Annotated in this window: 5 protein-coding genes and 2 pseudogenes; all 7 read left to right on the forward strand. The window is 47.8% G+C overall.

All coding sequences use genetic code 11. The features are described 5' to 3' along the window. A pseudogene (locus GNE10_RS03725) lies at positions 1 to 75 on the forward strand (photosystem II protein D1); the annotation flags it as partial. 514 nt (positions 76 to 589) lie between these two features. Further along, entirely contained in the window at positions 590 to 16,198 is a 15,609-nt protein-coding gene (locus GNE10_RS03730; protein ID WP_185563708.1) for an SDR family NAD(P)-dependent oxidoreductase, read from the forward strand. Between the two features lie 18 nt (positions 16,199 to 16,216). Then, positions 16,217 to 17,323, forward strand: a complete 1,107-nt coding sequence (locus tag GNE10_RS03735) for a MupA/Atu3671 family FMN-dependent luciferase-like monooxygenase (RefSeq protein WP_185563709.1) — start codon at positions 16,217 to 16,219, stop codon at positions 17,321 to 17,323. Between the two features lie 21 nt (positions 17,324 to 17,344). Continuing rightward, entirely contained in the window at positions 17,345 to 18,235 is an 891-nt protein-coding gene (locus GNE10_RS03740; RefSeq protein ID WP_185563710.1) for a polyketide synthase, read from the forward strand. 21 nt (positions 18,236 to 18,256) lie between these two features. Next, positions 18,257 to 24,991: pseudogene (locus tag GNE10_RS36465) on the forward strand (amino acid adenylation domain-containing protein); the annotation flags it as partial. A gap of 12 nt (positions 24,992 to 25,003) precedes the next feature. Beyond that, the gene (locus GNE10_RS03745; RefSeq protein ID WP_397324696.1) at positions 25,004 to 42,193 is read left to right on the forward strand and encodes an amino acid adenylation domain-containing protein; all 17,190 of its coding nucleotides are present in this window, start codon (positions 25,004 to 25,006) and stop codon (positions 42,191 to 42,193) included. Positions 42,194 to 42,197: 4 nt separating this feature from the next. Next, positions 42,198 to 43,535, forward strand: a 1,338-nt coding sequence (locus GNE10_RS03750; RefSeq protein WP_185563712.1) for a type I polyketide synthase, incomplete at its 3' end; no start/stop codon positions are given.

Consider the following 43,535-nt stretch of genomic DNA (forward strand, 5'->3'; position numbering starts at 1 on the left):
CACAACTTCCCCTTAGACTTGGCATCTGCCGAAGCGGCTCCTGTTGCAATCAGCGCTCCTGCTATCAACGGTTAATCCTTGCCCTAGTCAACTGAACTGAAAATTAAATAAAACAAAAAGCGCTCTCCATCAAGGAGGGCGCTTTTGATTCTCAGTAATTACGCACAGGCAACGGAAAATCTAACCACAGAGGACGCAGCGAAAAGTCGGAGCACCGGCTTCCAGCGTACACCGAAGGGGTTGCCGCAGGCATCTGAACTTTTCAAGACAGAGGACACGGAGGAATAAGAGTTTCAGAGAGTTTTTGCGTAAGTCCTAATACTATTTCTTTGTGAGACTACCCCAAATTTTCTTTCTTTGTGGCCTTCTCTGACGAGACGCTGCGCGAATGCGCCCTTTGCGGTAGCCTGCGGCAAGCCGCTCCGCGTCTACGTTTCTCATATAGTTTGCTTTTCTTGGTGCCATTGGGTACAAAGTATATGAAATTTAACTATATACAGATATGTGAATTTTTCGTGAGGTAGTTATAAATTTTCATGTTAGTGTACTCGATAATCATAGTATGAAAAGCTAGTACTGATTGGACAGTATGACTCGTAGCCCAGGTAGAAAAATTGAAGAAAAAAGCCACTTTGAGCTGTGGCCGATTTTTAAAAATCACATTCTGTCAATTTTTAATGTTCCGAACGTCAAGGAGCAACCCAGAGTAATTGTTGAACTCGGCTGCGGTAATGGTCTACTGCTACAACAAATCTACTTGTGGATTCAAGAACATAGTCTTGGCGGTAATGTCTTGGATGAGCGCGATGTGACACTAATTGGTATTGAGCAATGCCCGGATTTAATTCGGACTGCGACTCGTAACCTTGCAGATATTCCATCTGCTCATGTCATTTCAATGCCTTTGAATTGCCCAGGACAGATATTGCGTGAACTGGAAGGTCGAATAACTGCGAACAAGCAAGATATCTTGTTTGTTCAATCTGTTTGCCATCTCAAAGATGAAGAATCTAACTTGACCGACATCAGGGACGTAACTGAATGTAATAAACAGATGTTGAGTGAGTGGAGCAACGTCGTGGGTCGTCACGGACTGATGATTTGCCAATCTCACCCTGTCTTGCTGCAATTGACTAAGGACATCAATTATTTAAGCCACGATTTCAAGAACTTGCCAAAGGAGGCAGTTCCCAAAACTAGTGGTGTCAGTGCTGAATCTTTGCTGATGCTGGCAGCTAATGTTGGGTTGTTCCCGGCTAGCCAACTGACACCAACTGATACATCGGTAGTGCATTTTCAGAAAGCTGACTATCGCATTCGCCACACTCGCACATCAGATTTGCCTACACTATTGCAACTGGAAAAGGAATGTTGGTCGATTGAGTTGCAAGCTACATCTACCAACTTGGTCGATCGCCTGAATAATTATCCTGAAGGACAGTTAGTGCTGGAGTTGCCCGAATCCGATAATAACTACAAAGTCGTCGGGGCTATCTACTCACAGCGCATTGAAAGTGCCGATCTAATTCAAAGCATAACCGCAGATCGAGTATCTGAGTTACATTCCTCTGATGGTTCTATTGTCCAATTGCTGGCGGTAAACATTCTTCCCGGAGTTCAGGAAAGGAGACTTGGGGATCAGTTACTGGAGTTTATGCTTCAGTGGTGCAGCCTAATCGATGGTATCGAGTCTGTGGTGGCGGTCACGTTGTGCAAGGAGTTTCATCGCCACGAGTTTTCCTTTGAAGAGTACATCCGGCAGCGCAATGTCCGTGGTAAGTTAATAGATCCAATTTTGAGGTTTCACGAACTGCACGGCGCTAACATTGAGCGTATTGTGGAAAATTATAGACCATTGGATCGAAACAATCAGGGGTATGGGGTACTCGTGCGCTATGCAATTCATCAGCGTAGACGCGACGATGGACGAATTAAGAACGCAACAAAGCGGGATGCTGAATCACAAGTATGGGACACCGAATTGGCTACTGCATTTTTGGAAGCGACGGTTCAGTCCTGTCTAGGTGATGAAAAACGGAGTGGATACAAGTTTGACCGTCCCTTTATGGAGATGGGTTTAAATTCAGTGGATTTGCTGATTCTCAGCGAACAAATTAGCGATCGCTTCGGGCTGATTTTAGACCCTGGCTTTTTCTTCAGCTACACCACACCAGAAAAGGTGTTGATGTTTCTGAAGAAGCAAACACTCTCGGTAACCCAGAATCAAAATGTCGTCTCCCCATTCGTCGCCCCTACAGATACCTTATTGACAACTACTCCCAAATCTGCTGGCTCCTGGCCAACCGAAGCAACCGACTCGGATGACGCAGTTGCCATTGTTGGGTTAGCCTGTCGGCTCCCCGGTGGCATTAACAATCCAGAATCGCTGTGGAATCTCCTCAAAAACGCTGGTTCAGTGATGGAGAAACTTCCAGAAGGACGTTGGCAATGGCCCAGGGACATCGACCCAGAAGGCAAGCACCAAGGTATCGATTGGGGTGGTTTTTTATCCCAGATCGATTTGTTTGACGCTGGCTTTTTCCGCATCTCAGCGATCGAAGCTCAAAGCATGGATCCGCAACAGCGAATCCTCATGGAATTAGCTTGGCAAACACTAGAAAACGCTGGCATCACTGCCAACAAAGTTGCTGGCAGCACTACGGGAGTTTTTGTAGGTGCTAGTGGCTCTGATTACTGTCGGGTAATGGATCGGGTGGGTATTTCCATAGAAGCGCACGTTGCAACAGGCACGTCGTTGGCGGCGCTAGCAAATCGCATTTCTTACTTTTTTGACTTGCGAGGCCCAAGCATCGTCATTGATACAGCGTGTTCCAGTTCGCTGATGGCAGTGCATCAGGCTGTTCAATCTATTCGAGCAGGTGAGTGCTTACAAGCACTTGTGGGCGGCATACATATCATGAGCCATCCGGCTAACAGTATTGCATATTACAAGGCTGGGATGTTGGCCCATGATGGCAAGTGCAAGACATTTGACGATCGCGCAGACGGATATGTTCGCAGCGAAGGCGCTGTGATGTTTCTGCTCAAACAATTGCCTCAGGCAAAAGCAGATGGCGATCTAATTTATGCGACGATTAAGGGGTCAGCCGCAAATCATGGTGGACAATCCGCCGGCCTCACCGTACCGAATCCCCAACAACAGGCAGCACTCTTAACCAATGCCTGGAAAGCCTCTGGTGTAGCTCCTAACACCATCAGTTTTATCGAAGCCCACGGAACGGGCACAGCCTTAGGAGATCCCATTGAAATCCAGGGAATTCAACAAGCTTTTTCAGAATGGAGTGAGACTCCCCAAGTCCCCATATCCTGCGGTCTGGGTTCCCTCAAAACCAACCTGGGGCATTTGGAGGCGGCTGCGGGCATAGCAGGTCTGCTGAAAGTCGTGCTATGCCTGCAACATCAAGAACTGCCAGCAACTAAGCATTTCGGACAATTGAACCGTCATATCGATCTATCAGGCAGCTCGCTTTATATTGTGGATCGACATCAGAAGTGGAATCGCCCCGACGAATCTATTCCTAGACGAGCTGGTGTAAGTAGTTTCGGCTCTGGAGGTGCAAATGCTCACGTTGTGGTGGAAGAATATGACGTAGGGTGCAGCGTTGAAAAGGTGGATGACCGAACTGCTAAACCTTTTCTTTTCGTGCTGTCGGCTCAAAATGATGCACAATTAAGGGATTATGTCAAGCAATTTGAGCAGTGGCTCAGTTCGCTCTCTGACGAGGAATGCTCCTTGGCAGAACTGACTAGGTTTGTGCAAAGCCACAGGCAGGCATTCGAGGAACGGCTGGCTGTGGTAGCCGCAAGTCGCGTCGATCTGGTTAATAAGTTGCGTCAATTCCCAGATATAGGCGAATCGGGTTTTCAAGGCAACATCAAGCATTCTAGTCGTGAGGTTAAAACTTTAATTCGGGGGACTCTGGGAGAACAGCTGATTCAAGGAGCGATCGCCGGGCGAGATTGGGAACAGTTGGCAACTCTTTGGGTCGCCGGAGTTTCCATAGATTGGTGTTTGCTGGATGGAAATGAATTGCCGACGGCATCCTCTAAACATTGGCGGTTATCCGTGCCCACCTATCCTTTTGCGAAGAATCGGTTTTGGCTTCCAAGCACAACGTCACTACAAGAATCGGCTTTGCCAGATGCCAATACTGTCGTGAAGCCAGAACAAGGTGATAAAGAGTCTGCTTCAGAGGCAAAACTGTTTACGTTGAAGCTGGTTTGGCAACCAGTAGACATTTCCAACTCTGGGAAATCTGACTCGAAGATGCCCGACGGGAAGACGGTAATTATTGGTGGCTCCCCTGAGCAAAAGCAGGTTTTACAAAGGTATTTTCCCCAGTGCGAATTCATAACCATCGCCACTGATGCAGATATCAACGATATTGTTGAGCAACTCAAGGTGCTGGGGCGGATTGCTCACATTATCTGGGTCGGAGGCAGTAATTCGGCCAGACATAACTTTCCTGAGAATCTTCTAATTAATCAAGGAAGCGAGCTTTTACAGATTTACCGTTTGCTCAAGGCGGCGGCGGTTATTTATGAAAACGAGGGGCTGCAATGGACTGTAATAACGCTACAAAGTCAAGGAGTCTTTTGGGGTGAAGATCCCGATCCTACCCAAGCGAGTATTCATGGATTTATTGGCAGTATAGCCAAAGAATTTCCCCAATGGAAATTTCGGCTGCTAGATATGCCTTCACCCGCAGACACATCATATAAATGGCCAGTGCCAGAAATGTTCGTCCCCTTTGATGCAGATGTGCGATCGCTGGCGTGGCGGGAAGGGATATGGGATAGACCAATCCTAGCAAAGCTATTTTTGTCAGAACTTAGTTCGCCAAGTGAAATTGGGGGGGAAAAGGAGAAAGGGGAAAGGGGAAAGGTTTTAAATTTCTTACCCTTTAACTCTTTGCCTTTACCCAGCCCTCATCCAGCAAAGATGACTTACCAGACCACTAATCGATCGGCTTATCGTGCCGGCGGTGTGTACGTAATCATCGGTGGTGCGGGAGGTTTGGGCGAGGTATGGAGCCGATATCTGAGCGAAAAATATCGAGCGCAGATCGTTTGGATTGGTCGCAGCCCATTGAATGAGACAATTCAGAAAAAACTAGAAGCGATCGCTAACTTGGGGCCAATGCCGAGATATATTTCCGCAGACGCAACAAGTCAGGAGGAACTTCAGCGCGCCTATGAACAGATTAAACACGAATTCGGCTCGGTGCAGGGTGTCGTTCATGCGGCGGTGGGAATTTTCGATCGCAGTTTCAAGGACACAGACGAAGCTAGACTTCGCACAGTTTTGTCTGCCAAAGTAGATGTGAGCGTGCGGCTAGCTCAGGTTTTTCACACCGAAGATTTAGATTTTGTTTTATTCTTCTCCTCCATTGAGGCGCTATCACAAAGCGGCGGACTGAGTGGTTATGCCGCAGGGTGCGCCTTTAAAGATGCCTTTTCCCAGTGCCTCGCCAACCGTTGGCACTGCCCAGTCAAGGTGATTCATTGGGGACACTGGGCCATCGGCACTGGAGACAGAATCTCCCAGGCATCTAAGACTCGCCTCAAACAACGCGGCATCGGACTTCTAGAGTCTAAGGAGTCGATGCAGGCGTTAGAGTTCCTAGTGAGCAACAATCGCTTGCATCAGCTGGCTTTAATTAAGAGCGCAAGTGTCGAGGCAATCGATTGGTACGACGAGGGCGAATTTGTTGTTAGCTTCGAGGAAATTGCACCGTCAGTTATCCACGAGATTCGGCATATCAATGTCGCGCCAAACCAATCGATGGAACAACTACAGGTCGATGGCATCTTTCAATGCAAACAAATGCAGCCGCTTTTAATCCGTTTGCTGCGAACTAGCCTCAATGGACTCAATCTGTATTCCTCTGGTAGTGTACCCGACTTCTACACCAAATGGCTGGCAGCTAGTAAATCGATTCTTGCACAAAACGAAGCGGGGGCTGGACTCGAATCCCCCAACATAGTTTGGCAAGCTTGGAAAAAGGCTAGGGACAACTGGCCAGAAGCCGACAGCAAACAACGGGCGTTTTCCTTAGTTGAGAACTGCGTTCGGGCGTTACCAGAAATTTTATCCGGTCAGAAGCGAGGGACAGACAGCCTGTTCCCGAATGGTTCCCTACAGATTGTCGAAGGTATTTATCGTGACAATTCTGTTGCGGATTATTTTAACGAAGTGTTGGCAAAATCGCTGCGATCGGCCATCGAGGCGCGGTTGAAGCACGAACCACGCACGAAGCTGCGGATATTAGAAATTGGTGCGGGAACAGGTGCAACCACAAAAGCCGTACTGTCCAAATTAGCCGGACTTGAGGATAGCATCAGCGAATACCGCTACACCGATATCTCTAAAGCATTTCTTTTGCACGCCCAAGAGAAATTCATCCCTGACTATCCGTTTGTGGAAATCGGCATCTTTGACGTTGAACAGCCGTTGGCAGCACAGGAAATTGCCACAGGTACTTATGACTTTGCCATCGCCACAAACGTGCTGCACGCAACTCGTAACATTCGGCAAACGCTACGGAATGTCAAGGCTTGTCTGCGGACTAATGGTTTGATTTTGCTCAATGAGCTTTGCGAGCAAACGCTGTTTGGTCATCTCACATTTGGGCTATTGGAGGGATGGTGGCGACATGAAGACCCAGAATTGCGAATTGACGGCACGCCGCTGTTGTCAGTGGACTCTTGGGAGCGAGTGCTGCAAACAGAAGGGTTTCAATCTCCCTGGTTCCCGGTGGCGATGGCGCGATCGCTCGGACAACAGGCGATCGTCGCCGAGAGTGATGGACTGGTGCGACAGAATTGCACGTCAGTTGGTAATGCAACTTTCACTGTTAAAAGTGGTTCTCCCATCAGCAGTATAAATGCTATCGATGAATCAGATGATACCAGCCTCCGCCAAAAAGCCACCCGGTTTTTCCAGCAACTGATAGCCAAAATACTCCGGATGAACCCAGAGCAGATCGAAGCTGATGAGCCGTTCCAGAGTTATGGAATTGATTCCATCTTAGTTGTGCAGATTACAGGGGCGCTACAAGAAAAATTTGCAGGAATTCATAGCACGTTACTTTTTGAAGTGCAGACCCTTGGTGAACTAGTCAACTACTTCCTTGAGTACCGCCGCTCGGACTTGATGGCGCAGCTAAGTAGTAATGGAGAATCCGTCGCTACACTAGCTGCAAATACAGTAAGTGAATTTAAGGATGTCGAACCAGTAAATGCGATCGTTGCTACTCATACTTCCCAATTAGCTGCTCGGCAAAGAAGCAATAGAACAGATGCGATCGCCATCATTGGCATGAGCGGTCGCTATCCGATGGCTAACGATCTGTCCACCTTTTGGGAGCGACTAAAAGCCGGAACCGACTGTATTTCTGAAATTCCGCGCGATCGCTGGTGTTGGGAAGATTATTTTCATCCTCATGTCGAAGAGGCAATCGAACTTGGCAAGAGCTATTGCAAGTGGGGCAGCTTTCTGGATGATGCCAAGGAATTCGACGCCCAGTTTTTCGGTATTTCCCCGCACGAAGTGGTAAATATAGACCCCCAAGAGCGAATTTTTCTTCAGGCGGCGTGGGAAGCATTGGAAGATGCCGGTCACACCAGGCAGATGCTAGAATCCCAATACCAACAGCAAGTGGGTGTATTTGTTGGCGTTACTAGAACTGGATTCGATCTCTACGGCCCCGAACTTTGGAAACAAGGTAAGATTGGACACCCCCACACATCTTTTAGTTCCATCGCCAATCGCTTATCGTATTTTCTGAATCTTCGCGGGCCCAGTATGCCCATCGATACCATGTGTTCTTCGTCACTCACAGCAGTGCATGAAGCTTGCCAACACCTGCTGAATGGTTCAGTGCAACTTGCCTTTGCTGGCGGTGTCAATCTCTATCTGCATCCATCCAGCTACAACATTCTGTGTGCTAGCAAAATGCTGTCTAAAGATGGTCGTTGCAAGAGTTTTGGCAACCACGGCAATGGTTTTGTTCCCGGCGAAGGTGTGGGTGTGGTATTACTCAAGCCCTTGTCTCAAGCAATGGCCGATGGCGACAACATCTACGCCGTAATTCGTGGCACTCATGTCAATCATGGAGGTAAAACCAACGGCTATACAGTGCCCAATCCCAAAGCACAGGCAGAACTAGTGTTTGAGGCACTAGAAAAGTCTGGGGTTGATGCCAGAGAAGTGAGCTACATCGAAGCGCATGGAACGGGAACTGAACTTGGCGATCCCATTGAAATTGCCGGTCTGACTAAGGCGTTTCAACAACATACTCCAGACACAAGCTTTTGCGCCATAGGCTCTGTCAAATCCAACGTTGGTCATCTGGAGGCGGCCTCTGGAATCGCGGGTTTGACCAAAGCGATCTTGCAACTCAGGCACAAGCAACTCGTTCCCAGTCTGCACGCTGACGAACTTAATCCGAATATCGACTTTCCTCAGACACCGTTCTATGTGCAGCGTCATCTTCAGCATTGGCCGCAACCGATGGTGGAAGTAAACGGAAATACGAAAACTGTCCCTCGCATCGCTGGCGTATCGTCCTTTGGGGCTGGCGGTGTCAACGCCCATGTTGTTGTGGAGGAATATGACCAGGAGCCAACGAGTGAGTCCGAAATTGATGACGCACCAGTATTAATACTGCTATCGGCGAGAAATAACGTGCGTTTAGCTGCATACGCCAAGAAACTGCATCAGTTTCTAGAAGCAGGGGCGGTGAATCTCCAGAATCTAGCTTATACCTTGCAAGTGGGGCGTGAGGCACTACAGTCGCGGATTGCCATAATCGTGTACTCGCAATCCGATGCCATGGCCAAACTTGATGCTTTTATTCAAGGTAAATCCGATATTGATGACTGCTATGTAGGGCAAGCTGGTAAAGATAAAACGACAGTTGTCAATTGGAATTCTGACCCCGATTTGCTCAAACAAATAACAACTTGGACTGAACAGGGCTGTTACCCTCGTCTAGGGGAACTATGGGTCAAAGGCGTAAATATTGATTGGTCAAGGCTTCGTCGCACATCCACCATTTCCCCCCGGCGAATTTCGCTGCCAACCTATCCTTTTGAGAGAAAACGGTATTGGTTGGCACTGGAAGGCAACAATTCTAGCCAGATTACCCCTACATTAAATATGCAAAGGGCAAGCGGCGAACAAAGTAGCAAAGCCATTAATTTAAACGACCAACAGCAGACGGTAGATTTACCTAAAAATAGGAAATTAATTACTTTGGTGGATGCTGACAAAGTTCAGCGCGACAGAATTAATCGCCAAAATCGACAACCGATTCGCCTGAGGGATCCAGCCGAACTGATATCGCAGACCAAAGTAACGTCATCTTTTCTCAGTGTTTCCCCCGAAGGTGAGGGAATAGTGGAAATCAGGATCGCTGCCGCCCATCGTCCCTTAGATGCTTCCAGGCTCAGTACTGAGTTAAGGGATAAGATGCCCGACGAAGTGCGTGTTTTATTGCTAGTTGACGATGGCGGCTTGTTTTCTGACAGCACAACTCACGACGATGTGCCCGTGATGCGGGCGTTAATTGGTTTTCTTTTGGAGTTGGAATTACCTGTCATTGCGTTACTTAAAAGTGATATTCGCGGATTGGGTTGGAACTTAGCTAGCCTCTGTGATTTCCTCATTTTCCGTGAAAGCGGTCAGTTTGGTCACCGAGGTTTGAGCGATGGCGATCGCTCGATAGTCGAGGAGCGATTTGGCAAATCATTCGCGTCTCTATTTTTTGCTGTGCCACATCTGTGTAGTGGACAAGCATTGGTAGAAATGGGTCTGGACTGCCTGGTTGCTGCCGAAGATCGACTCGACGATCTTGCCCGCCATCTCGCCGATGGAATTTCTCACTCACCGCAACCATCGCTGATTGAATTAAAAAAACAGCTATCACGTAGCGTCCAAAGCCTGGTACGTCGTGCCTATTTCCCGTCTCCAGCCAATAGCAGTATCGAGTTGAGCAGCGTGTCGGTAGTTCCATTCTTTACCCACCAGGATCTAAAAAGAATGGAGGAAGAAAATCACCAATGGCTTGACAATCCGACCTTAGTGGCTACGTACTGCGATGTAGTCCACGTCCATAGATTTGGCAACGGTGTTGTGCAGGTTACACTTGCCGATACAGCCAATAAAAATATGTTCTCCAACGCTTTTAGCGAAGGATTAACTCAAGCGTTCAAGCATATTGCAAGTGTACCCACTTATAAAGTCGTCGTACTTATTGGTTACAATCAATACTTCGCCTGTGGTGGAACAAAAAGCGGCTTGCAAGATATATATAACGGCAGGGCGCGATTTACCGACAACGATATTCACAGCCTGCCCCTGCGATGTCATTTACCTGCGATCGCCGCCATGCAGGGTCACGCCATCGGGGGCGGTTGGTCATTAGGGATGTTCTGCGACGTAAATATATTCAGCGAAGAAAGCATCTATCAAACTCCTTATATGCAATACGGCTTTACCCCTGGAGCCGGATCGACGCTGATTTTTCCCGCACGCTTGGGGCCAAACTTAAGTCGTGAAATTTTGTTTGCAGGACGAGAATACAAGGGAGCCGAGTTAAAACAACGGGGTATCTCAATGCCTGTGCTTCCTCGTAACCAAGTTCTTGGTTATGCCCTGAAGCTGGCTCATCATCTCGCCAAGTTTTCTAAAAACGAGCTGGTTCAGCGAAAAAACCAGGCAACCGCAAGGCTAAGGGATTTATTGGACACATTTCACACGCAAGAGTTGGCAATGCACGAGAAGACATTTGTTGGTCAATCCCAAGTGCTGAAAAACATTCACGAACGTTTCGATAAGGGCATTCAACTAGGAACTGGGGACTGGGAAGATAAATCTGTGGATTCAGCCCCCAACCAACTCGTTATCCAGACACTCAAAGAAACCATCGCGGCGGAATTGTTTTTAGAACCGGAGGAAATTGACGAAGATACAAAGTTTGTCGATCTGGGGCTAGATTCCATCTCTGCGGTCATGTGGATCAAAGGCATCAACGCTAAGTTCGCCCTGTCTCTCCCCGCCACGAAGGTTTACAGCTATCCAACTTTGCGAGAATTCGCCAACTACGTACAGCAGTCTAGCAACGTCCTCAATAATTTGAACGAGCAGACAGCCACTCCCGAAACGACGATAATTGGCGATCGCGTTGAGAATGCCCCGATGCCATCAAACAGAGAGTTACCCTCATCGCCATCGATTCTGAATGTCCTCACCGAATCTCTGGCGGAAGAACTATTCATGGAAGCAAGCGACATCGACGAAGAAGCGAAGTTTGTTGACATGGGGATGGATTCCATTACTGCGGTGACGTGGATGAGGAAGATAAATCAATTATTTGGATGTTCGTTGCCAGCAACGGATGTTTACAAATATCCCACACTCAGCGACTTTGCCCGCAACATTGAGCAAACCGTTGCCAAAATGCAGCCCAACAATGCTGCGGTGGCACTTCCCCCCCAAACAGCGTCCACTCACCAAAAAAGTGCTGAGTTAGAAATCAGAAAAAATACATCGTTGCTTCAATCCCCTAGTTTTAACGATGGGGTACAACTGGACACTCAGCAAGAACTAAAGTCCCCGACATTACTCAGCACTACTGAAATACCAAAGCAGTCTTTGTCTACCCCTGACAGAAATTCTTATAAGAGTAACGCCATCGCCGTTATCGGTATGGCAGGCCGATTTCCCCAAGCGAAAAATTTAGCAGAGTTCTGGGAGAACATCGCCAACGGCAAAAACTGTGTCTCGGAAATAGCAAGCGATCGCTGGAATCTTGCTGATTTCTATGACCCGGATAGAAATGCGGCAAACAAGACATACTGCAAGTGGATGGGTGCGCTGGAGGATATCGATCGCTTCGATCCCCTCTTTTTCCATATTTCCCCACGGGAAGCAGAATTCATGGATCCCCAGCAAAGGCTGTTTCTCCAAACTAGCTGGCACTGCATTGAAGATGCGGGATATAACCCCACATCCTTTGCAGGCAGCAAGTGTGGCGTATTTGTCGGCTGCGAAACGGGAGACTATGGAAAGATTGTGCAGCGATATGAATTAAACGCTCTCGGATTGCTAGGCTCTTCTGCGGCACTACTCCCCGCAAGGATATCTTATTTCCTCAATCTCCAGGGCCCTTGTATGGCCATTGATACAGCCTGCTCTGCATCCCTAGTTGCCATAGCTAACGCCTGCGACAGCCTAGTATTGGGTCACTCCGATGCAGCCTTGGCTGGAGGAGTCTACGTAATTTCCGGGCCAGAAATGCACGTTATGATGAGCAAGGCTGGTATCTTGTCACCCGATGGCAGATGTTTCACCTTCGATCGCCGTGCTAACGGCTTTGTACCGGGGGAAGGTGTGGGTGTTGTGTTACTCAAACGCCTTGCCGATGCCGAAAAAGACGGTGATGACATCTACGGCGTGATTCGAGGCTGGGGGGTGAATCAAGACGGCAAGACCAATGGAATTACAGCCCCTAACGGACAGTCACAGCAACGATTACACAAAGAAGTCTACCAACGGTTTCAGATTCAGCCAGCAGACATTCAACTGGTTGAGGCGCACGGTACAGGGACGCGACTCGGCGATCCAATTGAGGTAGAAGCTTTATGCGAAACCTTTCGTGAGTTCACCAATAAAGAAAAGTTTTGTGCCATCGGGTCGCTCAAAAGCAACATCGGTCATCTCGCCACCGCCGCAGGGGTGGCTGGGCTAATCAAAGTGTTGCTTGCCATTAGGAATAAAAAACTCCCGCCCACAATCAACTATGAATCGTTAAACGAACACATCAATCTCGATCGCTCTCCGTTTTACATCAATACAGAATGTAGAGACTGGATTGTGGATACAGAACCTCGGCGTGCTGCCATCAACTGTTTTGGCTTTAGCGGGACGAACGCACACATGGTGATTGAGGAATATGTTAATCAAAGCGATGGACATCCAGCCATCACAGATGTTGCACCCGCTCAACAGTATGCGATCGTTCTTTCCGCTAGGAACGAACAGCGCCTATGGGAATATGCACAACAACTGCTAAAACACCTGGAATCACAAACGCAACCACAGCCAACGACCTTGGGATATCGGCTATGTGACCTGGCGTACACATTACAAGTGGGGCGCGAACCGATGGATGCCCGTGTAGGATTTGTTGCTGACACCTTGACTGAAGTCAGACAAAAGCTGCGCCGCTTTCTTGACCGCAGTCAGTCTCCTCCCCTGAGGAGTTTTGATGGTATCTATTGTGGCTTAGTTGGATCGGATTCCTCGGATTTTATAAAATTTGCTGCTGATGCTGACATTGTGACGACGACTAATTCTTGGTTGTCTCAAGGAAAATACTCCCAAGTAATGGAACTATGGGTGCGGGGTGCTACCATTGACTGGACGCAGATTTATACCACTGGTGTAATAACCCCGCAGCGGATTCACCTACCAACCTATCCATTTGCCAGAGAACGTTACTGGATTGGCCAAGACATGGGAAAGATGGCGGATTTATCGCTCAAAAAATCAGAATTTGCCCATGCTCTCGACTCAGCCAGTCAACTGGAGTGGACTCTTGAAGCACTTCCAGAAAACATTCCGTGGAGCGATCGCTTTGCTCATTATCAAGACCAAAAAATCCTCATCGTCTACGCCAGCGACGAGGACAAGGAAGGAATCTGTAGTCTTGTGAGAAAAATTGAGGCTTCTGTTGGGCTGGAGCGATCGCTAAACTTGCAATGTCTTAGCTTCCACGCACTCGCTACTATTTCCATTGGGCAATCATTCGATGTTGTCCTTGCCTTGGAATCTAAAAATGATACCACAGGCAATTATTTTGAAATCCTTGGCGAATGGTTAAAATCCCAGCAAGGATTGTTTGATACATATTATCTAACTGCCAAACCTTTGGTATTGGCAGATAAACAAAATGACACGGCGACGGTTGGCATTTCAACATCGCTCTCTAACAATTGTCGAATCATTAGTGTGCAGCAGGGTACATCCTGTACAGAGAAGTATCAGCTTCTCCTGCGGGAATGGTTGAGCCGCAACCCATTGGATCAAGAGCCGAGAGAGTTGGAACGGGTACGCTACGATGGAGTCGAACGATTGATCTTGCGTCGCCCTAAATACCAGCCTGTAGACTCTGGGGAGAAATCAAAGCCCTTTTATTCGATCCAGAAAAAGTGGAAACAAAGCGCTGTTACACCGACAAAAACTTTGTCTTTTCAAGGCGAGATGCTGATTTTGGTAAACGAAGAAACCGCCGATTTGGGGCGACGTTTATTCAATCAACAACAGGCTGTGATTGTCTATTGTGCAAATCATCACAGTGACCGAAATCGTCAAATATCGGCACAAATACTTGATTTTAGCGATTCTTCCTGCGGATTGGAAAGTGCAAAGACGATCCTTTCCTCACTTGAGCGAATTCGCATCGTTGTAGATCTCAGCGCTCTCTACCAAAGTTCTCAGGATGGCGATGGCGATGCACTGGGAAAAATTGCGTTTTATCAACAGCTGATAGCTGTCAGTTCCGATTTGGATATACTATATGTCACAAAGGGGTTGCAGCATTTTTGCTCAGATACAATTAGTCTTGCCGGAGCAAAACTCGCCGGATTGATTAAGGTACTGAGTGCCGAACACGCATACGTCACATCTCGACATATCGATATTGATGCAGCAATACTGCAAAATCCAGGGTTGCTCGAACAGGCACTAACTCAGGAGCTTACCGCTAACCTGGAAGAAACAGAAATTTGCTATCGCCAGCAACAACGGTTCGTCCCATACCTGGAAGCTGAACTTGCACAACCAAGGGCGGATTTATCGATTCGTAGCGACGGAGTTTATGTGATCAGTGGCGGAACGGGAGGAATCGGGCTGGAAATAGCTGATTATCTCGTAGCTAAAGGTGCGAGGAAACTCGTCTTGATGGGACTGAATGCCTTACCACCCAAAACAAAATGGAGGAACGAAGGCGAAGAATATTCCGAACACTTAAAGGTGAAACTTGGCAAGCTAGCCTCGCTACATCGCCAGGTTGAGCATTTGAGTATATATACGGAATCGTTAACCGAACCTCAGCAGTTAGCAAGCTTCTTTGCTGAAATTCGCCATCGGGTTGGTTCCATCAGTGGTGTAATTCACAGTGCTGGTATCACTTCTGACTTCAAAAAGCCCGCTTTTGTAACCAAAGATTTCGCTGGCATAGCTGCCGTCCTCGAACCCAAAGTCGCAGGACTCGAAGCACTTGCCAGGGTTTTTGCAAACGACACCCTCGACTTTTTCGTTGCCTTCTCTTCATTGACGGGATTAATCCCTCGGTTTGCCAAGGGAAGTTGCGATTACGCCTTGGCAAATGCTTATGTTGACTGGTTCATGGCTTATCAAAACATTCAATTGCATAAACAAGGCTATAAGTCAATCACCTGGGTGGACTGGCACGAAACTGGAATGGCAGCACGGGCCCCTTCATGTATCTTTAACGCCATGCAGAACAATCTTGATAAAATTGGCTTGTTTACCCATTCCAACCAAGTTGGTAAGGAATTATTTGAACTGGCGCTTCAGCAGCAGAAAGCAGCCTGGGTTCTGAATACTGAGCTAGACCCAACAAAGTTTGGTGAAGCTGCTCCCACGCTGCTTTTGGCGCGCCATCGCTCTGCCAGCAATTCTCACACTGAGGTTTCAAGCATCCAGCACCACATCGAACAGTGGGAAGCTCTGGTTCATAAGCAAGGATTCATTGCCCCAGAATGCGTCACAAATATCATCAGTTTGTCAGAAATCAAAAAGCTCGAACCGCAACTGATTCAACGCATTTATCGTTTGTTGTTTCCCCAAACTACTGCCAAAGCTTTGGACAACAACAACCATAAAGCGATCGCCTTCAACGCCGATGACTCCCAACCAAAGCAGCCGGAAGTACCCACCATCGACGTAATTCGACAGGTTGCCATGCAGGTTTTAAAACTCCAGGGAATCGATGACAACAAAAAGTTTCAAGATTATGGGCTAGATTCCATTTCGGCAACCCAATTGGCAATTAAGCTTGAGAAGCAGTTGGAGCGGGAGATTATGCCCCAGTGGTTGATTGATTATCCCACGATTACATTGCTGACTAGTCACTTAAGTACCTAGGCATAAGTTGTAAAAAGCATGACTACTTCCATCGAAGAACTGCTCGGTCTACAGCCCCCCACGGCAAACCGTGAAAAGGAAAGTAACAACCAAATTTCCTTCAGCTTGCTGTTTTTCTCCGACGTGAGGAAAGATGTGACGGACAAGCAGAAATATGAATTCGTGCGCGACATCACGGTGTTTGGCGATCGCGCCGGGTTTACAGCAATCTACATACCTGAACGACACTTCTACGAGTTTGGCTCTATTTTCGCCAATTCGGCGGTGATGGCATCCTATTTAATTCCGCAAACCACCAGAATTCGGTTTAGAACAGCTGGGATTTCCCTACCTCTGCACCATCCGGCTGAAATCGTCGAGTGGTGGGCGATGAATGATATATTATCTGGTGGACGAGTGGATCTTGGTTTTGGGTCGGGATGGAATAAACCGGATTTTATTTATGCGCCTGAAAAATATGCTGAACGACGGAAGATTTGTAGTGAGTGGATTCCTCTGGTGCAAAAGCTTTGGCGTGGCGAAACTGTCGCCTTTCCCGGCCCGGACGGTGAACTAATACCGATTGTGGTTTATCCACGTCCCCTGCAAAAAAAACTGAACGTCTGGCTGCTTGTCACAAAGAATGATGACGGGTTTTTCTGGGCAGGTCGTCAAGGCTATAACATTTTCACCATGCTCTACGGAAATAACTTTGAAGCCATGCGAGACAAGATCGCATTATATCGTCAGGGACGCAAGGAAGGGGGTCACGATCCCAAGGAAGGCATAGTGACTCTCATGCTACATACGTTGGTTCACGAAAGCCGTGACTTGGTGAATCAGGTTGTTGAATTACCCTTTAAGGCGTATATCAAAAGTTCTCTAGACGCCCACATACAAGCACTGGATGATAATGAAGGTGTCTCAGCGAAAGAGAAGGCCAAAATACTCGATTATGCATATCAACGGTATGTTAAAACAGCAGCTATTTTCGGCACCGTGGACGACGGCAGGAAAGTCATTGATGAAGCGATCGCCATTGGTGTTAACGATATCGCCTGCTTGGTTGATTTCGGGGTGGATTACTCCTTGGTAAAGGAATCGCTCTTCTATTTAGAACAATTGATTTCGCCTTATTTGCCATAAACATATTAATAAATATTAATTATGGATACGGAATACCAGCTCAAATGTATTGAAGAGGCATTTTATCGGGACTCAAGACAGTCGCTTCCTTCCAAACAACCACAATTGATTGAGCCGATCGCAATTGTGGGACTGTCCGGCTACTTGCCTGGTTGTATGTCCGTCCGTGAATTTTGGCAAGCTTTAGACACCGATTGTTCCTTAATTCAGGAAATCCCAAAAGAACGCTTTGATTGGCGCAAGTATTACGATGCAACGGGCAAAAATCCTGGAAAGACCCAGTGTAAATGGGGCGGCTTTATTCCAGATGTTGCCGGCTTTGACGCGCATTTCTTTAAGATTCTTCCCTTCGATGCAAAGCAAATAGACCCAAGGCAGCGGTTACTACTGATGTCGGTGTATCAAACTTTATGTGATGCTGGATACCCCCCCGCAACGCTGAAGAAATCCCGCACCGGAGTCTATGTTGCTCATCAGGACGATGATTATCTCCAGATATTGAATGAACGCGGCATCGATCCGGGTGAAGGGTACGGACAGGCATCGCTGCTGGCTAATCGAATCGCCTACTTTTTTGATTTTCGCGGCCCCAGCGAGATCGTGGATGCACAGTGCGCTGGTGCGGCAGTGGCTCTACATCGAGCTGTATCGGCACTGCGATCCGGTGAAATCAGTTATGCTATTGTCAGTGCCGCCAACTTGCTCTTACGACCGCAGCCTTTCTTGGCATTGTCGCGCACCAAGCAATTGAGCCGCACCAATTCCGTGAAGTCGTTTCAAGAAAACGCAGACGGACATTTACGGGCTGAAGGTGTTGTGAGTGTGATGTTGAAGCCCCTCACACAAGCCGAAGCAGACCGCGATTTTATTTATGCGCTGATATCGAATACGGCGGTTAACTTTTATGGTTAAGGGGGGACTTCGAGTGCTTCTCCGAACATAGAGAGTCATGTAGAGTTGATCGAGCGATGCTATCAAGAAGCTGGTATTGACCCGCGTGATGTCAGCTATATCGAAGCTCAGGGCATGGGAAATCGTCTTTCCGATTTGGCGGAGTGGGAAGCCTTTAATCGGGCGTTGCGATCGCTAGCCAAAGCTAGAGGCGTGACTTTGGATCTCCACTTTTGTCGAATTAGTACGCTCAAGCCTTTAATTGGGCACATGGAATCGACATCTGCTTTGGGGGCGCTGCTGAAGATCCTCCGCAGTTTGGAAACTGAGCGGATTCACAAGATTCTTGGCTTTTCTGGGGCGGATATGGCACTGGACACAGACAATCAGCCCTGTATTTTGGCCAGCGAGACATTACCTTGGAACAAAACGCACAAGCCGCGCCTTGCCGGACTGCATTCTTTTGGGATGAGCGGCAACAATGCTCATATTTTAATTCAGGAGTATCGTCCGTCAGAGAAAGAACATTCCCCGACTCAATCGTTGCCCGTTATTCAAGAGTTTCTCATCGTACTTTCTGCGAAAAGCGAGAAATCATTAACAGCCCTCGCCAGGGAACTCGACCAGTTTCTCGCCACTGCCTTAGTCCCTGATTTAAAGGACATTGCCCACACATTGTACAATGGGCGCGAACACATGGACTATCGAATGGCGATGGTCGTTTGCGATCGCCAACAATTGAGGGCTGCACTGCAATTCTATATCGAAGGGGTCAATGGCGTTGCGACGAAAACAGAAAATCCCAATGTCTTTATTGGCACAGTGAATTCTGCTCAAAAGCAAGATACTTCAAGTTTTGCCGGAATGCAAGGGATGGCGGCGGCGTGGGTGCAAGGCAGTGCAATTTCATGGGCGGAACATCCCGACGCTTGCCGAGTGCCACTTCCTGGTTATCCTTTTGACACACAGCGCTATTGGCTCGATGAAGATATACAGCACTCTTCATCTCTGGCGGCAATGCCTAAGACGGGTTTGGAGGAGTTTGCCATCGATGTGGGGCAATCCAGTGAAGACAACCTGCGTCGATATCTCACCTGTATTCTAGTGGAGTTCCTTGAACTACCACCAGATGAAATCGACGAGAATAAGCATCTGCAAGATTATGGCATCGATTCTCTTGTGGGAATGCGGGTGATTCGTAGTCTGTCAGAAACTTTCGACATCGAAGTTTTAGGTAGAGATTTGCTCCAGCATCCGACAATCCGATCGCTAGCAAAACACCTGAGTCAAAGAATCGATTTGGAGGCCAACAGCCCGAACTTTAATCCCCAGGTGAGTGAACCTGAAAATCGAGAGGTTGAAAATTTTCCGCTTTCGGAAGGCCAAAAAGGATTATGGGCGTTACAGAAGTCCTTTCCACTGATGACTGCCTACAATATTCCCTTGTGTCTTAAAATTCGCAACACCATCGACACTTCGATATTGTCAAAGGCTCTGAAGTCATTACTCAAACAGCATCCTGTTCTCGGCTATCACCTGTTTGAAAAAGACGGCATTCTCACACAAGGGCTAACCCCGGACACTGAAATCGGCATCAATACTGAAGATGTTTCAGTTTTTGATGAGCAAAGCATCCTATCTAAACTCAGAGAAAAGTCAAAACAGCCCTTCAATCTGGAGCAAGGCCCCTTAATCCGGGTGGATCTGCTGCAAAAATCTTCGACGCAAACCTATCTTTTGATTTGCGTACATCATATTGTGTTTGACGGTGGCTCCTTCCTGCCATTGGTTGATTCACTTTTTGATGCTTATCGCCGCTTACTGCACGGAGAATCGCCCCTTGCTGTGCCGATATCCACAACATATGAGGATTTCGTTCTCTGGGAGCGGCGGATGTTAGAGTCTGGCGCTTGGGAAAAACATCGCTCCTATTGGCGGGAGACACTTTCCGGCAACCTGCCAGTACTTGAACTACCCAGCGATCGCTCGCGGTCAAAAGCACAACTGTTTTCCGGCGCAGTTATTTCGACATCGATTGAATCGTCCCTGGCGGCTCAAATCCGCAGTTTTAGCAAAGCGCAACGAGTCAACCCCTCTACCATATTTCTGGCTCTGTTCAAAATCCTGTTACATAGATATACCAACTTGGATGACATCATCGTTGGGATGCCAAGTATGGGACGACCGCAAGAGCGATTTTCCTCGGTGGTTGGTTATTTTATAAATATGGTGGCCATCCGCAGCAAAAACTTCAGTCACCAGACATTCGCAACTTTTCTGGAACATCTCAAGTACACCATGTCCGATGGTCTTGACCACGCCACGGTTCCTTTTACAACTGTTGTGCGAGATATCGGCATTCTCCCCAATGCCATGGCCGCCCCCGTATTTCAAGTGGCGTTTGAGTATCAAAACGGTCTTGCACCCAGCGATTTGCAACACTTATGCAGTTCCTATGGCGACCTTTTCGATTTAGAAATTAACTTCGACATCCACCAGGAAGGTGAATACGAGCTGGTATTGGAGGTATTTGAAGCCGCAAATGGTTATCGAGTTAGTTTTAAATATAATCCGAGCTTATATGACGGCACAACGATTCAACAGATGCTCGGTCATTATTTGCAGTTGACTCAAGCGGCAATTTCAAATCCGAATGCCTTGGTACACAAGTACGAAATGATGGACGAGGCACAACGACGGTTGATTCAGTGGGATTTGAATGCAACTTCCGTGGAATATCCCAGCAATTGCGTTCACCAACTGTTTGAAGCTCAAGTGGAGAGAACTCCCAATGCTGTGGCGGTGGCTTGTGGTGAGGGGACTTTATCTTATGAAGAACTGAATCGCAAAAGTACAGCTTTAGCCAAATACCTACAGCAACAAGGAGTCCAGCCGGAAACCTTGGTTGCGGTTTGCGTCGAGCGATCGCTTGATATGATGGTGGCCTTGCTGGGGATTATGAAGGCTGGCGGTGCTTATGTGCCTTTAGATCCGCAATTTCCCAAAGAACGTTTGACTTATATGTTACGTGACTGCGGTGCGTCATTCCTCGTTACCCAGTCGTGGCTAAACAATCGAATCGGTTTCATCGACGCACAGTACATTAACCTGGATAAGCAATGGAAGGAAATCCAACAGGCTGCGGAATCAATAGAGCCTCTAAAATGTTTGGCAGGTCTGGGAAATCTCGCCTATGTAATTTATACATCGGGAAGCACTGGTAAACCAAAGGGAGTCGCCATCGAACATCGGGCGCTGACCAACTTTCTCTATGCGATGGCAGACCAAATCGGCAAACAGTTGGTGGCGGATTTTCTGGCAGTTACAACCTACAGTTTTGACATCGCCGCGCTGGAACTGTTTCTCCCCCTAATTCAGGGTGGGCGTTGCCTTATATGCGATCGCCATCAACTCAAAGATGTTGAGGTGATTAAGGCACAAATCCGGCGATGGAAACCGACTATTATGCAAGCTACACCATCCTTTTGGACTATGTTGCTCCAGTCAGGATGGAAAAATGACGAGAACTTAAAAATTCTCTGTGGTGGCGAGATGCTAAACGATTCCCTGCGATCGATGTTTGCCTCCATCGGCTGCGAAGTCTGGAATCTTTACGGCCCCACTGAAACCACAATCTGGTCGATGCTTGCGAAGATCCGACCCGGTGATTCAGTCACCATTGGTAAACCACTCGCCAATACCCGTGTCTATATCCTGGATGCCCACGACCAACTGGCTTTGATGGGTGTCCCCGGCGAACTTTGCATCGCTGGCGCGGGTTTGGCGCGGGGGTATTGGAACCAGCCGGAACTTACCGCCCAAAAATTTATCGATCATCCCCTAGAGGCGAATCACGGCAGCAAGTTGTATCGCACGGGGGATTTGTGCCGTTGGCTACCCAACGGCAACCTCCAGCATTTGGGTCGGTTGGATCTTCAAGTGAAGATTCGTGGATTCCGCATCGAACTGGAAGAAGTCGAACGCGAACTGAGTCGCCATCCCGCAGTAGGGGAATGTGCGGTTGTAGCAAAGGAACGCCAGAAAGTCCAGAGTCTCATCGGCTATTACGTTCCCAGGCAAAGCGACGAAAACAACTTGCCACAAAACTTCGATTTCATCACCCATCTCAAGCAGCGTCTCCCCGATTACGCGATTCCCACAGCATTCATCTCACTGGATCGCATACCTCTAACTGCCAACGGCAAGGTCGATCGAAAATCCCTCGCCAACCGAGAGGTTGCGATCCAACGTAAAACAGAGAAAGTAAATGCCAAAACTGAAACTGAGGCTATTTTGGCAGATATTTGGAAGAATGTGCTAAATGTCACCGATATTAGCATTAATGACGGATTCTTTGCTGCTGGTGGCGATTCAGTTTTGTCTGTGATTTTGGCGGATCGGATAGCGCGAAGATTTAATCGAGAGTTTTCGGTGACATCCTTGTTCAAGTATTCAACAATCCGAGATATTGCCGCTTATTTAGGAGACAAACAGGCTGAAAATCTGGGAGAAACTCCGTTACAAAATTTCATGTCTGCGTCCGATGAAGACGGGCAAGACCGAGTAGCGCTAGCCTTGGGTAACGGCAAAAACGCAGCACTGCAAGATAGTCTGGCCATCATTGGTATCTCTTGTCACTTTCCCGACGCCCCAAATCATTATCAGTTCTGGCAAAACATCTGTGCTGGCAAGGAAAGCGGGAAATTCTTTTCTGAGGAAGAACTACGCCAAGCTGGTGTTTCAGAAGACTCGATCCGCAATCCCTATTTTGTGGGAGTCCAGCGAACGATTGAAGGTAAAGGTAATTTCGATCCCGAATTCTTCAACATCTCGCCACGCAACGCCCTATTCATGGATCCACAATTCCGTTTGCTGCTGATGCACGCTTGGCGGGCGGTGGAAGATGCGGGATATGTGTCAAGCGACATCCCTCGTACTGGCGTGTTTATCTCCGCCAGCAACAGTGGTTACAACACCTTAGTTGACAAAGCTGGAATTATCGAAGCCACGGACGAATACACCGCTTGGATGTTGAGTCAGAGTGGCACGATTCCCACCACGATTTCTTATCAGCTAGGCTTGATTGGGCCTAGCGTATTTGTGCATACGAACTGTTCTTCATCGTTGGCAGCCCTTAGTGCCGCTTATCAAAGCCTCAGCCTGGGTCAGTGCGATTACGCATTAGTGGGCGCATCAACGTTGTTGCCTCATTCCGAGATGGGATATGTGCATCGTCCGGGTTTGAATTTATCCCGTGATGGTCACTGCCGAACCTTCGATGCGGCGGCTGATGGACTGGTTCCAGGTGAAGGGGTAGCGGTGTTATTAGTGAAAAAAGCTCCTTTAGCCATTGCCGACGGCGATCGCATTTATGCCCTGATCCAAGGTATCGGTATCAATAACGATGGCAGAGACAAAGCTGGCTTCTTCGCGCCCAGCGTGCGCGGTCAGTCCCAGGCGATTAGTATGGCACTGACTTCTACAGGTATTGGGGCAGAGACCATTGGCTATGTCGAAGCCCACGGCACTGGTACTAAGCTAGGCGATCCGATCGAGATTCAGGCGCTGTGCGACAGCTATCAAAAATATACCAACCAAAAACAGTATTGCGCCATCGGTTCGGTAAAGCCCAATATTGGGCACTTGGATACAGGGGCAGGGCTGGCAGGATGTATTAAAGTGGCGATGAGTTTGTATCACAAAAAGATTCCGCCGTCAATCAATTTTAGCCAACCAAATCCCGCCATTGATTTTGAGCGATCGCCCTTTTTTGTGGTGGATCGTCTGCGTGAATGGGAGGCAGCACCCTGGCCCCGTCGCGCGGCTTTGAGCGCCTTCGGCATTGGTGGAACCAATACCCACGCGATTCTAGAAGAATATTTGCCAAGTCCCAAGTTATTGCCAGAGAAACTCAATACTCCGGTTTTGATTGTGCTGTCGGCCAGGAAAGACGATCGTCTTAAAGAATACGTCGAATCACTGATTAATTATTTAGAACAGGGCATTGGCAAACCCAACGATTCCAGCGAAACCGAGTGGTTAATAAATCTTGCCTACACCTTGCAATGCGGTCGCCAGCCGATGGAGAGCCGTGTGGCCTTCATTGTCAGTAGCGTTGAAGAATCCATCGCTAAACTTTGCAGATTTGCTAATCACTGGCAAACTTTTGAGGGTTGCTATTTCGGTTCGCCATCTAGGGAGAATCAGATTCTCAAACTGTTTGCAGATGATGAGGACATGCAAGGATTATTGGCGCAGTGGCTAGTAAAACGGAATTTAGCCAAGTTAGCGCAGGTATGGATTCAAGGGGTGCAGGTGGATTGGAGTCAATTGTACTGCGATCGCTTGCCGTCCCGAATTAGCGCCCCCACATACCCTTTTGCACCAGAATATTATTGGCCGACCCCTAATTTTTCCTCTGTCAGCTTTTCGACAGTTACACCAAGCCAGGCGATCGATGGGTTGCAGCACAAAAATGTTTCGGTATCGGCGCAAAATTACAGCTACGAGTTCACCGGGGATGAATTTTTTCTAGCAGATCACCAAATCCGACACAATGGTTCTGGGAGAAAAGTATTGCCTGCTGTGGTGTACCTAGAAATGGTTCGCCGCGCTTTCTGGCAAAGTATCAGCCATTCGCTGCCAAAGCTAGAGTATCCAGTCAATGACAGTAAACCAGTAATTGTACTGAGTGATGTTGCTTGGGTGCAACCTTTCTTTGTTGACGAATCGCCAACAGCCCTAGAATTGAAATTTTTGGACGGGACGCTGAACCAAACGCGCTTCGAGATGGGCAGCACCTTCAAAGGCAAAACTTTGCTTCACTGCCACGGTGACGTAGCAGTGCGTTTTCATACCGCTCCTGTTCTCAACTTAGTGGAACTACAGCAACAAATACAAGACCGGCAACTTTCATCAGCAGAATGTTATGAGATTTTTCGCACATTAGGACTGGATTACGGGCCTGCCCACCACGCCATTGATACTTTGTTCCTGTCCGCAGGCAAAGCTTCAAATCCACAGGTATTAGCAAAGTTAGTGATTCCTGATGCTGTCGCTCAAGAGCAGTCTCGATATGTCTTGCACCCCAGTTTGTTGGATGCTGGGTTGCAGTCCTGCGTTGGCTTATTGCTACAGACCAATTCCCCAGAATCGCTGCGGTTGGCGTTGCCATCGTCCTTGGAACAGATAGAAGTATACGATTCCTGTGCTGCCTTGATGTGGGCTTGGGTTCGTTTTGCGCCCCAAACCAAAAAACACAGCTCCATTCAACCCATAGACATCGATTTGTGTACTGACGACGGTAAGGTTGCAGTGCGGATCAAGGGCTTTGTGGCCCGCGAAATTCCCCAGCAGAACTTTGATGGAGCAGTCACTCAACTTCAACCAAAGCCTTTGAAAAGTCACGACATACCGCCAGGATTGGGTTCTGTCACCTTGAAACCAGTTTGGGAACCTGTGGCGATCGCACCTCAAGCAGAGCAATCAAAAGACAGCCCCACAGTAGTTTTTGGTGCAAACCAAACTTGGAAAAACCAGATTGCCGAACTCGATCGCGCCGCCGTGGTGGTTGACTCGGCAAAACCGCAATCCGTTGAGGAATTCTCCAAGCAACTCGAATTGCTAGGATCGATACACCGCTTACTTTGGCTGGCTCCGGTACCGATTAAATATGCCTTAGATGACGATCGCCTTGTCGATGAGCAGGAGTCTGGCGTTCTTCAGTTGTTTCGCTTGCTCAAATCGCTTTTTGAGAGCGGTTACGGGAAAAAAACCTTAGCGTTAACTGTTGTGACGAGTCAGAGTGTCGCGGTTCGCCCATTTGAAACTGCAAATCCAACTACAGCAAGCATTCACGGTTTAGTTGCAACCCTCAAGAGTGAATATCCACATTGGCGGGTTCGGTTACTGGATATTGACGGGGACGAGTTGCCATCTTTGGGTGAGTTATTTGCTAACAATGACACCACAGATTTTCCGTTAATTGCGAGGCGAGACAAACAATGGTTTACCCACAAGCTGATCCCCATCGCCTTTGAAAACAACGATTTTCCTGCTTATAAGCAAAAGGGAGTATACGTGGTCATCGGTGGTGCTGGCGGTGTTGGCGAAGTTTGGAGTCGGCACATCATTGAGAACTATCAAGCGCAAGTAATCTGGATCGGTCGGCGAGAACTCGACGATCAAATCCGCCAAAAACAGGCGAAACTAGCTGCATTCGGTTCCAAACCACTCTATATTCAAGCGGACGCTAGAAACAAAGCCTCTTTAGCAAAAGCTCTCGACGAAATTCGCCAAAGCTACAGTTGTATCAATGGCGTGGTACACAGTGCCATCGAGCTTCAAGACCAAAGTCTGGCGCAGATGTCCATTGCCCGTTTTCAAACTGGACTGCTGGCCAAGGCTGAAACCAGCGTTCGCTTAGTTCAGGTTTTCCAGCACGAGCCGTTGGACTTCGTTGTCTTCTTCTCTTCCCTAATCTCCTTCGGTGAATCCCCAGGACAAGCCAACTATGCCGCCGGGTGTACCTTCCTGGATGCCTACGCCCAACAACTTGGCAAAGAATGGGCTGTGTCGGTGAAAGTCATGAATTGGGGATATTGGGGCAACACTGGTGTTGTGGCTGACGCTACCTATCGAGAACGAATGCGGCAAAACGGCATTGGCTCCATTGAATCACAGCAGGCAATGGCGGCTCTAAATCGACTGCTGCAAGGACAAATCGATCAATTGGCATTCATCAACCTGCTCAAACCTCAAGCCCTTGAGTTTGTCATTGAAGATGAAGTGCTTTCCGTAATTGGTTTTGCCCGCAGTCAGGCTCATCCTGTGGTTGAGAACGTTACGCCTGAAATACGTTATTCTCAGCAATTGCAATTAATTCGCACCCATCGCACAGATGCCCGTGACGCACTGCTGCAAAACTTGTTACTTGCCAATTTGAGCGAGATGGGAGTTCTCAATTCTTCTCAGGGGCGGCTTACTTTTACTTACTATCAAAAGTGGCTTGACGAGAGCATCCGTCTGCTTCAACACAATGGCTTGTTAATTCCTCAGCAAAATGTCAGCAGCCTCGCAGAACTTTGGACAACTTGGCAAAAAGCGCGGCTGGACTGGGAAGGAAGCGCCAGCATGACAGCAGAAATCGAACTTGTGGAGAGATGTCTGCGCTCATTGCCAGATATCTTGAGCGGCAGAAAACTTCCCCAAGACGTGATTTTTCCGGAATCTTCCCTGCGCCTAGTCGAGCCGCTATACCGAGGCAATCCGATTGCAGATTTTTTCAACGAGGTGATTGCCGATGCAGTTGTCGATGCTATCAACAGTTTAGACAAAGGCAACGGGTCTATCCGCATCCTGGAAGTTGGTGCGGGAACAGGTGGAACCACCGTTGGTTTACTGCAAAAGCTTCAGCCTGATAGCGATCGCATCAGTGAATACTGCTATACCGATATTTCCCAGGCATTCCTCATCCATGCCCAGGAACATTACGCCATTGACTACCCATTTCTCAAGGTCGATCGCTTTAATGTCGAGCAGCCTCTTTCCATTCAGTCAATTCAGCCTGGAAGTTATGACATTGTAGTAGCAACGAATGTCCTCCACGCAACTAAAAATATCCGTCAGACTGTACGTAACATCAAAGCCGCCATGCGTGCAGGCGGGCAAATCTTTATCAACGAGATCAGTGGAAATTCTTTGTTTTCTCATTTGACTTTTGGCTTGCTGGAAGGTTGGTGGCGTTTTGAAGATGCTGAAATACGTATCCCAGGTGGCCCAGCCCTGAATTCTCATGCCTGGAAACAAATTTTGCAAGAAGAAGGTTTCGATACCGTCAAGTTTCCGGTGGAGTTTGCCCATGATTTAGGCCATCAGATTGTAGTTGCTACCAGTAATGGTGTCATTCGTCAACCTTTGTTGAGCAAGCCCCATATCGAGCCGGAATCTTTCCCCCAGACGCAACTCGATGATTCATCAAATGTGCAAATAAATAGTGTTGTGTCATTGCAGGAGCAGACTACAGAATTTGTTCGCCACACCTTATCACAAGCAACACGGACTCCAGCAAACAAAATTCGTCTCGATACGCCCTTTGAGCAATACGGTGTGGATTCAATTGTACAGGTGGGGCTGATCCAAAAATTGGAACAGGTGACTGGATCTCTGCCCAATACCATCTTGTTTGAATACAGCACCACCCGCGAATTAGTTGACTATTTATTAGCCCATCGCCAGGAATTTTTAACCGCCTCTTTCCCGACTCGAATTGACGAAACTCAGCCAACAAGCAGCAAAGATGCGCCACCCCCTAAAGTCTCTCCCCAACCGGCCCAAAACCCCATCGCGTCGGATACCGCGAACGCCAAGCAAAACGCAAGTAGATTTGTGCAGGACGACATTGCCATCGTTGGCATTGCTGGCCGTTATCCAGGTGCTAAAAATTTAGATGAATTGTGGGAAGTTCTGAGAACAGGACGAAGTTGCATTGTTGAGGCGGATAGGTTTCGGCGGTGGAATTTATCAGAGGATCGGCATTTTGGGACTTTGGGGCGATCGCACTTCGGCGGCTTCCTCGACGATGTTTACTGTTTCGATCGTCAACTATTCGGTATTTCCGAAGAAAGGGCGATGGCCATGCCCCCAGAGGTGCGTTTGTTCCTAGAAATTACCTGGGAAACCTTGGAAGCTGCGGGCTATTCACGGGCAGCTCTAAAACAGTTCCAGCTGAGGGAGAAAAAAGGCATCGGCGTTTTTGTCGGCTCAATGTACAGTCAGTATGCCTGGACTAATCCTTCTAGAAATGAAGCCGTCCTCAGTTCCAACGGTACGGAATGGCAAATTGCCAATCAGGTGTCACATTTTTTTGATTTCACCGGGCCTAGCTTGGTGCTGAATACCGCTTGCTCTAGTTCCATGACCGCAATCCATTTAGCTTGTGAAAGCTTGCGACAGGGCAGTTGTTCCATGGCCTTGGCTGGTGGTGTCAATTTGACTTTGGAACCTTCAAAATTTCTATCCCTGGAGCGATCCAACTTCCTTGGTTCTGGACAACACAGCAGAAGCCTTGGCGACGGCGATGGTATGATTCCCAGCGAAGGTGTAGCAGCGTTGCTGCTGAAACCACTCAGTTTGGCAATTGCAGACAACGACCGCATCGCAGGCATCATTAAAAGCAGCTTTGTGAATCACAGTGGCGGACGACAGGCATTTACAGCTCCCGATCCAGCCCAACAAACTCAACTGGTGCTGGATTCTATCGCCCGTAGTGGGTGCGACATTGAGACCATTACCTATGTTGAATCGGCGGCGAATGGCTCTAGTCTCGGCGATCCAATCGAAATCATTGCCCTGAAGAATGCCTTTGCAAAGCTAACTCACAAGACAGGTTTCTGTGCCATCGGTTCGGTTAAATCTAACTTGGGCCACTTGGAAGCCGCATCAGGCATTTCGCAAATCGCCAAGGTACTATTGCAGTTCCAGCACAAAACCCTCGTTCCCACCATCAACGCAACGCCTAGAAATCCCCGGATTAAACTCGAAAATTCACCATTTTACCTACAGGAACAATTGTCTCCCTGGGTTCCTCAGTCAAATTCTCACAATAGCGACCTACCGCGCCGTAGCTTGATTAACTCTTTTGGCGCAGGGGGTTCTTACGCCAACCTAATCGTGGAGGAATATCAACAGCAACCGTCAAATACCACATTTAGACCCGATACGAGCGAAACTTTACTTGTATTTGCTGCCGCTACCTACAAAGGACTACAGAGTTACTTAATACGGCTTCATGCTTATTTGCGAGAACATCCAGCGATTTCAGTAGCGGATCTCGCTGCGGCTCTACAGTTACGAGATTGCAACCTGGAGTATCGTTTAGCCGCCATCGCATCCTCAACCAACCAAGCCCTCAATGTAGTCGAGCAGTTAACACGTCACAATGTGGATGTTAGCAATTCGGGTATCTACACATCTTTTGGCAGCGCAGACTTGCCGATGCCAAAAGATGCTCAATTGCAATCCGCTATTGACGATCGCGACCTTTTCAGGTTAGCGCGTTACTGGGCTGCTGGTGCAGACATTGATTTTAGTCGGCTGAATCCCGTCGATCGCAAATCCTGTGTGGTGTTACCCGGATATGCATTTGAGCATGACAAGGAGTTTTCCTACATCATCCATGATTCCCAGGAAGATACCCAAGCAACGGCTGAGTCATCGGTATCGCAGACATCAAGGGTAATGACAGCAACATATCTTTACGACGAACCATTTCTCCAAGACCACACATTATTGGGCGATCGAGTTCTGTTAGGAGTTACTCATGCCAGTCTGGCGATAACAGACTTTTTCCAACGGTTTCCGCACCAGCGTGCTATTTGTTTGAAACGCCTCACCTTTGTTCAGCCGATAATTGTTGACCGAGGGGAAGCAGTGACCGTTGAAATCCACACCTCAGAAATTCCAACAGGATTGAGTTTTGACGCTAGATACCGCACCACCTCGAAACAATTGACGCAAACTGCGGCCACAGGACACTTGCAACCGGATTTGTACAAAGAGGAATACTTGGACGTGGAACGCCTGCTGGAGTCTTGCACTCCAATTAGCAATGTGGAATCCATCTACCACACTGTTCCCGCAATTCGTTTGGGGTCTAGTTTCAGGACGATTGAAAAATTATTCCGCACTAGTGATGGTATAATTGCCAGAGTTTGTTTGACCGAACAGAGCCGTCAAGAGTCCCATACCTATGCTTTACATCCTCTGGCGATCAACAGCGCTTTCCTGGCCGCAGCCCCCTTGCTTGCAGATGCCATTGGTAACGATTGTAACTACTTGCCGTTTGGTATTAAAGAAATTTATTGTGTCAAAGTTGACAACTGGCGATCGCTCGATGGTTGCTGGGTATATACTCGGTTAATCAAGAATTCTGGCGAACTGATTCTGTTTGATGCAGATATTATTTCTGATAACTCATTAGTGGTTGCCCGCTTGCGGGGTTGTTCGTTAAAGCTTCTCCATGAACGAAAAGAACCTCAACAAACTTCACCGGAATCACCGAAATCAGATTCAATTGACGCATCGATTCTTGAGACAAATCTGGCTGCCGATGTACTGCGTTATCTCATCGACAAAATCAACATCACGGCGCAGATATCAATCGACGAAACGCAAGTAAATACCAATTTAATGCAGCTAGGTTTGGGATCGACCGAATTAGTGGCGATGGCAGCCAGCATCGAACAGGATACTGGACTAGAAATAAATGCCACATTGTTTTTTGAGTATCCCAGCCTGATGGAAGTGACGAATTTTTTCCTAGACTCCCATGCAGCTGCTTTTTTACAACTACTTGGTAAAAGGAAAACGCAGCACGTCACCACTCCAGAAAAATCAGATAGATCGAGCCACGAAAAGCTGTCAGCAAACCTGCACGGCGACATTGCAGTCATCGGTATGCACGCTACCTATGCCGAATGCGAGGATCTCGATGGATTTTGGCAACTGATCCGTGACGGCAGAGATGTAATCCGGGAAGTGCCTCGCCATCGCTGGGATTATCGTCCCTGGTTCGACCCAAATCCTGGTTCTGAAGACAAAACCTACTGCAAATGGGGCAGTTTCATCAAAGATGCAGACAAATTCGATGCCGCCTTTTTTAATATTTCCCCGCGAGAAGCGATATGGATGGATCCGCAGAACCGCTTGCTAATGCAAAGTATGTATGCAGCAGCAGAAGACGCTGGGGTGGTTAATCAGTTGCGTGGCAGTCACACGGGTGTCTTTGCCGGCATCTGTTTTGATGATTACGCAGAGAAAATTGTCGAGTTGGGTTTGCCCCTTGATATTTATACCGGGACGGGACGAAGTGGCATCAGTGCCAACCGGATTTCCTTCTGGTTCGATTTTAAGGGGCCGAGTATGGTGATTAATACAGCCTGCTCTTCGTCTTTGGTGGCGCTGCATTACGCCTGTCAAGCACTGCGAAACAAAGAATGTGAAATGGCGTTTGTGGGTGGTGCTAACCTGTTACTCTCGTCGCTACACTACCGCTATTTTTCCAAACTAGGAGCCTTATCTCCAACTGGGCATTGTCATACATTTGATGCTGCCGCCGACGGTTATGTGCCAGCCGAATGTATCGCTAGTATACTGCTCAAACCCCTAGAGCAGGCAGAGAAAGATGGCGATCGCATCCACGCAGTCATCAAGGGATCTGCCTTTGCACACGGAGGCTACACGCCTTCTCTGTCTGCGCCCAGCGTCGCGGGTGAGGAAAACGTAATTGTTAAAGCCTGGGAAGATGCTGGTATAGATCCCGAAACACTAACCTATATAGAAGCTCACGGTACTGGAACCAAGCTTGGCGATCCCATCGAAACCAACAGTCTCAAGAATGCATTTGCTCGGTATACCAGTAAGACCGGATTTTGCGCCATCGGCTCGGTGAAAGCAAATATCGGTCACGCCGAAGGTGCTGCTGGCATCACCGGGCTAATTAAGGTAATACTACAGCTCAAACATCGTCAAATCCCTCCTCTCGCCAATCTCCAGCAGCTCAACCCTTACTTGAAGTTGGCAGGCTCACCGCTTTACATCAATCGCGAACTGACTGATTGGGAGAGCGTAGGCCTTAGACGAGCGGGTGTCAGTTCCTTTGGGTTTTCTGGTGCTTTTGCACACGCTGTTGTTGAGGAATACCGTAGTTGTACTGAAAAAGCCTATGAATTTTCCGGCCCCTTCCCAATCGTCATTTCTGCCAAAAACAACGAGTGCCTAAAAAGTCAAGTCGCCAACTTGCTGGCATTCTTAGAAGAAAATTGGTCTAAAAATCTCCAAGACGAAGAAAACTTCCTGGCAAACCTGTCCTACACGCTGCAAGTCGGACGAGAAGCGATGCAAACACGTCTCGGTTTTGTGGTCGAGTCCATAGCCGAATTGAGAAATAAGCTGCAAATGGCTGGGAAGGATTCGGATACCAAATCGGGATTGTTCTACGGAGACAGCAAATCTGGCAAGGAATATCTGGCTAATCTTTTGGCAAACAGGGATGTGTCTGAAGCGATGGCAGGTTGGATAAATAACTGTGAATATGCCGCTTTAGTTGATGGCTGGACTAAAGGTATAACCGTTGATTGGAGCAAACTTTACACCAAGGGATTTCCCCAGCGAATAAGTCTGCCTACTTATGCTTTTGCCCGCGAAAGTTATTGGATTTGCCCCCTTGATGGCGATGAGGAGGAGCTGAAGCCAGCGCAGTCAGATTTAGGGAAGCTGTACGCCTTGGTGCAGTGCTGGGATGCAATACCTTTCCTGAAAGCCAACCAGCCTTTTAGCGATCGCACACAGCAAACGCTGATTATTGGTGTAGATGCAAAACTCAAAGACGATCTGAGAACTTGCTTCCATCACGCATCTTATTTTGGCAACATGGCAAAAGAGCGGATTGAATCTCTCAAAGGCAGGTTGACAGATTCGCCTTGGCAGCACATTATCATTGTCGTTCCCGAAGATAATTGTTCGTTGCTAGATGATGGTGCAGTGTTGTCTGCACAAGAGAACGGCATACTTGCAGTCTTTCGCATCGTCAAGTCCCTGCTTTCGGCTGGCTACGCTACAAAAAATCTGGCTCTGACTTTGATAACGACGCAGATTGCCGCTATTAATCAAGATGAGTCGTCAAATCCGGTGCATTCCGCCGTGCATGGTTTTGCAGGTGTCCTTGCCAAAGAATTCCCTTCTTGGAACGTCCGCGTTTTGGATCTGCAAAAAGGGCGATCGCTTGCATCTGTGGATCTAGAACATTTTCCCGACCATAGCGCAGGCAAGATTTTTGCTTGGCGAGACGGGGAATGGTATCGACAGACTCCGATCCCAATGCGGAACGTTCCCACCCCTCAAGCTGATGAGTTTCATTCTGCTTATAAAAACCGTGGTGTCTACGTTATTATCGGCGGGGCGGGTGGCATAGGCAGTGCTTGGTCGCGCTTCGTTATGGAAAATTACGATGCCAAAGTCATTTGGATCGGTCGTCGGCAAATTGACGATGAAATTCGTCAAAAAATTGACACGTTAAAACAAATTGGTCAGACCCCAGAATATTTACAGGCTGACGCATCCAATCGAGAATCACTGACTCAAGCCTACAAGTCTATCAAATCTCGCTACTCCCAGATACATGGTGTCATTCATTCGGCTGTTGGGCAATTCGACCAAAGCCTCAGTGAAATGGACGAGAACCGATTTTGCTCAATTTTGTCATCCAAGATCGATGTTAGTGTGAATATGGCAAGCGTGTTTAAACACGAGCCATTAGATTTCATGCTATTTTTTTCCTCTATTATTTCTTTGACTAGGGGTGGGGGCATGAGTGGTTATGCCGCAGGCTGCGCGTTCAAGGACTCTTTGGCAATCGAGTTGAACCGTTGTCTGCCATTCCCTGTAAAGGTGATAAATTGGGGTTACTGGAACGTCGGCACTGGTAACACCATCCCTGACGCTACAAAAATCCGCATGAAACAGTGTGGCATTGAGCCGATCGCACCGCCACAGGGTTTAGAAGCGCTAGAAGCCTTTCTGGTGAACCCTCTGCATCAAATTGCTCTTTTAAAAACCACTCGTTTAGACAGACTTGATTTGGTCAAGGACGACGAGTGGCTTGATATTTATCCCTCAGTCAATCCTTCTTTTTTTGAATCGGCACTCAAGCAAATTCCCCGGCATTCCGATGGCGTTGCAGCCATAGCAAAGCAATATCTAGAACCGATTGCAGCCATAGAAACTTTGCTGGTGAAATTGCTGCATGGTACACTAACAAGCCTTGACTTGCTACATCCACGCGCCACTCTGTCACCCGCTCTGCCAGAATTCTATCAACTTTGGTTGCAAGAAAGTCGTCGGCTGGCCATCGCCCTCATCCCCGATGGTGTCCAAGGGAATCTCGCTGATATCTGGGACGAATGGAATCGCCAGAAAATTGATTGGGACAGTATGCCTCACATCCAGTCAATCGTCACGCTGGTGGATGTCTGTATGCGCGAACTTCCAGCCATTCTCAAGGCACAAAAGCGAGCAACAGATATCATGTTCCCCAATGGTTCCATGTCACTGGTAGAAGGAATCTATGAAAAAAATGCCATCGCCACGTATTTCAACGAACTGCTTGCCCAAACTGTAGTTAGCTACCTACAGGAACGCTGCCTGGTGGATGGATTGACACCTATACGAATTCTGGAAATTGGCGCTGGCACAGGAGCAACAACAACAACTGTATTACACCATCTCGAACCTTTTGGCAATCTGGTTGGCGAATATCTTTATACAGACATTTCCCCAGCATTTCTGGTGCGCGCAGAAAAACACTTGGCATCTAAGTATCCGTTTTTGCGGACACAATTGTTTGACGTTAACCAGCCTTTATCAAAGCAGGGCATTGCAATCGGCTCTTTTGATTTAGTTATTGCCACTAACTGTATCCATGCAACAGCCAATATTCGCCGGTCTCTACGTAACGCTAAAGCCGCCTTGCGCGGAGGAGGCGTGATTTTCCTGAATGAAATTACCCAAACTTCATTAATCTCCCACCTCACTTTCGGTTTATTGGCAGGATGGTGGTTAGCTGAAGATTCAGAGTTACGAGTACCTGGATCGCCATTTTTGCTAGCAGAAGACTGGAAACGAGTCCTCCAGCAAGAGGGTTTCCAAGCGATCGCTTACCCAGCACCTTTGGCAAATTCGTTGGGACAACAGGTGATTGTCGCTGTGAGTGACGGTGTTGTTCGCCAGCCAGAATCGATTTTTTCCGTACCTGACGCAAAACAGCAACCACTTAACAAGGAAGGCGCTGCATCTGCCAATACGGTTCTGGGAAAGGGGAAAGGGGAAAGGGGAAAGATTTTAAATACATCCTTTACCCATTACCCTTTAACCTTTTCCCAGACCACAAGGAAAGTTCATAGTGCCGATGCGAACCGTATTGCTGCATCTGCACTGAAGGAATTGAAGGAACAGGGGACGACTTACTTTAAACAACTGATCGGTGAGGTTTTGATGATGGATGGAAACCGAATCGATTCATCAGAACCCCTCGCCGTTTATGGTGTTGATTCCATAATCATCGCTCAGTTGACCAATGCGCTCAACAAACACTTTGAAGGTGTGAAACCAGGATTGCTTTTTGAAGCATCAACCATTGATGCCTTAGTCAACCATTTCGCCGAAACTCAACAAACAAACTTTGCGAAGCTGTTAAAATTGCAAGACCATCCTGCGCCGAAAGCAGCCATCCCAGAAAGCACTGCAAATAAGCAGCAGCCGTCTAGAGATTTTGCAGCCAAGACCATCGCCTTACATCAGTCGCGCGATTCAATCACAGATGCCATCGCCGTAATTGGTATGAGCGGTAGATTTCCCCAGGCTAAGACCCTAACAGAATTTTGGGAAAACCTGCAATCGGGAAGAGATTGCATCACTGACTTGCCAGATAACCGATGGAACATGGATGGCTTCTTTGAAGCCGATCCAAAAATGGCACGGGAACAAGGAAAAAGTTACTGCAAATGGGGCGCTTTTCTAGAAGACTTTGACGCTTTTGACCCGCTATTTTTTAATATATCGCCACGAGAAGCGGCTCAAATGGATCCCCAGGCTAGGATATTTTTGCAGGAATGCTGGCGTGCATTTGAAGATGCAGGATATTCCCCCTCAGGACTCGACGATGCGGTGCGCGAACGCACAGGGGTCTATGGAGCCGTCACCAAGGTGGGATTTAATACTTCTTTTGCCGCTATGGTCAATCGCGTCTCCCATGCAATGGATCTCCAAGGGGCAAGTGTAGCTGTCGATACCATGTGTTCCTCAGCCCTCGTAGCGTTGCACCAAGCCTGTGAAGGACTGCGGCGCGGCGACTTACAAATGGCGATCGTGGGCGCGGTCAATCTGTATCTCGATCCAAGGAATTATAAATATCTGTGCGAGGTCGGCTTGCTGGCTGAATCCAAGATGCCAAAAGTCTTTGGTGCAGGGGGAACTGGCTTTGTACCCGGAGAAGGTGTAGGAGCTGTTGTCCTGAAGCGTCTTGAGGATGCACGTCGGGACAACGATTCTATTGTGGCGGTTATTCGCAGCAGTGCCGTCAATCATAGCGGTCGAGCCAACGCTTACGGGGCCCCAAACCCGCTTCGCCAAGCTGAGGTTATTAGTCAGGCGCTCGATCGCGGTGGTATCGATCCCAGGTCAGTGGGTTATATCGAATCAGCAGCAATGGGATTGGAGATGGCAGACTCCCTGGAGTTGAATGCACTGAAAAAAGTGTTTGGCGATCGCAGTGAAGATCGTTGGCAATGTTACCGACTGGGATCGCTCAAATCGAGCATTGGACATGGCGAGTCCGTTTCGGGAATGGCGCAGTTTATGAAGGTCGTGCTACAGCTAAAACACAGAAAACTTTGTCCGACAAAAGTGGTTACACCGCTAAATCCAGATATCGATTTTGCCTCACTTCCCTTTCAGTTGCAGACAGAACTTGAGCCTTGGTCGCCGTTGACCATTGATGGCATCTGTTTGCCTAGACGAGCGGGCATTACTGCCCTCGGATCTGGTGGTGTCAATGCTCATTTGATTGTTGAAGAATATCAGCCACAGCCAAGTGAAGAGACTCTGAAACTTGCTCAGGATTCGCCCCAAATCATCATTTTATCTGCGAAGAACGACGAGCGTCGGCAAGCTCAAATATCTCAATTGGTCGAGTTTCTCCATCGCAATCGAGACGTTTCCTTGGCGGATCTTGCCTTCACGCTCCAAGTAGGGCGCGAAGCAATGGCATCGAGAGCGGCACTGGTTGTCAACAGCATCGAGGAGTTGAGGAGTGGCCTAACTCATCTTCTGATCCATACTAAAGGTAATTTGTCAAGTAGTATTCCTGTTTATGTCGGAAATATTAGCGAAACCGACAACTCATGGCAAACGCTACTGGCTGGTGGTGCCGACGCAATGGTGTTACAGCTATTCCTCGAACAACGGAACTACCAAAAACTTGCCCAGTTCTGGGTTCAGGGTGGCAAGATTCCTTGGGTGTCGCTTTGGGAAGAGAAACAGGTTCAGAGAATTTCTTTGCCCACTTATCCATTTGAGAAACGGTGTTTCTGGGAAGTTGCCAGCAGTATTAATTCAAATATATCTCTTGCAAAAAACACTTTTGCAAGAGTTGGGAAAAGGGAAAAGGTTAATGGTTCGACAAGCTCACCAACCGGGGAAGGGGACAATACAAAACCTTTACCCTTTCCCCCTTCCCCTTTTCCCGACTTATGCAAAAAGTCTAATGAAGCGAAGTTTAACGGGGCGATCGCACAGGGCAATTCCAACCCAAACGACGCAAGTTGCAGCGTGCAGGAAATTGTCACCGCAATTGTAGCTAAATCCATTGGCCTGAGCGAAAGTGAAATTACACCGCACCTATCGCTGTGGCAACTAGGCGTTGATTCGATTCGCAGTATGGAAATCGTACGGCGGCTACAAAAACGTCTCCACGTGGACATCGGGCATCGCGAACTAGCAGACTATGGAACCGTGGAAGCTCTGTGCCGATTAATTGAGCAAAAGCAAGCAGCGATCGCTCTGAACGTGACACCTGAAACAAAGTCAGTTTCCCAGCCAGAAACAACCAGCAAGGTGGTTGCATCGACTTTCCCTCTGTCTGAAGGACAACGCGGATTATGGCTGTTGCACCAGTTGGTTCCGGACATGACGGCTTACAATGTGCCTGTAACGCTACAATTCGATGGACTCGTTAATGTTAATGCCATCAAACAAGCAGCATCCTTCCTACTAGAGCGTCACCCGATCCTGCGATCGCAATTCCACACCGACGACAAAGGAAATCCCATCCAAACCATTAATCCGCACACGGAGTTTTTCTTCGAGGATGGCGATCGCAATTTTGTAACGGATGCAGTGTTACAAGAGCAGTTAAGAGCCGCCGCCCATCGAGTTTTTAATCTCGAAAGCGATCGACTTGTTCGCCTTCATCTGTTTCACCAGTCGCAGAACCGTCACCAGTTGCTAATTGTGATTCATCATCTGGTGGTTGACGGATCGTCTTTGCCGATTCTGCTGCACGACTTCCTACACGCCTACGCTGCGTTCTCAAAAAAAAGCCAACCGGCAATTGCTTCGCCAGAAAGCGCCGACTATGCAGATTTCGTTGCTTGGGAACAAGCATTTATCTGTAGCGAACGAGGCAAAGCCAGTCTATCCTATTGGCAGAAGCAACTGAGCGGTACTCTGCCACTGCTGGCGTTGCCATTTGACCGGGAGCGCCCCCCCAGCCAAACCTATGCAGGTACGACAATCTCCAGTAAGTTGGAGTCCAATACAACCCACCAGCTCCGGTGTTTGGCCAAGAATCAAAATGTCAGCTTGTTTGTGTTATTGCTGGGAATCTATCAGGCGTTGCTGGCTCGATATACGCTGCAAAACGACATTATTGTTGGCGTTGCAAGTGCCGGCAGACCTGAAGAGCGATTTGCCAACACCGTGGGCTACTTTATTAATATGGTTCCCATTAGAACGCAAATTAACGTCAAGGAGCCATTTGCTCAGTTGTTGCAGCGCCTCAAAATCACGGTAGCCGATGGACTGGATCGTGGGTACTTTCCCTTTCCCAAACAGGTTTCCGAACTTTGTATTTCTCGCGATCTAGCCCATTCTCCGGTATTCCAAACCTCCTTTGCAATGCAAAGTTTCTGGAGACCAGAAATAGAACAAACATTGCAAAATCAGTTGGAAGGGGTTTCGGTAGTAGCAGGGCCTAGTCCAGCAGGGGAAATCGAACTCCGCCTAGAAATCGTTGAACAATGCAACGAAATCTTGGTGAATATGGCGTATAATACAGACCTTTTTGAGCAAGCTACTATCATCCGGCTGGCAGAACATTTTGGCAACCTGGTAAAAGCAGTCTGCCAAAACCCCAATCAACCAATTCATAGCTTGGAGTTACTTAGTAACAAAGAACAAACAAAGCTGCTGAATAAATGCAGCATTGGCGATCGCGTCCCCAAAAAAGCTGATGACCTACAGAAATGCGTCCACCACCTATTTGAGATCCAAGCACAGAAAACACCCGAAGCAGTCGCAGTGATCCACAATCAGCGATCGCTCACATATGCGGAATTACATCGGCAATCTGCTGGATTAGCTAACCGCCTGCGAGACATGGGTGTTCTACCTGGCACGATTGTGAGTATATTCACTGAACGCTCCATTTCCCAGGTAGTGGCGATTCTTGCAGTTCTGAAGGCGGGGGCTGCCTACTTACCGCTCGATCCGGCTTATCCGCAGCAACGTCTGACCTTTGTCATCGAAGATGCAGAGCCGATGGTTATCTTGACTGAGGAAAAGCTGCGCGAGCAACTGATAAATCTGTTGGGGTCGGAGAAACAAAAACTGCCGATTTTGTACATAGAGCAGGGCGAAGTACCACAAGAAATTCCGCCCTCTCCCCTACTACCTGCAAACTCCCTGGTTTATGTCATTTATACATCGGGTTCTACCGGACAACCCAAAGGGGTAGCTATGGGACATGGAGCCGTGATGAATTTGATCCAGTGGCAAATTTCTCAAGCCGGAGAATGTCAAACACCCCGCACCCTGCAATTCGCATCGCTGAATTTTGATGTCTCATTTCAAGAGATATTCTCCACTCTGGGCGGCGGAGGTAGCCTGGTACTGATTGATGAAAACCTGCGTACCAACCCGGCTGAATTAGCTAAGTTAATCGAAGATCGGCAGATTCAGCGTTTGTATCTTCCCTATGTTGCTCTCAGCAGTCTTGCCGAACAACTCCGGATTTCCAAACGTTCTTTGCCTACCTTGCGCGAAGTGATTATCGCTGGGGAAGCTCTCAGAATCACCCCAGCAATTTCCCAGATGTTTCAAAATGCGCCACAATGCATTTTACAAAATCAATACGGGCCATCGGAAAGTCATGTTGTCACATCATTCACTCTGGAGCAGGATGTCAACTCTTGGTCGGTCTTGCCTCCCATTGGATGTCCTATTCCTGGTGTCGCCATTTACATCTTGGACGAACACTATAATCTCATGCCCATCGGCATCGCTGGCGAAATTTTTATCGGTGGTGAATGTCTAGCCCAAGGCTATCTCAATAACCCGGAACTTACTGAGCGCAAATTTGTCACCAATCCATTTGTTAGTCCGCCTGAAGGCTCTGTTCGAGAACGAATTTACGCCACGGGCGATGTCGGTCGTTACTTACCCGATGGCAATATTGAATATCTCGGTCGCCGCGACAATCAAGTTAAAATTCGTGGCTTCCGCATCGAACCTGGGGAAATCGAAGCTGTATTAGAGACACACCCACAAGTCCGCTCAACTGTGGTGATTGCAGAAGCAGACAATCCCAATTTTAAACGTCTAATCGCCTACATTGTCCCCCAAGTTCACCCCCCCATTACTAGCGAGTTACGGAGCTTCCTCAAACAGAAATTACCAGATTATATGGTGCCTTCTGCTTTTGTGTTCCTCAAAGCACTACCCGTAAACCCCAATGGAAAAGTAGACCGTCGCGCCCTTCCCAAACCAGAGCCAACTCTTTTGGATGAAGCTAATTATGTAATGCCAAAAACAGAGGTGGAAAAAATCATTGCTGAAGTTTGGCAAAAGGCACTGCAAGTAGAAAAAGTGGGGATTTGCGATAATTTTTTTGAACTGGGAGGCCATTCGTTACTTCTAGTCCAAATTAATCAACAATTGCAAACAGCATTGAGTTCGGAACTGTCAATACTTGATATGTTTAAGTACCCAACTATCCAGACTTTAAGTCAATACTTAAGCGGGAAGTTACCTCAACAAGATACATCCGAAAAAAATAATCCCCGCAACCAAATTCACAGTGATATCAAAGCTTTAAAAAACCGACAATTAGAACTCAGGCGACAGCACCGTTCTCGTAATCAAGAGTGAAAATATGGCAATGGATAACGTCAACAACAATGAAGAATTTAACAATTATGAAATAGCCGTTATTGCAATGACAGGTCGGTTTCCAGGAGCCAAAGATATTGATGAATTTTGGCAGAATCTATCTCTTGGGGTAGAATCTATTACTTGGTTTACAGACGATGAATTGTTAAAGGCTGGCGTCGATCCACATTGGTTGAGTAACCCAAACTATGTAAAAGCTAATGCTGTTCTCTCAGACTTCGAGCTATTTGATGCGAATTTCTTTGGTTATAGTGCTAGAGAAGCTGAGATCATCGATCCCCAACAGCGCCTATTCTTAGAATCGGCATGGACAGCTTTAGAACAGGCTGGTTACAATTCCCAAACTTACAAGGGTTTGATTGGTGTTTATGCGGGTCTGGGTCTGAATAGTTATTTACTCAACAATCTAACTCCAAACCGCGAACTTTTAGAGACCATCGATCCTTTGCAATTACTAATCTCCAGCGACAAAGATTTTTTGCCGATGCGGGTGGCTTATAAACTCAATTTGACAGGGCCGGCGGTGAATGTGCAAACGGCCTGTTCTACTTCTTTAGCTGCTGTTCACTTTGCTTGCCAAAGTTTGCTCAACGGGGAATGTGACATGGCTTTGGCTGGGGGAGTTTCTCTCAGCTTTCTGGAAAACACGGGTTATTTGTATCAAGAGGGCATGATTTTATCCCCCGATGGACACTGCCGTGCTTTTGATGCCAATGCACAGGGAACTATTGGCGGTAGCGGTGTCGGAATTGTTGTCTTGAAAAGGTTAAACGAAGCTCTAGCTGATGGAGATTGCATCCAGGCAATTATTAAAGGTTCAGCTATCAATAATGATGGTGCTTTAAAAGTGGGTTACACTGCTCCCAGCATCAACGGTCAAGCGTCAGTAATTGCTGAGGCTCAAGCTGTGGCTGGAGTAGATGCCGAGACAATTTCCTATATCGAAGCCCACGGAACTGGCACGCCTTTAGGAGATCCGATTGAAATCGCCGCTTTAACCCAAGCTTTTGCTCAAAGTACCGATAAAAAAGGCTTTTGTGCCATTGGTTCGGTGAAAACAAATGTTGGACATTTGAATGCAGCAGCAGGTGTCACAGGTCTGATTAAAAGTGTAATGGCGCTACAACACAAATTGCTGCCTCCTAGTTTGAACTTCTCGATACCCAATCCCAAAATTGATTTCGCTAATAGTCCTTTTTACGTCAATACAACTCTTAGTGAATGGAAAACCAATAACATTCCTCGCAGGGCTGGGGTTAGTTCTTTTGGTATGGGAGGTACTAATGCTCATGTAATTATAGAGGAAGCACCTGTTTTTGGG

Origin of the sequence: Nostoc sp. 2RC (genome assembly GCF_014222165.1) — a bacterium.
Lineage (GTDB): Bacteria > Cyanobacteriota > Cyanobacteriia > Cyanobacteriales > Nostocaceae > Nostoc > Nostoc linckia.

What these genes read in the sequence shown, in the direction of transcription:
- GNE10_RS03745 (WP_397324696.1), top strand. Translation starts at nt 25,004, where the DNA reads ATGGGCAGCACCTTCAAAGGCAAAACTTTGCTTCACTGCCACGGTGAC.
- GNE10_RS03735 (WP_185563709.1), top strand. Translation starts at nt 16,217, where the DNA reads ATGACTACTTCCATCGAAGAACTGCTCGGTCTACAGCCCCCCACGGCA.
- GNE10_RS03730 (WP_185563708.1), top strand. Translation starts at nt 590, where the DNA reads ATGACTCGTAGCCCAGGTAGAAAAATTGAAGAAAAAAGCCACTTTGAG.
- GNE10_RS03740 (WP_185563710.1), top strand. Translation starts at nt 17,345, where the DNA reads ATGGATACGGAATACCAGCTCAAATGTATTGAAGAGGCATTTTATCGG.